Genomic DNA, 57,671 nt, shown 5'->3' with positions numbered 1-57,671 from the left:
GTCTTGGTAACCTTTCTTCCCGAATTAAGAATTCCTTGGAACTTCAATCCATTGGCATGAAAAGGAAGAAATTTTTTATGGAACAGTATGTTGGATTGTGAATTAAAAGCAATGCCCTTATCCCCTCCCAGAAACAACGTGCCCAAAATATTTACATTTTCGACAATTGTGTGAGCATTCCTAATCATAATTGTCTCGGGATCGGCATCCGAAAGTCCGAGAATTAACGCAAAATCTGTTCCATGGCCTTTGCCAGTAAGGGCTAAAGATCCGTAAAGATGAACCGTTACCTGACAGACATCATTCAAGACACCTCTTTCTTTCAAGCTTTTTATCCAAAGTCGACCTGCAATCCATGGACCCAGTGTATGGGAACTTGAAGGCCCCACACCAATCTTAAACATATCAAATACACTAGTATATTCCATTTGTAGCTAATTATTAAAACCAAGAACCAATTATATTTGCTTATCTCCAGAAAAACATCAATCTTTCCTTAATTTAACATCTACTTGGCAATGCTTTACAAGCACAAGACAAGAAATAATGCACAAAACTAACTTAATAACCATTACAACTAGAAAATTAGACTCTCAAAAAATTCATATTTACCGTAAAAATAAGTTTAAATAATTAAAATACTTTATTAATCTTATTATATTTACAAAAATTAAAGGAAATGAAATATATTGGAAAATTAAATAGGTTGCTTACCTTTATAATAAAACACTAATTTATCTTCATCCATTAAAGTGGTTAAGTGTTTATTTTGATCTAGAATAAATACTTTTAAGTGTATATATTTCCTTAGTCTTAAGGAAGTGATATGTAATTAATAAAGCGAATAAAATCGTTGGTAGTGGGGGTATTCTTGTCTAAGGACATTAAAAAAGCAAATTACTAACTATAGAAATCAAATTTAAAAAATATAGCGAAATGAAAAATATAAGTAAATCTGGAAGAAGGAGTTTTATTAAAAAAAGTTCGATTGCCGCATTTGGGAGTGTTCTTTATAATCCTCTATCCAATAGTTCCTCTGAATACAATTTCGAAGATAAAGTTATAAAAATTGGTCTTGTTGGCTGTGGTGGAAGGGGTACAGGAGCGCTCTTTGAGGCCTTGTCCGCTTCCACATCGGTCAGGGTTGTCGCTATTGGCGATACCTTTGATGATAATACCAATAGGGTTTTTTCATTGCTTAAACAAAATTTCAGTAAACAATGTGATGTTACAACAAACACATGTTTCTCCGGTTTTGATGCCTACAATAAGGTCATAGAGTTCTGTGATGCTATTATTCTTGCTACCCCGCCACCTTTCAGACCACAACATTTTGAGGCATCCATAAAAGCTGGCAAACATGTCTTCATGGAAAAACCGTTGGCAGTGGATGTGCCAGGGTTTATTCAAATCATGGAAGCTGGAAAATTGGCTGACCAAAAAAAATTAAACGTTGTCGTTGGTCTTCAATTTAGGTATGAAATAGGAAATCAGGAAATGGTAAAGAGAATAGGGAATGGGGAAATTGGAGATATTACCTCCATAAGTACCTATTATAATGTTGGGGCTCCAAAAGTCATCCCCAGAGAACCCCAACAGACTGAAATGGAATATCAGGTTCGTAATTGGCGATATTTTACATGGCTCTGGGGGGGACAATTAGCGGGACAGGCTATCCATCAAATTGACATGATGAACTGGATCATGAAGGATTACCCTATAAAGGCACTTGGAAATGGAGGAAGATTGGTCTACAACGGACAGGATAACGGTGATGTTTATGACCATTTTTTTATAGAGTACGAGTACAAAAACGGTGTGAAAATGTATTCTCAGAGCAGAAACATGGACCATTGCTCGGATAAAATGGGTTGGTCAATGAACGGAACCAAAGGCGTGGCAAATGAAAGACAAGAGTTTTTGGATCTATCAGGCAATAGTTATTGGAGATATAGGGATAATGGAGATTTAGGCGCCACACAAATTGAACAGAACATATTTATTGAATCCATAATTAAAGGAAAGCATATCAATAACACGGAATATGGTGCCAAAAGTACTTTAACGACCATTATGGGAAGATTGGCAGCGGAAACTGGTAAAGAAATAACCATGGAAGCATTGCTTGAATCCAAAATTAGTATTGTACCGACTGATATATCGTGGGAATCAAATACAATCAAATTTCCTGATAAAAACGGAAACTATCCCATTGTAAAACCTGGTATCATTTAATCTTTGGTAACCCTAAGCGATAAGTCAGCAAATTAATAAAAATCTGATTTGCACTTCATAAAACCAGTGTCAAGAGCCGGTTAGAGAAACAAGTGATTGAAAATATTAGAAACAGCATAGTCCCAAATATTATTAACCTAATATATTATTCGGCTTACAATATAAGTATTTGAGTACAAACATTGAATGAAAATATTCCTTCGAATACTCTAATAAAAAGCTTCCAACTGCTTGGAAGTTTTTTATTGTTGCAGCTCTACTTTAAACCACTTTCTAGCTTTCTTCCCGGACTAAAAGCACCATTAGAAATTTTCGAGTGAATTCTAGGCATTGAATAACAATAAACCCAGTACCTAGATTCGCTCCACCGTGACTCAGCAGGAAAATCTTTACCAGGAAATAACTGGATTGAGTTTGGAATATGTTCTATTTTAATATCTAATTTTTCTATTCCTTCAGTCAATTCGCGCCCAATCAAAAATTCTTCTTCGCGCCATCGTCTATTACTGGTAATCATTTGATGTTGCGCTTGATCAAGTTCTCCTTCTGGGAAACTAAATACGCAAGTATTACTACCCGCGGTATACCATTCACCCGCCAATTCCCATTCGGTAGTGTTCTCATCTTTTACATAAACATTCGCTTTCTGATTAGGATATAGGTAATCGAATTTTCTGCGTAGTAAAACACCTAAGTTATCTGGATCCAAAGAAACAGTAAATTGGGAAACTCCTGTCATAGACCTTACGCTATCCTGTTGAGCAGGAAAAAATAATCGTGAACTGTAATAGTCCTCTTTCATATCTGGAGGATTTCCAAAGTTCGGGGAATCGGTGTCAGGCCCCCATTCATATCTTGATACTAATGAATATGGGAGGCTCGCGGTTGGAGACATATAATTATGTCTTCGAGAGTCTTCCTCATTGAAGACATTTAACTCATCTGTTAAAACCAAGCTTGGCGCATCTATGCCATACCAATATGTTACTCCACTATAATGCTCGGAGTAGGTGTTTTGTCCGCCGTGTTCTAGGTTAATAATTGCTCGTTTACCAAATGGAAAAAAATCTGCCACTAGAAAACGATAGGCTGAATTTATTTTTTCCAAATTATTTTTAGCCGATTTAGCGTCCTGACCTATGGGGTGACCAGCAAATGGAATTGTCATATTTTCACCTCCCCAATAATCGCCTCCACCTCCCCATTCTTCTGTTCCTGTTCCCCATGCTTGGGGAGTCTGGGAATCGTCAAAATAAAATCTTGGATCCCCTTCCAAAGTTTTCAACTCACCGTCCTCGGTAAATATCCAGCTCATACCTACAAAATGGCCGCTCCATTCTCCACCCCCTTCGACTTGTTTAGTATCTAGAAAAGTTAAATCCTTACCCTCCTCTGGGAATTCATGGTCAGTATAAGTGGCGTGAAAATAAGAGACATGGTTAATTGGATCTAAATAAGGAACAGTTCGTATTTCCCATTTTATATCCTCCATGCTCTGTCCATTTCTTTCGGTTATCTCAAATTTAGCATTTTGAAAATATGGCATTGGCCAATAACAAGATAAATGAACCGTATCCTCTTCATATTTAATTGATAGAGGAAAACCCTTTACTAGATATTCCCTTCCGTTATTATTGTATAGTTCACCCGTGCCGAAAAACAAATCAATTGGAGCATCAATTGAAGGATACAAGCGGTTATCCCAGGTAACTTTGATTCTGCAATTACCAAAATCAAGGGCTTTTTCCTTTGGCAAAATGAATTTAACTGCCCTAATCATGGAAGGTGCATCTTTTGATTCAAAAAAAGTTTTAGATTCGAATGGTTTAAGTGATAAATTCCCAGAATATTGAGCCACTCCATTTCCCTTTGGAGCTATATCTGTTCCTGATTCATTTATAAGATCAAGAACCTCTTTTTTTGGAGCATTCATTTTTAAGGAAGATGTTCTAGGCTGAACATGGTCTATATGTCTTGGGAAGAGATGATAAATGAAATATCCGGTTCCGTAAAATGTCCGCCCATAAGACAAACGGAAAGAATTATCAAATGGAACAGGTCTCCACATTAAATCAGCACCTTTTGTTTTAGTCCAAGTCCAGACCAAGGGATATGGAAAAAGTGTCTCAGGTATAAACTCGGTATCTTTAAACCTATCAATAGCATTTATAGGGTCACTCGTCCCTGTTTCTTTTACAAATAAACCATTACTATCAATTTCATAATTCCAGGGACTACCATGCCAATGATTCGTTCTTGCAAAATATAGAATTCCATTACCCTTTAAATCCAGTACTGTATTCATTGTTTCAGATTCTTGATATAGAAAGTTACTGGCATCTGCAGATTCGTTATTCCCAGTGCGATCATAAGTACTTCTCATATATCCCCTAATACCTATTCGATGATAAGGAAGTTTATCCCAATCAATATATGCCTGCTCCCCTATCGGAATTATTGGAGGCTCGCTTGATTGAGGCAGTAAGCTTTGCGATAATGAAATTTGACACCATAATATACAACACGAAACACATAAAATAAATTCTTTCATACACTACTTTTAAAAAACATTAAATGCGATTTTTTATTGGACACATATTTTGAAAATTTTGATAATTAAAAAATTCTTTCTTTTTAATAAGTCCCGACGGTTTTTATAAACTTAAATGGTTTTTTTATAAAATAGCGAAACTCCTTATCTCCAAAAATAGGAATAAAAATAACAATTTTTTATAATAAATTATCTTTCAAATAATTTATTTTATTACTATTATAATAAAATTATACTTTTAAAAATTGTTTTGAAAGATTTTTTATAAGCTTAAAAAAATAAGTTAGTAAAGAAATTAGCGAATCAAAACAGAATAAAACTAATCGTTTCTTTAAAAACGTTGTGTGTCATATATGAAAGAGTATTATACATCCATGAATTAAAATAAAAAATCATTGGGATCCAACTAAAGATCGATAGTTTACCTTGTGATTCATAATGGTATTTGTTTATATGCCCATTCCGGTTTCAAACTTTTAAAATAGGATTATGTAAGATTTTTATAGCATTGAATGATATCCGTAAAGGCGTAACTGGCATATTGAGACCCTCTGCCCGAATGAAAAAATGAGTTCTTCAATAATTACATTTGTTTTGACAGCCTTGTTCCATGTAGATAATATCGTATCCTCTATCTATGACTTTAGCGTTTGATTGTACATCGTATTTTCACTATTTTTCAAGAATTTTTCCGTTTCTTTAGACTATAATAAAATAGATATAAACGTTTTTAAATCTTGTTTCCTTATACAGATGCGAAATCATATTTGCTTTTATTTATTTCTTAACATCACTGTCCGACAAAAACCCATTAAGATTGCTAAATATCTTAATTCTATTACGTCCCTACGGGACTTAATGTATCTGGGGTCACTTTTAGTTTCTATCAATATCTGGGCCCTAAAGGGACTGCCCCCCATAAGGGCAATTTATTGGAAGAAAGTCGATTTTGTTTTGACGATAAAGTCCCGTAGGGACGTAACAAAAACTTACCGTACGCCATTGATTCTATTTGTGGCTTTTAATGAACCATATTAAAATCTACATCTTTATTTTTATTGTTTCTAAATCGGTACGTCAGGTTGAAGTTAATAAGATAATCAGCAAAAGCAGCATCTCCCTGTGTAAAAACGCCTGTTTCAGAGGTACGTTTTTTATCTGAAAAGCTTTGGGTTCTATTTCTTTCTAAAGCTACAGGAACATTAAGGCTTAGAGATAAGTTATTTGTGTTGTAATTTATACCTGGATCAACCGATATAGCATAACCTGGTCTTCTATAACCATCGCTACTACCTATTAAATCTGATGATGGTACGCCTTCAATTCTTCCGCCTAAATAAAAACTAAGACCTTTAATTTTTGGAGAATAAAAGGTTCCTAATTGTGCAGCAAATTGATCGGGTACAGAAAACTCACTTGAACCTCCCCTAGTTAACACGCCATTCGTCTCTTCTGGATTAAATAAATAGTAGAGGGTAGTTGTGAGTGTAAAACTGTTTGATAGCATATAATATCCTTGAAAATCAACATTAAATCCGATACCTCCATCTCCCAATTGAATGGATTGATCTACAACCCTTAAAACATCTTGGTCTCTATTGGGTCCTTGATTATAAAATGTATCCATATAATTATAATCTCCAGTAGGTAATTTAATACCTGTGCCAATGGCAAAATTATAAGGCTTTGTACTGTGCTCAAATAGCCAGTAACCTACACCTAATCTCATATCCGATAATCCACTTGAGCGTGTAATGTGCCGTTCGCCTAATCCGTTTGGAGGATTCCCGCCATGTTCATACATTGACGACCTAACATGTGATGCAAAAGGAAGCAATACAGTAGCATACAATCTATCTGTAACAGCATAATTAAATGCAATATCCACAAAGTAAGAATCATTAATAACCTGTGTGCCATTTGCAACCCTGTTGGTTTCTTCATGGGTCCCTCTAAAATGTCTGAAGGACTGAAAATATCTAAAATTTGTTCCAACAGAAAAATCCCCTTTCATTAAAAATCCGCCATCTTCCATATAACCATTACAAGAAGAGAATCCGCGAATAGCAACACAGCCTTGAGCATGTATTTTATGAATTCCGAGAATTAGAAAAAGAATTCCTATTGAAAATATTTGTTTTAAGAGTTTAAATTTTGTCATGATTTTAGATGTTTATTTAATTAGATGTTTAGTGTAATCATTAATAGGATATATAAAAAACAAGGCACTTATAATGACTATGTTTTTAACTATATATTGCCCAACCAATGTTAGTACAAAAGGTGCTTTGGCAAAAGATACTTCAGGGAAAAATAATACAGGAATAAAGGTTAATATTAAATGAATTATAGCAATGCTTACTACAGTTTTAAGTTGAACATTAAACAATAAACACAACCCAATACCTACTTCAATAATAGCAAGCATTAAAATACTGATGTTTTCAGGAATCAGTCCAAAGGTTAAAAAAGTTATGGTATGTTTTGCAAGACCGTCAGCTGGACTTAGTTCAGGAAAAAACTTTAATAATCCAAACCAAAAATATATGATTCCTATACTTATAGCGAGCAATCTACCCCTATCAATGTTTAATAATATTCGTGTCATTTTAATTTCTTAATCACTTTTTTAATAGTCGTTTTTCCATCTTTTGAGATTATTTTAAAAAAATAAATACCAGGAGAAAAATTGGAAATATCAACTTTGTAGGTCGTTACTTTTTTTAATTGTTGCCCAAATTCATTATAAATAATTACATTCTCTAAAACACCACCTTCAATCTCAATTTTAAAAATTGTATCTATAGGATTTGGCATAACTGAGACTCTTGAGCTAAATATTTCGTCGTTTACAGATAAATTCGAATTGTATTCAAAAGCACCTATATCTAAATTTCCAGATACTGTTCTGCTCTCAAAGTTTTGATGCTTAATATATTCAAAAGACACGTTATGATTTGGCAGCAATAAGGAGGGAATGACATTGCCTTGGTTAATTAATGAGGAATTTTCCATTAAACTAAAATTTTGAGCATTAAAATCTTTGAATAGTGGATCTGAACCAGTTATATTATTTCCTTGGTCATTTACACTGCCGTTTTGAATAGCACAATGGCAATCTTTCCATCCTGTTTTGAGCCAGTTATGATGTATATTAACTGTACCTTCAGTGCTCATTATTGCCAATTGATCTCCAGAAACTGTAGTATACAGAACATTATTGAATACGTGTGCAGTTTCGTCATTAGTAGATAATGCAAGTAGTGTGGTTGTATCGTCTCTAGTAGAGATAATGGTGTTATTATAAAAATACAGATTTCCTTTTCTATAATCTACTGTAGTGCCACTGTCGCCTCCATAAAGAACCATTTGATTGTTTCCTGAATCAGCAGGTTCAATTAAAACATTCCCATAAACTTGAGTAGTGTTGTAACTTGGGTGGTTTACCAAAATATGGGAATCTTCAGCATCTACCATATCTAATTGTCTATTGCCTCCTTCAATCCAATTGTATCGAACGACTAAACCTGCCGATCTGTCCTTAAGATTATTGCCATTCGCTCCAGCCCTCAAGGGACCAAAATGATTATATTGATAGGTGATATTAACAGCAGCCGTATAAGTGTTGTGCCCAAAGTTACTAGATTCAATACCATTATCATAGAAGTGGTTTCCTTCAATCAAAATATTTTCTGAGTTTCCATTGTTAGCACCAATGAACAAACCAAATCCCGAATCATGTAATGTACAATTTCTAATAATTAAGTTTGCTCCCTTTTCTACATAAATTGCAGCTCCTAAAGTAGAATAACCTTCCGTTATGCCATCTTCATCAGTGTAATCATAAGGTGGTCGAGCAGATTTCACTTCAAGATTTTCAATAGTGATATAGTTGGGTAATCCATCTTGAGGTATTGCAGACCCTCCTATTTTAATAACTCCTCTTGTATCATTCCAAAGAATAACGCCATCTACTGTGGTTGCCCCATTACCATCAATTACTGCTTGTTGCCCTTCTGGACCATTAACTCCAATGATTTTAATGCGATTAGCTTCTGTGCCTTGTCTATTAATTACCCATTTTTCTTTATAAGGAGTTTCTCGCCAGTGAATGTAAACACAATCTCCTGGTTCTAAAGTGGCCCAAGGGACTTCAGAAATTGTAGCTAAAGCTTGTCCAGGGCCAACATGATAAGCTGTTCCTACTAGTGTCCCCTTTTCGTAAACTCTATAATAATTAGCATCATCGATAGCATACAAATCTTTGTTAGTGTACTTAGTATGTTGTTCATGTTTATTATTGCCCGCTAAAATTAATTCATCATGAATGGCTCTATCAAAATCGACATTTTGAAATTGGTAATTTGCATGATTTAATCGATATAAGGGAGTTTCTGAAGTTAGCCCATATATGTGCAAATTAATAAGTAATATTATGAATAGGTCTATATAGTGATGTTTGTTTCCGATTTTAGGATCTAAATTATTTTTTAAATAATAGAAGCCTTCATTTTGTTTCTTTAATTTTTTCATTTGTATAAGATTTTTAATGTTTATCAATCGCGACCATCTCAAAAAACAATTACTAATCCATCGGCTACCATAAAAGTTGAGACAATATATATATAAGAAAAAACCTCTAAAAAAAGAATTAGAGCTTGAGATATGAAAAAGGCCATTCACATTTTTTAGTGAATTGTTAATTATTTCCATATTTAATTGTTTGGTTTTGATTAACATTTAATTCTGAAAACAAGCAACATGGTTATAAATGAGATCTAGTTGAAATAATATCTTTTGACAGTCTATTCTTGATTTTCCTTTTACAAGTATTTCAACACTAAAATTACTAGTATGTTTATTTTTCTTTTCAAATGCAAACCACCCATTTGGATAGTACACTTTTAAACCCATGGATTCTTCCTGAAGATATAAATCAAATTCTCCAGAAACCCAATTAATAAACTTTTGGTATAGTTCAATGGTTTTAAAAGATTTCTTTTGAATTAATCCAAAAACTGAATCTTCATTTAATATACTTTCCTTCTTATAATCAATCTTTATCATTTAATTTAACTTTATATGGCCAACACATGGCAAAAATTATGAAATATCCCACAAATAAACCTTCAGCTTCTTTCAATTTAACCTAATAAAATAATCATCTAATACATCCACCTTACAAAGGCTTCCATAGCTGCATAACGGGATAACCCCAATTGGTCATACAAATTGGCTGTTTCCTTGTTTCTATCTTCCGCACGTTGCCAGAACTCCCTACTGTCCGCTCCTTGAAAAACTACACCGTCTTTTTGTGATTGGTGCTTAAATATGCCTTTACGCTTTTCCAACACTTGGTCTGGACCCATAGGCACTGCCATTTCAATTTCATCTATGCCCCATTCTTGCCAAGCGCCTCTGTATAACCACACCCAACAGTCATTCATGAATTTTTTAGACTTAAGTCTTTTCACCGCTCCAAAAACAGCATCTAAACATACCTTGTGGGTACCATGTGGATCTTGCAAATCCCCTGCAGCATAAATTTGGTGTGGTTTTATTTTTTCGATCAAGTCCATTGTAATTTGAATATCTTCTTCTTCCAATGGTTTTTTCTCAATAGTTCCTGTTTCATAAAATGGCAGTTCCATAAAATGAATTTGACTTTCTGGAACACCAATAAAATAGCAGGCAGATTGTGCTTCTCCTTTCCTAATTAACCCTTTGATATATCTTACCTCTAAAATATCTATTTCACTCGTCTTTTTATTTTCAAGAAATGTAATAGCTTTTTTATATATGTTATCAGCTTCTAAACTCTTAATTCCAAATTTATCATTGTAATCACATACAAAACTGGCAAACCTTAAGGCCTCATCATCAGCTACAGCTATATTACCTGAAGTTTGATACCCTATGTGTACTTCGTGACCTTGCTCTTGCAAACGTTTAAACGTACCTCCCATGCTGATGATATCATCATCGGGATGTGGACTAAATATAAGTACTCGCTTTTTTATCGGTTCAGCACGTTCCGGTCGCTTGCTGTCATCTGCATTAGGCTTTCCGCCTGGCCAACCTGTAATAGTATTCTGAAGCTTATTGAATATCTTGATATTGATATCATATGCAGGTCCAGAATCTGCCAATAGATCACTCATTCCATTCTCGATATAATCGGCATCTGTTAACATTAAAATTGGTTTATTCAAATGAAGCGCCAATCCCAAAACTGCTTTTCTTATCAGCTTATCTGTCCATTTAATTTTCTCAACCAACCATGGCGTATTGATGCGTGTTAATTTGGATGCTGATGATTGATCCAAAACAAAAGTGGCGTTATTGTGCTCTTGTAAAAACGAGGCTGGAACCTGGCTGGTAACAGGCCCTTCGGTAGACGCTTTGATAATATGCGATTTACCTTCTCCCCATGCCATAAGTATAACACGTTTAGCTTCCATGATTTTTTTTACACCTAAAGTAATTGCGGTTCTTGGCGTTTTCTCCAATCCAGAAAAATCATTGCTTGCGGCCACTCTTGTGACATGATCCAAAGCTACCAAACGGGTTTTTGAGTTTTGTAACGAACCCGATTCATTGAAACCTATATGTCCATTACCACCTATTCCCAAGATTTGCAGATCTATACCTCCCAATGCTTCTATTTTTGCTTCATAATTACTACAATAATCAGCTATGTCTTCTTTAGATAACTTACCATTTGGTATATAATAATTTTCTGTAAGTATATCGACATGGTTGAAAAGTTGTTCTTTCATAAATCGGACATAACTATTAATAGAGTCTGGTTCCATTGGGTAGTATTCATCCAAATTAAAGGAAACTACGTTTTTAAAACTTAAACCCTCTTCTTTATGTAACCGGACCAATTCTGAATATAACCCTTTAGGCGAAGAGCCTGTCGCCAAACCTAAAATACAAGGTTGCTTTTGGGCTTGTTTCACCCTTATTAGATCTGCTATTTCCTTAGCGACTGATTTTGAAGCTATGGTTGAATTTTCATAGACTACTGTTCCAATATTCTCAAATCTTTTTTCGAAACCTGTGGCCTTATCTATAGTACTCTGTAACATTTTTTTTTATTGAATTTTTAATTGATTAAGTTTTATTTCCCTTTAATAATTTTTAGACCAATTTTTGTATTTCTTCCCCCAAATGGCAAAAAATAATATAATCACATAGCAGGGGATTAATATCCAATAGCTATTTGTTGCCGCTGTTGCCATAGCCTCTGATTTTTCTATTCCACTAAAAATAAGCCCATTTTTGTTGATATCTACCATACGTCCGTATAACGGTGGAATAATAGCCCCTCCAGAAATGGCCATAATTAACAAAGCCGATCCTGTTTTAGTGAACTTACCCAAACCTTCCAATGTTAAAGGCCAAACAGCTGGCCAAACCAAGGCATTGGCGATTCCCAATGCCGCCACAAACAAGACCGATGTAAAGCCTGTGGTAAATAGGATGCAAATGCTAAAAAAAATACCTAGAACCGCACTGATTTTAAGAGCTGTTCCTTGCCTTAAATATTTAGGGATTAATATAATACCTAAAGCGTAGGTACATACCATGGCTAAAAGCGTAAATGTGGTAAAGAATTTGGCATCGGCAGCAGAAAACCCTAAAGATATTCCATAGGCGATTATAGTATCGCCCGCTATTACTTCAGCCCCAACGTAAACAAACAAAGTCAGCACCCCCAACCATAGATGCGGAAAATGAAAAATACTTCCTTTTGTGCTTTTATCAATTTTTACTTCTTTAAATTCTTCTGCTTCTAAATTTGGTAACGGGGCTTTTCTAATTAGTATACCCAATACAAATAAAACCGTAGCCATTATTAGGTAGGGCATAAATACACTGTCGGCCATCTTGTCCAACAAGATTTCTTTTTCTTCAACAGTAACACTCCCCAAATTCTCTTTTACTTCATCGATTCCTGATAACAACAAGGCTCCAAAGATCAACGATCCTAAGGCCCCAGCCGTTTTGTTGGCGATTCCCATAATAGCGATACGCTTTGCGCCGCTTTCAATAGGGCCCAATATGGTTATATATGGGTTTGCTGCCGTTTGCAACAAGGTCATTCCAGTGCCTTGGATAAAAATGCCTGTTAAGAATACCCAGTAGGTTCTTGCTTCTGCCGCAGGAATAAAAACCAATGCACCCACTCCCATAACCATCAACCCTAAGGATATTCCTTTTCGATAGCCAATCCTATTTAAAATATAAGAAGCTGGCAGCGCCATAACTACAAAGGAAATATAAGAGGCGGAGGCTACAAAATATGACTGGGCATCGGTCAGATCATTGATTGTCTTCATAAAGGGGATAAGTGCCCCATTGATCCAAGTAATGAAGCCGAATATAAAAAAGAGCCCTGCTATAATGGCTATTGGCACTAAATTGCTTTTTTGCTTATTAATTTGTTGCATAATACTCTCACTTTTTAATTAGGTGGCTAAAAACTTCATAGGCATCTATGGAATTAATTTAAATACATTGCTCTATTTTCTAAAAAGATTCAGGAACACTTTATAGTTTGGCTAAATATAAACGGCATCTATTTTTCAACCATATCAATAACCAATACTCTTTCCCAAACATCCCATGTTATAAAATTCACAGTAACCGTTAAAGATTCTTTTCAAATCCTACTCTAAAACCATCTAAATTGCAACGTATGACCTTCATTATATTATTATTTCGGTTATATGGCTAGCTATAAAATCAACCCCCTGTGATTACATAATTTTTCATTTACAGTTCATTTTCTATTTGTGACATCTTTTGAGACATACTCTGTAACAGCTTAAACTGATTTTTAGCTCGATCTAAATTATGATTGGGATATTTTATTTTATAATACACATCATTATTTAAATAATCCGTTAAAAACCGCAAAGCCATAATGAATATCATGGTCTTTGCTCCCAATGGAAGGTATTTCAACTCTATAGGTGTCAATGAAGATTTCATTTTTTTTAGAAATCCCTTTGTGTATGCCTTATAATATTTAAGGTTGAACTCCACTAAATCTAGATTGGTTTCATCCTCAGCGGCTGTGTTGCAAATGGTTCGAATAGCATCCCCAAAATCATAATGCACTATTCCTGGCATGATTGTATCTGTATCAATCACACAAAGTCCTTTACTTTTTTCATTAAAAAGACTGTTAGATATTTTGGTATCGTTATGAGTAACTCGTATTTTTATCGCCCCAGACTCTTTCAAACTTTGAAGAATGTGCATTTCAGCCTTTAAACCCTCAACTAATAAAATCTGTTCTTTTACAATACCACGTCGTTCATTTGAAGCTATTCTCAAAGCATCTTCAAATTGCATATAACGAAATGACATATCATGGAATTTAGGAATGACTTCTATCAATTTTGACACATCAAAGTCATTGGTGAGAGTTAAAAATTGCCCTAACAAACATCCTCCCTCATAGGCAATCCGTTCATCTTTTACTGTTTCAAAAGACACACTTTTGTCAATAAAGTACATTAGGTTCCAGTAATTACCGTCATCACCCCGAAAGTAAAATGCTCCTGCTTTCGTTTTGGCAAAAGCCAATACACGGCGTTTCAGTTTTTTCTTAGGTAGGTCTTTTAACTTTCTTCTAATATGTTGACTAATGGCAACCTTGTTTTCAATAAGTCCTGGTACATCTTTAAAAACTTCATGGTTTATACGCTGTAATACAAAATAGGGTTTATGATTTGTTTTTATTAAATAAGAATCATTGATATGACCAGAAGCTAATTCTTGATAGGATTCGAACTCCCCTTCGTGCTGGAACTGATTGAATATAATTTTAAGTTTCTCTATTGACATATTACCAAAGATTGCGTGGATAAACCTTATTTTTTTTCAACATTCCAATGGCTTTTTCAACTATTTCCTTATCTTCTTGATAAGTAACCCCAAACCATTTTGCATTCGACTTTAGCACTTCAACAGTAGCCATGTTCGATTTCAATATCTCCTTTACTATTGAAGGAATGTAAAATTCGGCTTTTAAATTTTCTTTGTTTGCTTCTAAAAACGTTTCAAACAACCTGCTCCCAAATTCAAAACATTTCGGCGTAAAGCCCCAGAAATTCATTGAAACTACGGAGTTCTCATCTATTGGGATAAGGTCACCCTCGTCATTTTCTCGCATTATCTTGCCATTAATTCTTTCAATATGGGTGCGCTCGGTCACATCTATCAAAAACCCTGTTTCACTGACTTGGCATTCGCCTCTTGATACGAACCCATAATCTGACAACGTGTTTTTCAACAAATATGCCATGGTATTAAAATTATATGAATTCACATCCATTTCCGAGAGCGATTTCGCCATAATTTCAAAAGCCTCTTTACCATAAAAATCGTCTGCATTGATAATAGCAAAGTTTTCACTTACCGCATCTTTTGCCATTAAAAGGGCATGCCCTGTACCCCAAGGTCTAGTTCTTTCTGGATTTACATATTTATTGGGTACACAATCAAGCTCTTGATACACGTATACAATCTCAGCTTTACCTTCCAGTTTTTTATTGAAAATTTTCTTGAACTCGTTTTCAAAACTCTTGCGTATTATAAAAACAAATTTTCCAAATCCTGCACTTAGGGCATCATACAGTGAGAAATCAATAATTGTATCACCTTCAGGTGTAAAAGAATCGATTTGTTTCAACCCACCATATCGGCTTCCCATACCTGCTGCTAATATGACAAGTGTTGGTTTTTTAAGCATCATTTTTCACTTTAATTAAAAACTTAGGCATTTGAATTACCTTCGATCACCCATCATTTTTTTTCAAATATAAATAAATTATTTTATAAATGTGTACGAACACAAAAAAATGTTATCGAACACATTAACGGTTTTTAAATTAGTTTTATATATTTGTTGGTATGAAAAAAAAATACACTATACGCGATATTGCGGAATTGGCGGGGGTTTCTAAAGGTACGGTTGATAGGGTAATACATAACCGGGGTAAAGTTTCAAAAAAAGCCCTTGAAAGAATAACCAAATTGCTTACTGAGATTGATTATGAACCGAATCTTATTGCAAGAAACCTAAAGAACAACAAGGTATATGATATTTGTGTATTAATGCCAGATCCAGAAGTAGACCCTTATTGGAGTCCTTGTACCGATGGAATAAAAAACGCCATTATTGAATTGAAAGCCTTTGGCGTAAATATACTGACGGTACTGTTCAATCCCCAATGCACCAAATCGTTTTTAAATGAAAATGAAAACATTCAAATCATGTTGCCGGATGCTGTTGTACTAGTTCCTCTATTTAATAAAGAATCATTGTTTGTATTGGAAAAATATGAAGAATTAGGTATTATCGTATCAACTTTTAACAATCGCATTAATTCTGCAACAATCAATAAATTCGTTGGACAGGATCTATTTCAAAGTGGCAGGATTGCAGCAAAATTATTGTATGGTTTAAGAAAATCAGAGGGCGACTTTGTGATTATACATATTGACGAAAAATACAAAAACGCCATACACATGCAAGAAAAGGAAAAGGGGTTCAAAAGTTTTTTTGATGAATCCCTGAAATTTAAAAATAAAATATTGACCTGTAAATTAAAACATCCAAATTTTGAATCTCAGTTTAACTTGTTTTTAAATGAGCATAAATATTTAACTGGAATTTTTGTTACTACTTCTAAAGTCTATCAAGTTGCCGAAATAATCAAAAATAGAACGCAACATAACATTTCTATTGTTGGATATGATTTATTACCTGAAAATGTAGCTCATTTAAAGGAAGGAACTATTGACTTCTTGATACACCAAAATCCCAAACAACAAGCCTACCTCGCATTAAAATACTTAGTGGATTTTTTGCTTTTCGAAAAAGAAATCCCAAATGAATTGCTCCTGCCCATAGATATTATAAATTCGGAAAATGTAGAGCCTTTTATGGGCAATTAAAAATTTTCCAATTTGAATATTCCAAAAGAAGATGCTACATGAAAATTAGGGGTCTCCGTATTTGGGTCAACCCATGTTATCCAAGTAGGTATATATTTCCCGTTTTCCTGTTTATTATATTTTGCTCTAAAAACTCCAGTCTCAATTATACCAGATTTTATCAAACCAAGCTTGAGAAGTGAACTAATACTAATGGCTCCTACAACCATAAAACCAGTTTTATTAATTGACGATTTTACCTCAATGTCCTTAACAGGCCAATTCCAATTAAAATCAAACTTATTATTTGGTCTGGCCTTGAAGTCCAATATCCTTGTTGTTGGATCTATTTCTAAACAATAATATGGATTTAAGCTGTTATCCGACCTAAAGAACAATTCTACGCGATCAGAATTGTTAATGCTCTCAATGGTATCATTTGTAGTATCAATATATACTTCTGGGTCCTCAACTTCAAAATTAAAAAAGAGTGTTTCAGTATCCCACAAGGATCTAAATACTATTTTATCTACTTTTTGTGAATTCCATGGAGAAGTAAAATCTACCAATTCATGAGCGGTCTCCCATATAACACTTAACCCCTCTTCTTTTATATTCAATAGTCCCTTACCAATACGTTTAATGATATATATATTTTTTGTGTTCTGCATGAATGATTTAAAATAAATGTCTACTAAGTTTATTTACAGCTATTTTGTTCATAAATCTAGTTTTTGTAGTGATGATTTTATAAAAAACAATTTGTCCTATACTAAATGTAATCTATTTTTGGCCTGAAGACCAATAACTATTGTAAATTGATTAAAAATGTATCTTTTACTGGATTTGGAAATTTCAAATATTAACATGACCACTCCTACGCTTCGAAATTAAAATCATTTAATTCTTAATCATTATTCCAATCTTATAAATTCGAATTTACTAAACTTAATTCAAAATTACTTCCATAAAGAACACTAAACCTTGATACTGCAGAATGTTGACAACCAAATTATGAAAATTGCGTATAAAAGATTGATTTAAAGCCCTTTTTTGAATTATAATTCTTAAGATAATGTATTACTCAACCCTTAAATGTGGGCTCTCTTTTCAACTATAGTTTTAACAAAATTTATGAGAGCAATTTAAATCCAATGAGGATTAATATAAATGCTATAGAACCAATCTATTTTTAATCATCCAATTATGTGCATTAGTTATATCAATAAATTCCTTTTTCTTTTGTTGCTCTAATCTTTTTGTTTGAGTTTTCTAAAAACATCAATTCTCCAATGAAATATTTTTCTCACTCTAATTTAAGCCAATAGGACTAAACAAAAGTAATATGAGTAATAGGAAAACTATTACTTTCAATATTTTTATATAGATTACTATTAAAAGATATCAAATAAGCACAAATTAAAAAATGAACAGCAAAATCGTAAAATGTTGTACCTATGTTGTACCTGTGTAAAAAAGAAGGCTGTTTTTTGAAATAAAAAAGCCGAAGAAAACCTTCGGCTTTTTGTACGGGCGGGGAGACTCGAACTCCCACACCTCGCGGCACCAGATCCTAAGTCTGGCGTGTCTACCAATTCCACCACGCCCGCATTTTAAAATTTTTTTGTCCTTTTGCTTGGCTAAGTCCTAAGTCTAGCGTGTCTACCAATTCCACCACGCCCGCAAAAGGACTGCAAATATAATCAAGATTTTTAAATGGCAAACTTCTAAGATTAAAAAACATTCTTTTTTTATACTTTTGGAAAAATCATTTTTAAACACGCCATGAACCATATTCAATCTTATATTAAAGAACACAAAGACCGATTTTTAAGCGAACTTATTGAACTTCTTAAAATACCTTCCATAAGTGCAGATTCTGCCTATAAGGCAGATATTTTAAAAACTGCCGAAGCTGTAAAAATAAGTTTAGAAAAAGCAGGTTGCAATATTGTTGAGTTATGTGAAACGGAAGGCAATCCTATTGTGTATGGCGAAAAAATTATTGATGTCAACTTACCTACGGTTTTAGTTTACGGTCATTATGATGTGCAACCTGCAGACCCTCTGGATTTATGGGATTCACCCCCTTTTGAACCTGTAATTAAAACAACCGATTTGCACCCAGATGGTGCTATTTTTGCAAGAGGTTCTTGTGATGATAAAGGACAAATGTACATGCATGTAAAGGCTTTGGAATTTATGGTGCAAACCAACCAATTACCATGCAATGTGAAATTTATGATTGAAGGAGAAGAAGAAGTGGGAAGTCGGAATCTGACCGTTTTTGTTAAAAAAAATCAAGAAAAACTAAAGAATGACGTTATACTTATTTCCGATACAGGCATGATTGCCAATGATATTCCTTCCATCACCACGGGTTTACGCGGAATTAGTTATGTGGAAGTTGAAGTTACCGGTCCCAATCGCGATTTACATTCGGGTTTGTATGGTGGAGCCGTCGCAAACCCCATTAATATTCTAGCGAAAATGATTGCATCGCTTCATGATGACAATAACCATATTACCATCCCTGGGTTTTATGATAAGGTTGAAGAGTTATCACAAGAGGAGCGTGCCGACATGGCAAAAGCACCTTTCAATTTAGAAGACTATAAAAAAGCCTTAGATATTGAAGGCGTTTATGGAGAATCTGGCTATACCACCAACGAGCGAAATGCCATTAGGCCTACTCTAGATGTGAATGGCATTTGGGGCGGTTACACAGGCGAAGGTTCTAAAACCGTCATTGCCAGTAAGGCGCATGCTAAAATATCCATGCGATTGGTACCACATCAAGATTGGCTAGAAATTACTGAATTATTTACCAAACATTTCACCAGCATTGCTCCAGAAGGTGTGAAGGTAAACGTAAAACCGCATCATGGCGGACAAGGTTACGTCACACCTATTGATAGTATTGGCTACCAAGCGGCAAGCAAAGCTTATCAAGTTACCTTTGGTAAAACACCTATCCCCCAACGCAGTGGCGGTAGTATTCCTATTGTGTCGCTTTTCGAGCAAGAATTAAAAAGCAAAACCATTTTAATGGGTTTTGGTTTGGACAGCGATGCCATCCATTCACCAAACGAACACTTCGGGATTTTTAACTATTTAAAAGGCATTGAAACCATTCCCTTGTTTTATAAGTATTTTACGGAGCTATCTAAATAATTTTGGTGTTACCCAAATGGGGTCGCGCTTTACACTATATCTTTTCATTCTGTCATTCCTGCGAAAGCCGGAATCCATAAAAAAGGATGTCGTTTCAATCGCTAATACTTACTAAGAATACTAGATGAAAAACCAACATACCAAAAACCTTATCTTTCTTTTCATAGCCACATTATTTGGTAGTACTTCTGGTCCTTTAGGCAAATTTATAGACTTACCGCCTCCGGTGATTATTTGGTGTCGGTGCATTGTGGGCGGCTTGTTTTTATATGGTTTTTGTTACTTCAAAAAGGTAAACCTAAAAGTTTATTCGAAAAGGGATTTTTTAACCATTCTGGTAAGCGCTTTGTTTTTTGGTGCCCACTGGATTACGTATTTCTACGCCCTTAAATTATCGAATGTTGCCATTGGCATGCTCTCGTTGTTTACCTACCCCATGATTACCGCTCTTATTGAACCTCTTTTTATTAAGGTAAAGTTCGACCCCATGTATATTGTTTTGAGTCTTATGGTATTACTTGGCCTCTATATTTTAGCCCCTGAATTTAATCTTGAAAATGCTCATATTGGTGCTATTTTGTTTGGTGTATTATCTGCACTCTTATATTCCATTAGAAATATTATTTCCAAAAAATTAACCAGCCATTATTCTGGCACTAGTATTATGTTTTATCAAATTTCCATACTAAGTGTATTATTGCTTCCATCCTTATTTTTCATGGATATATCAAATATCACAAACCAAATTCCTTATGTAGTCATGTTAGGATTGTTACCAACGGCTATTGGTCATACAATGCTAGTGAGCAGCTTTAAACACTTCTCAGTAAGTACGGCGAGTATTATTACCAGTATTACGCCAATTTTTGGAATCATTTTGGCCTTTATTTTTTTAAATGAAACCCCCAACCTCAAGACATTTATTGGTGGCTCGCTGATTTTAGCAACGGTTGTTATTGAGAGTATTCGTTCCCGAAACAATCCGTGATTAGTGATTAGTGATTAGTGATTAGTGATTAGTGATTAGTGATTAGTGAAAATAATAGTTCCCAAAATAATTGTTTTTGCATTCAAGCAATATTTTCAATAAGTGAAACTTAGCAGGAGTTAGGAAGTCTCCATACAATTTCTATTGAAAATCCCTAATTATTACATTACAATTAAAATTATTTTTACTCTACACTTGTAGAATTAAAATATTTGTTCTATGTTTGTAGAACACAATCTAATTTTGTAGAAAATGCAATTATCAAAAACCGAAGAAGAATTAATGAATTACCTCTGGAAGCTAGAAAAAGCGTTTATGAAAGACCTGCTTGAGGCCTATCCAGAACCCAAGCCAGCAACCACAACCGTGGCAACACTTTTAAAACGTATGACCGACAAAGGGTTTATTGATTACAATTTATATGGAAATTCACGGGAATATTATCCGCTGGTTAAAAAAAAAGACTATTTCTCTAAACATGTAAACGGCCTAATAAAGAACTTTTTTAACGATAGCGCCTCTCAATTCGCCTCGTTTTTTACCAAAGAAACCAATTTAACCAAGGAAGAATTAGAGGATTTAAAAACGCTTATAGATAAAGAACTCAAAAACAAATAGATATGGAATTCTATGTTTTAAAATCGGGCATCTGTTTAGCAATCTTTTATACCTTTTATAAGCTGGTATTAGAAAAAGAAAGCTTTCATGTTTTCAAACGTTTCTATTTATTGGTTTCGGCAGTTTTAGCATTCGTTATTCCGTTAATAACCTTTACAGAATATATTGAACCTACAGCACAAAAATTTCCTTTAACTTTTTCAGATGCTCCAATAACTAATACCATTATAGAAGTCCAGCCCATAAACTATGTTCCTATTATTCTTTGGGCTATTTACGGAATGGGCGTATTACTTTTCAGCATCAAGTTTTTTAAAAATCTAGCGCAACTTTTTTATAAAATTAAACACAATACGAAAGTTAAAATCCACCAATTTACACATGTACTATTGCAGGATTTAATTGTGCCACATACCTTTTTCGATTACATTTTTTTAAACAAACAAAAATTTGAAACACATCAAATTCCCAAAGAAGTCTTGTTACATGAAGAAACCCACGCCAAACAAAAACACAGTTTAGATGTGCTGTTTATTGAAATCCTGCACATCCTATTTTGGTTCAACCCGTTAATCTATTTCATAAAGCACAGCATCAAATTAAATCATGAGTTTTTAGCAGACAACGCCGTTTTAAAACAAGGTATAGACTCATCAACTTACCAAAACATCTTATTGGCATTCTCATCTCCCGATAGCAATCGGGATGCTACAGAACTACCATTGGCAAACGCCCTTAATTATTCATCAATCAAAAAACGATTCACAGTTATGAAAACACACACATCCAAACAAGCTTTTTGGCTTCGCAGCCTCATTTTATTACCACTACTAGCTATATTGATTTATAGTTTTAGTGAAAAGAACGTTATTGAAAAATCCGTACAAATAAATGGTTCAACTGCCAAATCACAAACCATACAAAAAAGTATAAGCCAAATTACAATTACATTAAACAAAAAAGCTGAAGTTACACTGAATGATGAAACATTTCATTATGCAGATCTTTACAAAAAATTAAATGCGTTAACAAATGGCTTGTCAGAAGATGTCAAGAGTAATATCATCGTTAATTTAAAAGTAGAAAGTGGTACAAATGGACTTTACACGTCTTATGTAAAAGAATTTATTAGATTAATTGGTATATCAAAAATAACTCTTAACAGTTCTTCAAAAATTCAAGAAACAGTTCCACAGGAAATAAATAAGGCTTTTAGAATGGTTTTTTATCTAGATACCGATAATTTAACGGCATTCGGATTATGGTTAGACACAAATGATTTGAGAGATGAAATGAATCTTAGGTACTTTAAAAAGCTAAAAAACCTTACGGAAATAGAAATTGTTGTTAGAAATGGTACATCGGAAAAAACGATATCTGAAGTTGAAAAAATCTTAATGGAATATGGAGAAGTTAATCTAAAATTTACGGACGGTGAACCTTGGCTTAATAAAAATAAACAGAAAGCCGCTCCAAAAGAGATAGAAGAATATAACAACTTAGTTAAAAAATTTAACTCAAATCCAGAAGGTGAACGTATACTTAAAGTAAAGGACAAAAATCGTATCGTGGTCATCTACGGCTTAATGACTATGAAGCAAAAAAATGAAAATGAACTATTTCCTGATTTTACAACGATATTACTTCCACCTCAACCACATCAACAAAAAGCTACTCTTGAAGAAATTGAAGAATACACTAATATTGTTAGAAAAAATAATTTTCGTTTACATGATGAAAGTACTAAAAGGCAAAGTGATATTGACTTCATAGCAAATGTATATAATAAAATGAATAAAGAACAAAGAGTCAGTGCAGAGCCGTTTCCCAATATAATACCTCCACCAATGCCACCAAAACCTCTTGAGCCAGAAAACCCATCTCAAGAATTACTTCAATTAAAAAAAGAATATAATGAGGAAGCAAATGCCTATGCTGAAATAGTAAAAATTTATTTTAATGAGAAAAAAGAAAGTCTTGCAGAACTTTGGAAAATTCGCGAATCCACAATGGTTCTTTATATAAAATATTCAGCTTTAGCTAAAAAAGAATTGGATTCTTCGAAAGATTTGAAAAAACAAGATGTTCCACGCCCACCAGCAAAAAATTAAAATCTTAAAAAATAAACCCACAGTCAAGTCTAGACCTTGACTATTTTTTTACCCATCATGTAACATTTAGCATACTTTAACGTTCTAACAGTCAATCAATCAAATCACAAACGTTATGTTAAAGCAATTCTTCATTATTTGCTCTGGTGCCGATACCGATATTTTAGAAAGCTGTTCTAAAGGCGAACAAAATAAATACGCCGGCATTGGCGCTACCGTGTTCTTTACAGCCGTTATGGCTTTTATAGCAGCCAGTTATGCGCTTTATACAGTTTTTGATAATCTGTATTCATCCATTTTTTTCGGACTTATTTGGGGATTTCTCATTTTTAATTTAGACCGCTTTATTGTGTCTACCATTAAAAAAACAGGGAACTTTATGGATGAATTCATTCAAGCCACACCACGAATTATTCTGGCAGTTATTATAGCTATTGTTATTGCAAAACCTTTGGAACTTAAAATTTTTGAAAAGGAAATCAACCAAGTATTGTTAGAACAAAAAAACGACTTAACACTCGCCAATAAAAATCAGATTGCCGAACAATTCACGCCAACCATTACGGGTTTGGATGACAATATTAAATCCCTTCAACAGCAAATTGATGCTAAAGAAGCTGAAGTGAATGCTTTGTATGATACCTACATTGCCGAAGCCGAAGGGACCGCAGGCACAAAACTATTGGGCAAAGGGCCTGTTTATAAAGAAAAACGTGATAAACACGATGCCTTATTAACAGAATTGCAGCAATTAAAAGCTGAAAACAAATTAAAAATGGCCGCTTATGAAACTCAAATAAGCGATTTAAAAAGCAATTACGATATTGAAGTGCAAAACACACAGCCCATCATCAATAATTTTGATGGTTTAATGGCTCGTGTTAATGCTTTAAGTGAATTGCCTTGGCTCCCCTCGTTCTTTATATTTCTATTGTTTTTAGCCATTGAAACGTCTCCAATTTTCGCAAAACTGTTATCGCCTAAAAGTGCTTACGATTTTAAATTGGAAGACCAAGAAACCGCCATTAAAACAAACGTGCTTCAAAACAAAAACCAACGGGAAGCCATGTTGAAAACAGATTATGCCATAAACGACCGCATCTACTCCGATATAGAAAACGAGGACGAACTATACACCTATAAGCGTAAAAAAGCCAGGGAACTTATGCAGCTTCAAGCCGATGCGTTCTTTAAACAACAAAAAAATGTTTTGTGATAGTTATTAAATTAATCGATGTCGTAAAGCTTTGATATTTAGATTTTACTATTTTTACCTCTATAATATTAAAATTAAGTATGAAAAAGTTTTTACTACTATTCTTTATTTTATCATGTTACAATAGTAATGCCCAAACGGAAGAGAAAGATAAAAAGGATATTCTTGGTGTTCTAAAAGACCAAAGAATGGCTTGGTCTAAAGATGATATAGAAGGCTATATGGAAGTTTTTTGGAAAAACGATTCACTCAAAATCTATGGCTCCAATGGTATTACACATGGTTGGGACAATACCTTCGAGAAATACAGAAGAAGCTATCCAGATAAAGACCACACAGGTATATTAAGTTATAAAATAAATGATGTTTCTAAAATTAGTGATGACAACTATTATGTTTTGGGTGAATATCACATAAAACGAAACGCAGGGAATATCGATGATTTTTTTATGTTACTTTTTAGGAAAATTGATAATGAATGGAAAATTATTGTTTATACCTCCTACTAATAATTTTTAATTTACGGCAGGACAATTACAATCGTATCGTACCTTTTTACAATTAAAGTTATACCCTAGAGTTAATTGATGAAACCCACCATTAGTAAACACAACCGAATTGGTTTGATATGTATAGGTATAAGCAAACATAAACTGATCGTAATTTACCCCTATAATTGGGGTTATATTTTGCAATTTTTGACTATCAATGGCTCCAGAATTTGTTAGATATTGCGCACCATCTAAACTTTGACGGTAAGATAAGCCGCCCCAAAGACTTCCAAATTGCGTTGTTTTATAAGCTTTGGCGTTTATATCTATAGAAGACTCTTGTGTGCCTTCTTTATATTGAAACATTAAAGAAGGTTCATATGTCCAATCGCTTCCATATTTTCCAAAAACATATCCTGCAGATAGTAAATAACGTCTTAAATTACTGGTGATCTCAATATCGTTATTGATTCCTGAGTTTTTCAGAAGATTCTTTACGGTTCCATGTGCATAGAAATCTAAATAATTATACGAAAAACCAAAATCCATGTTAAGATTTGTTTCACTTTGTACAACGCCATCAATTATAGGATCGAAACCATCTTGCGGAAATGATGTTTCATCTAATTTATATTGAATAAACCCAACACTTAAGCCAAACGATAACATGTTTAAATCTACTTCAGACCTAGAAAACATCAGGTGATGCGCATACGTTACATAAGCCCCAGTTTGCGAATGGTATCCATTCTTATCAGTATATAAAATACCTCCAATAGCAGATGGCGTATCCCCGATTCTACCATTCATACTTAAGGTTAAAAGTTTTGGTGCATCTTCATGACCAAACCATTGTTGGCGACCAGTTAAGCGCACCTTTGCACAATTTGCTGCCCCAGCCATAGAAGGGTGGATTAAATAATAATTATCTGTTAAATAGTCTGCATAAATAGGCAACCCTTCCTGGGCCTGGATTTTAAGAGTCCCCAAAAGGGTTATAATTAAAATGAAACAATATGTAGACTTCATAAACTATTGTTAAGTAGGTTTTATATATATGTCAATGTTTTGATTATAAGTAAATTATAATATAAAATTCAACTATTCTTCATGCCTTCAAAAGTGCAACAAAACCCAAATATATACATAACTATAGTTTTCTTTTAGTATTTTTACAAAAAAAAAGCTAAAATGAATACTTTTACCGTTTCAATACAGGAAACCTCGAATAAAGCTATCATCAAATTTGAACTTAATCAGTTCATTACCAAAAACCAAAGTTTTGAATTCAACAATATAGATGAAGCAAAGCAATCGCCATTAGCACAGCAATTATTTTATTTGCCCTTTGTAAAAAAGGTGTATATCGCAGGAAATTTTATTGCTATAGAACGATACAATATTGTAGAGTGGGAAGATGTACAGGATGAAATCGCAGAACAAATAAGCGATTATTTAAATGATGGGGGCATTATTATTGAAGAAACCGCCGTTTCTAAAAAAGTACCTATTACAGTGTATGCAGAAAGTACCCCGAACCCTGCTGTTATGAAGTTTGTTGCCAATAAAAAATTAGTTACAGCTTTATTTGAATTTACTTCTATTGATAAAGCAAAACTGTCTCCATTAGCTACAGAATTGTTCCATTTTGCGTTTGTAAAAAATGTTTTTCTTGATGAAAATTATATATCGATAACAAAATATGATATAGCCGAATGGCAAGAGATTACAGTACAATTACGCGAATTTATAAAAAATTATATCGAACAAGGAAAAGATATTGTTTTACCTGGAGCTGCAGAAAGTTTGCAGAAATCGACCAAACAAATAGATGACCATTTTGAATCGCTTGATGATACCTCCAAAGAGATCATAAACATTCTTGAAGAATATGTAAAACCAGCTGTTGCCAGTGATGGTGGAAACATTCAGTTTATTTCTTATGATGCCGATACCAAAAATGTAAGTGTGCTACTTCAAGGTGCCTGTAGTGGTTGTCCATCTTCAACATATACTTTAAAAAGCGGTATTGAAAATATGCTAAAAGAAATGCTAAAAGACAAAGTGGAAACAGTTGAAGCCATAAACGGCTAACTCAGTTTATTTTCTTATATTTAGAGTTATTAATTATTTTAAAAAACTAAACTATGTCCGTATTAAAAATTATTGAAGTATTATCGAATTCAGACAAAAGTTGGGAAGATGCCGCAAGAAAAGCAGTTACCCACGCCTCAAAAAGTGTTAAAAACATACGCTCTGTTTATTTGAAAGAACAAAGTGCCAGTGTTGTAAATGGAAACATCACAGAATTTAGAGTCAATGTAAAAATCACTTTTGAAGTTGAATAAACCTCAACAATGTTAAAACTAAAACCTTAGCGTTCATATCTGAACGCTTTTTTTCTACATCAATTCTTAAAATGAAAAAAACGCTTACTCTATTGTTACTATTGCCCATTATACTTTTCAGCTGTAAAAGTGAAACTTCAAAAGACATGACACATCTATACACAAACGACCTTATACATGAAACTAGTCCGTACTTATTACAGCACGCGCACAACCCTGTAAACTGGAATGCATGGAATGATAAAACATTAGCGAAAGCAAAAACTGAAAAAAAACTTTTATTGATTAGTGTTGGCTATGCAGCATGCCATTGGTGCCACGTTATGGAACATGAAAGTTTTGAAGATAGTTTAGTAGCGCAGGTTATGAACAAAGATTTCATCAATGTAAAAGTGGACAGGGAAGAACGCCCTGATGTTGACCAAATTTATATGAGTGCCGTACAACTTATGACTGGCAGTGGTGGTTGGCCTTTAAACGTAATAGCATTACCTGACGGCAGACCAGTTTGGGGAGGTACTTACTTTAAAAAAGAACAATGGATTGACATTTTAAATCAGATTTCAAAACTTTATGTTGAGAATCCAGACAAACTATATGAATATGCAGACAAACTATCCCAAGGCATTAAGTCGTTGGACGTTGTTAGTTTAAATACCGACGAGCCCGTTTTTGAAACTGCTTTTATAGATGATGCACTAAAAAATTGGTCGAAAAATTTCGACCATACAAATGGCGGTATGAATCAAGCTCCAAAATTTATGATGCCAAGCAATTACCATTTTCTGCTGAGGCAAGCTTACCAAAACAATGACAAAGACCTCCAGGAGTTTGTGAATGTAACACTTACCCAAATCGCGTATGGCGGGATTTATGATCATCTTGGTGGTGGTTTTTCAAGATATTCGGTTGATGAAAAATGGCATGTGCCCCACTTTGAAAAAATGCTATATGATAATGCCCAATTGGTCAGTTTATATGCAGACGCCTATCTGATAACAAAAAACCCACTTTATAAAAAAGTTATTACGGAAACCTTAGAGTATATAGAAAATGATATGACTGCTAGTAATGGTGCGTTCTATTCCTCGCTTGACGCCGATAGTAATACCCCAGAAGGAAAACTTGAAGAAGGGGCTTTTTATGTTTGGACCAAAAACGAATTAAAAACACTTCTTAAAGAAGATTTTGATTTGTTTTTAGAATATTATAACATCAATGATTATGGACTTTGGGAACATGACAATTATGTTCTAATCCGTAAAGATGATGATGCTTCCATTATTAAGAAATTTCAAATAAACGAAAAACAATTAGCAGAAAAAAAACAGCAATGGAAAACGGTTCTTTTAAATGTTCGAAACAAAAGAGACAAACCGCGTTTGGATGATAAAACACTAACCTCTTGGAACGCCTTGATGCTTAAAGGTTATGTAGATGCTTATAGAGTATTAGGCGACAAAAGCTTTTTGGAGGCTGCTGAAAAAAATGCCAACTTTATAATCAGCAACCAACTTCGTGAAGATGGTGGTTTGAACCATAATTATAAAGACGGAAAAAGCACCATAAACGGTTATCTTGAAGACTATGCTGCCACTATTGAGGCTTTTATTTCTCTTTACGAAAACACTTTAAATGAAACTTGGTTAACAACAGCAAGAGATTTAGCTAATTATACCTTTGATCATTTTTTTGATGACTCTAGCAAAATGTTTTATTTCACCTCCAATAGTGACGCATCCTTAGTATCTAGAAGTATTGAATACCGAGACAATGTTATTCCTGCAAGTAATTCCATTATGGCTAAAAATTTATTTAAATTATCACATTATTTTGATAATGAGCATTTCTCAAAATCAGCCATGACCATGCTAAACAATGTAAAACCAGAAATGAAGGAATACCCATCTGGTTATTCCAATTGGTTGGATTTAATGTTAAATTATACCAATCCGTTTTATGAAGTCGCCATAGTAGGTAAAGACGCCAAACAAAAAATAACGGATTTAAATAAACATTATATTCCCAATAAATTAATTGCTGCAAGTACTACGGAAAATAATTTACCTTTGTTGGAAAACAGATACAACCCACAAGAAACGTTCATTTACGTATGTGTGAACAAAGCTTGTAAATTACCTGTTAAAGACGTTGGTAAAGCTTTAGAATTTTTAAAAGAATGAGTTTTTTAAGCATGTTTTTAATACTACTTGTTGCTTTAGAACATGTATACTTTTTAATATTAGAAATGTTTTTTTGGACAAAACCAAAAGGGATAAAAGCATTTAGATTGAAGTCTAAACAATTTGCAGAAGACACCAAAGTTTTGGCTGCAAATCAAGGATTATATAATGGTTTTTTATCAGCTGGATTGGTTTTTTCAATCGTAGAAAACGATATTAAAATCGCCTTGTTTTTTCTTTCTTGTGTTACCATTGCTGGTATTTACGGTGCCTATTCCACCAAACAAATCAAACTATTCTATATTCAATCGATTCCAGCAATTCTTGCTATGGTTTCCCTATTTATTAACATTATTTAACTTTTTGGTTTCCCATTTTTAATAAGAAAATTGTATCATGTCTTAACATAATAAACCTATTAAAACAAACATTCATGGATTTAGAAACTATTGAAACAGAAAAATGGATATTATTAGCTACAGAATATGGCATAAAGATTATTGGCGCCATTATTATTTGGATTGTTGGCGCATGGATTATTAAAAAAATCCTCAAAGCTAGCCGTAAAGTAATGACCAAAAGCAATTATGAAGAAAGTCTGCAAAAATTTCTGATGAACCTTTTAAATTGGTCATTAAAAATATTGTTAATCATTACGCTTTTAGGAACATTAGGAGTTCCTACAACCTCTTTTGCTGCTGTAATTGCAGCCGCTGGTTTAGCCATTGGTTTAGCGCTTCAAGGTTCTTTAGGTAATTTTGCTGGAGGTGTATTGATTATGATTTTCAAACCATTTAAAATAGGAGATCTTGTAGAAGCACAAGGTGAGATTGGTTCTGTAAAACAGATTGAAATATTTACCACTAAGTTAATTGGGCTTTCCAACAAGGAAATAATCATTCCTAATGGTGCTTTATCAAACGGAAATATCATTAATTACACAACAGAAGGCACCCGACGAGTCGATTTGGTTTTTGGTGTTGGTTATGATTCTGATATCAAAAAAACAAAAGAGGTTTTAATGACGGTTTTAAAAAATAATCCTAAAGTTTTAGAAATCCCAGAACCAACCGTAAATGTTTTAGAATTATCAGATAGCTCTGTTAATTTTGCTGTCAGGCCATGGTGTAACTCAGAGGACTATTGGGCCGTTTATTTTGAAATAACAGAAAACGTTAAAGAATCTCTAGATGCTGCCGGTATAGAAATACCATATCCACATCAAGTTGAAATTAGGAAAATGGCTTAATCCCTCTCCTAAATCCTCTCCCAAAGGGAAAGGACTTTAATTTTTATTTGGCTTTTAACGCGACAAAATCTTTTAAATAATAAGGTTCAAAATAAGCGACATCTTCAAAGTCGCTTATTTTGTATTTATTATAAGCTAGCAAACCCATGTTATTTGCAGAAGGTAATTTATTATCTATAAAAATGGCATTGGGGTGCATTATGATGCCTTTGGCTTTTTCAACACCATTACCAATGAAATAGACTTTACCTTTTTCTAAATATTTAACAAACGCATTTTCATCTAAAATCTGGGCTTGTGTTTCTCTGATTTGGTTATAGTCTGAATTGAAAATTCCCGAATACACTTCCATACGTCTTGCATCAAGCATAGGGATGATTATACCTTCATCCATTTTTACTTGATATGCTAAAGATTCAAGTGTGGACACTGAAATTAACGGCTTGTTTAAAGCAAAACAAAGCCCTTTAGCTGCCGAAACGCCAATTCGAAGACCCGTGTAAGACCCTGGCCCCTTGCTTACCGCTATGGCATCAATATCAGTTAAAGCTATTTTTGATTCTTTTAAAGCGGCATCAATAAAAACATGCAAACTTTCGGCATGCGAATAGTTCTTATTATTGTCTTCTTTTAAGAATACTGTTTTACCTTGTTTTGAAATAGAAACCGAACAATTGGTCGTTGCTGTTTCAATATTAAGTATTAAAGCCAAATTAATTTATCTTTATTGTTTTCCCCATGTAAAAGTCTAAAACTTTTGTCTTAAAAACAAAATCATATTTCGCATTAATTAAAGAAGCTTGTGCATTTATATATCTAATACGTGATTGTTCCAACTCAAAAGCATTCATCGCTCCAATGTTGAAACGTTCTTGAGAATTATTGAATGATAATTCTTGGGATTCTAATGATTTTTTAGCAGACTCGTAAGTTTTAAACGCAGCTTGAGCATCGGTATAGGCTCGTTGAATGTTTGATTCTAAATTTAATTTCGCTTGATCTAAATCCAACTGAGCATTGTCTTCCCTTATTTTTGATTTAGCAACTGCCGTTTTATTTTGAAATTGGGAAAATATGGGGATATTAACATTTAAATTAAAACTGTGTCCTTTATTATCTTCTAGTTGTGTAAAAAAAGCTTCTTCCGTAGTACTTAGATTGGTAAAGAAAACATTGGTACCAAAGCTATAACCAAAACTAACACTTGGCAAATATCCAGCTTTAGAAAGTTTGGTATTTATTTCTGAATTATCTATGTTTTTCTCTGCTATTTTAATTTCATTTCTGTTTTCCATCGCAAAATCTAATATAGGGGAAACATCATCATATAATAAAGCTTCCGACGGGGTATCAACTTCTATAACCTGAACATCAAACCCTTCAAAAGGTACTTGCAACAATTGTGACAAGGTTAACAAAGACAATGTAAAGTTATTTTCTGCCACTGTTAAAGCTTGTTCATCATTTGCTAAAGTGGCTTCTGCATCATAAATATTTACTCTTGGTTGTGTACCGGCATCTACCAAATCCTTAACCTGTTGTAATTGTTTTGTAGAAAAATCATATTGAGCCTTAGCTGTTTCTAATTGTTCTTTATTAAACAATACATTCAAATATGAATTAGCGACATTTAACGAAATATCGTCCTTAATCCTATTTAACTCAAGCTCACTTGTTTCTAAGTTTAGCTGTGCTTGTTTGTATAAATAGGTGGTTCTAAAACCATTAAAAACATTTTCAGATACCCTAACTCCAAAATTGGTAGAATTACTAGTTCTATTTACAAAGGATCCTTCAAATAACTGACTTTGTCCTAAACTTAAACCATGTGAAGCACTACCCGAAACCGATGGCAAAAAACTTCCTTTTGATGCTATAATATCTTGATCATTTATAAGCAGTGTGTTTTCAGCTTTTTTTACAGTAATATTATTTTCTAAGGCATACGCCACACATTCTTGCAGTGTCCATTTTTTTTGTGAAAAACACAATGCACTTACAAAGAAAACACTGATTACAATGCTATTTTTTATCTGTCTCATAATCAATTAGTTATTTCTCCTTTGTTCTTCTTCATTATTATCTTTAGAAGCTTTGTTCCAAACTTTAATTTTATCTCCCGTCTTAACGCCATCAAGAATTTCAACATTAATACCATCAGACAATCCTATCTTTACATCTTTCCTTTCAAATTTCCCTTCTCCTGTCTGTGTTTCAACAAATGGTTTGTCTGTAATTCTGTCGTATTGAAGTAAGGCTTCCCTCATACTGAAAACACTGTCTTTGCCTTCTAAATCTATTTCAGCATTGGCACTATAACCAGCTCTGATATTAGTAGTCGAATCAATAGTTACGTCTGCTTTAATAGTAAACTGAACGGCGCCATTTTCTTCAATGCCTTTTGGTGCGACAAATGTTAATTTACCAGGAAAATCTTTATCTTGAATGGCCCCAAGAACTATTTTAATTTCTTTACCTGCTTTTAGTTTGCCAACTTCTGCTTCGTCAACTTTCCCTTCAAAAATCATTAGGCTCATGTCGGCAATAGTTGCAATGGTAGTTCCTTCATTAAAGTTATTGCTTTCAATAACTTGATCGCCTGCTCTAACCGGAATTTCCAATATAGTTCCCGAAATTTGAGCCGTAATGCTCGTGTTTGCAGAGCTACCACCAGAAATAGAACCTTTTTTTATAATTTGGTAATCATTTTGGGACTGTGAGAATGTCTCTTTTGCTTGATTAAAACTAAGTTCTGTGTTTTCAAAATCTTGTTTCGAAATGACCCCTTTTTCAAACAATGCTTTGTTTCTGTCGTATTGAATTTTGGCATTATCAAAAGCTAATTGAGATGTTTTTATTCTACTTTGAGCTTGCACCAAGGTTTGCTCGTTTGGCACTACCCGAATAGATGCTATTAAATCTCCTTTTTTAACGATATCGCCTTCATCAACAAAAATTTCGTCAACAATTCCAGAAATTTGAGGTTTTAGCTCCACTTCTTCCTCTGGGTTTAATTTACCAGTTGCTACAGCTTTTGTGTTGATAGTTGTGTAAAAGGGCTCCTCAACTTTAAAATCCTCGACGGCTTTTGAATTGGAATCCATAAAATACTTGAGCACAATTATTAATAATATGGCGGCAACTAATCCTAAAATAATTTTTACTGTTTTGTTCATTTGGTTATTCTTAATGTTTTTTAATTTGTCAAATGGTGCTTCTATGTCAAGTTCATAATAAAAAAATATATAACGTTATAGAAGGTTCATTTGGTTGTTCTTATTGTTTCTAATTCTTCAAATGCTGATTATACATTTGCGTTATAGAAGGTTCACTTTTTTGATTGTTTATTCTTCTCTTAATGCTTCTATTGGTTTTACGCTTGTGGCTTTAAATGCCGGAATTAAGCCTATTAATGTTCCTAAAATGATTAACAATGTAAGTGCTATAAATACAACAGCTATAGATACTGATGCGTTTACAATCACGGCTTCATCTCCTTGTCCAAAAGCAGCATCTAGTCCTATTAAAATCCAGCCTCCTGAAATGATTCCTAATAATCCTGCCACAAGGGTTAAAAACACGGCCTCCACTACTATTTGCCTTTTTATTTCAAATGGCGTAGCTCCCAATGCCCGACGTAAGCCAATTTCTTTGGTACGTTCCCGAACGGTAATCAATAGAATATTCCCTATAGCAAAGACCCCTGCAAATAACGTAGCAACACCCACAAACCAAGTTAAGAACTGCATACCAGTTAAAAACCCCGTTACTCTTCCAATCTCTTGTCCTGCATTTGCGCTTCCCAAAGCGCGATTATCGTCAGGATGTATACTATTCAAATTTTTTAGTAATAACTTTGCGTCCTCTTCTATTTGCACGATGTCATATTCCAATTTACCTGTAATCATCATCCAACCAATTTGATCTCCCGCGTTATAAACTTGCTGAAAAGTTGTAAATGGAATATGCAGGTCTATACGAGGTCCCATGGTTATATTTGATACTTCAAACAACCCAATAACTTTAAAATTAATGCTGTTAATTTGAATGTACTGATCTATGGCTTCTTCATCCTTTTTAAACAATTGTTTATATATATCTTCTGATATAACAACCACTTTTTTTCTATCATCAATATCATTTTGATTAATGAAACGTCCATGTATCAGTTTTTTCTTTTCAACTTTATCTAGCAAGGGATAGTCTCCACCTACCGCGAAACTTCCAGAAAGAAAGTTTCTTACTACTGTTGCTTGATTTTGGTTTCTAGGCACTACAAACTCAACACCTTCTACATTCTCTTCCACCTTTTTGGCGTCAGTTAATGATAATCTTACACGTTTTCCCTCTTGAAAACCTTTAAAAGGTATACTTGTATTTTGAGCCCAAATAAAAACACTATTAGTTGCAAAATCTCCAAATAAGCGGTTAAAGGAATTTTCCAGACCTCTAGCAGACCCTAACAACCCTATCAATAATAAAATACCCCACCAAACACCTACCATAGTAAGGATGGACCTTAATTTGTTCTTATTAAAGCTATCAAAAACTTCTTGCCAAGTATCTCTATCAAATAAAAATCTAAACATGCTTAATCATTTCTTAAAGCAACAATTGGTTTAATTCTAGAGGCCTTTTGTGCTGGTAAATATCCGGCCAATGCCCCGGCCAAAACAAGGGTTATGGTGGCACCTATAACTAGGCTAGTACTAACACCTGGGTTTGTAATAAAATAAACTTCTAAACTTGGACCACTCAATTCTAAAACACCAACTCCTATTAACAGTCCAACATAACCTGCTATAGCCGTTATAAGTATAGATTCAATTAATATGATGGATATGATTGATTTTGGAGTAGCCCCTAAAGCTTTTCTAATACCTATTTCCTTAGTACGTTCTTTTACTATAAAAATCATAATATTACTAATACCTACAATACCTGCTATAAGTGTTCCAAAACCAATAACTAAAATAATGACTGTGAGCCCCCCTGTCATTAGGTCTATTTGTTGTGTTGCTTCGGCCATATTAAATACCCTTATAGCCCTTTGATCGTCACTAGCAACAGAAAACCTACTCTTTAACTTTCTAGTAAGCAAATTACTAAAGCCTAATGCTTGATCATAATTTAAATTGGGATTATAGGTTAAGTTAATCTGGTCTATATAGTCATTATTACCATAAAGAAGCTGTGCTGTAGTAATTGGCATATAAATAAGACGCTCTTCATTATCACCGCCTTCATCTGTAAAGACACCTACTACCATATATTGTATACCATTAAGATTTATGTATTTACCTATGGCTGATTCTTTTATAAATAAATCTTCTTCAACTAATCTTCCAATAACGATGATTTTAGTTCTGTTTTCAAGATCATTTTGATTAATATAGCGTCCTTCTTTTATAATATTTTTTTCTACAAACTGGTAATCTGGGTGTACAGCAATTAAACTGTAGCTATTCTTTTCATTTTTATATGAGGCATTTACGTTTTTGTAAACCCTCGAGGTAATAAATTCAACTTTATCGTTAAATTCTTCTTTTACATACTCATAATCTTCATTTTTAAATTGAATACGTCTTCCTGCCTGAAGGCCTTCGTTAGCTATGGTTGTTCGCCCCGACATAATAAAAATGGAATTAGTAGCCGTATCAACAAACTCTTGTTCAAAAGTATTTTGTAATCCATTGGCAATACCAAAAAGAATGGTAAATAATAAAATAGCAAACGCCACAGTAAACCCAGAAAGCAAACTTCTAGTTCTGTTTTTATTGATACTTTGAAAAATTTCTCTCCAGAGATCTAAATCAAACATAGTGTCCTGCTCTTACTTGTTTTATCTTTTTATCCTCTATAATGACACCATCACGTAAATGTACAATGCGTTTACACATATTAGCTATATCTTCTTCATGGGTTACCATTAAAATGGTTTTACCTTCATCATTCAATTGCTGGATAAACTCCATAATTTCATTGGAAGTAGTTGTATCTAAGGCTCCCGTAGGTTCATCTGCCAATAATAACTTTGGATTTGCTGCTAATGCCCTGGCAATAGCAACGCGTTGTTTTTGTCCGCCTGAAAGTTCTTTAGGTAAGTGGTGGGCCCAATTTGTTAATCCTACTTTTTCTAAATGGAACATAGCCAATTCTTGACGCTCTTTACGTTTCAACCCCTGATAATATAAAGGCAATGCTACATTCTCAAGCGCATTTTTATAATTAATAAGATTAAATGATTGAAAAATAAACCCTAAAAACTTATTTCTGTAAACAGCCGCTTTTTTTTCGGTAAGGTTTTTAATAAGTAGCCCATCAAGTATATATTCACCCGAATCGGCTTCATCAAGCATCCCTATAATATTCAACAATGTGGATTTTCCAGAACCTGAAGATCCCATAATAGCAACCATTTCACCCTGTTCTACGGATAAATCTATACCTTTTAAAACATGCAAACTGGAATTTCCTATGGGATAGGATTTGTGTAATTTTTTAATTTGTAACATCTTTGATTGATTAATAAGCCTTACAGATTTATTTGTTAGACTTGGATTACAAAGAAATGTTACATATAAATAATAAAAAAAATTTATTATTTATTTAACTTAGCATTCACTCTGTAAAATTTCCTATATATTAAATAACTTATACCCGCCACTAAAATATAAGGAATTGCCATAAGGTATACAATGCCGTCATTGATGCCTTGCGCCGCGGTTTGCCCTTCTTCACTTTCCAGTACGGCTCTACACATAGCACATTGCGCATTGGTCTTGGGACTAAAGACAAGAGATAAAAGATAAAAGACTACTATTTTATACTTTAATTTAAACATAATATGGAGAAATCATGATATAAACCATAACACCTGTTACCGCTACATAAAACCAAAGCGGAAATGTTATTTTAGCTATTTTTTTATGTTTTTCTATATTATTGGTTATGGCTCTTACATAAGTAATAAGCACAAACGGAATAACAATTATTGACAATAATATATGTGTAATTAATATAAAATAATAGATGTATTTTATAACACCTTCACCACCAAATTTCGTGGAATCGCTTGTCATGTGGTAAGCCACATACATAACCAAAAATACCGCAGAACACCAAATAGCCGTGGTCATTAAATTTTCGTGAAGCACTAAATTCTTATTTTTAATAGCTATTAAAGCAAAAACTAAAATAATAGCGGTTAAACCATTTATTGTTGCATAAATAGGAGGCAAAAAAGACAGTGGTTCTACATTGGGGATTTTTACACCAAATAAAATGGCTACTACCACTGGAATAGCTATGGATAGTATGACAATTAATTTGTTGTACTTTTTTTCATCCAATATTTTTTCAGAATTATTCATTAAGCAACTTTTTTATATCTTCTTTTAACGCACTAATTTCTTCTTTCGAACCGTCATCATCTACTTTCTCTTCTTCTGAAACAATACCTTTATAATAAATTATTGGGTTTCCAAATTCATCTTTTCTGGAACGAATAAACCCATTTTTATCAATTAAAGCAAAATTTCCTGAATGTTCGAATCCACCCAAAACATCTTCTTCCTCTGCTGTATATAAATTAAACCCTTCGTTAGACAGTTTATAAATTGTATTCTGATCACCTGTCATTAAATGCCAGTTTGGATTGGTAATACCATATTTTTTAGCATATTCCTTTAATACTTCTGGTGAATCGTATTCTGGATTAATTGTGAAAGACGCCACTCCAAAATTTTCAAAATCTTTGAACTCATTTTGAATTTGAACCAAATTTGAATTCATTCTTGGACAAATGGTTGGACAAGTTGTAAAAAAGAATTCAACCACATACACCTTTCCTTCATAATCCTTATTTGATATTATCTTGCCATCTTGATTAGTAAAAGAAAATGCAGGAACTTTTTTGGGTTCGTCATTAATTTTAATAAATACTAAATCTGATTTAGATATTTCTTCTAGCTTTTGGTCACTTCTGCTTTCTTTCCTAGAGACATCATTATTTGTAATTCTATCAATAATTCTTGGGATAAAATAAATACCAAATACCAAAATAACAAAGGCGATACCTATGTACGAATAATTAGTTTTCTTCATCATGTTCTATTAAATCGTTTGCCCTTCTGGTTGAAGAATCAAAATCTCCTTTTCTTTTTTGACGGTACTCTGTAAACAATATCCGCATATCTTCACTCATTTTATTTTTGATTTCAGCCACCTCAATACAATTATATGAGTACAAACCATGTATTGAACTTTTTTTAGCAATGTCATTATCTCCTCTATCATCCAATCGTCCTCTTTGGTTCAAATCTTTATCGATTATAAACACATCATCGGTGGCTAAATTAGCATCTAATGACATGTTACTTTTCAAACTTTTAAATAGATTCTGAATGGTTTCTGGTTCTCCAAAAACAAAGTACCAAAATCTGATATCGTCATACGAATTTATTTCCTTCTTTAATGATTCAACTTCTGCATCGGCTTCTTTTGGCACTACAATCACCACTTGAAAACGTTTGAATCCTTTAAATTTATCATAAACCAACTCTTTCAAATTGGAGGCTGCAATCGCTTTTTCCATAGGATGCTTTCCTAAAAAACCCAGTACAGTAATATGATCATATAAAACAATCTCTTCATTGGAATCTGAAGTAAATCCGTTTAAATCAAACACAGATTCATTAACAATATCTAATGGCGTGTAGTTGTGGGTGGCCGGGTATAAAAACAATAAAAACGTAACAGGAAGAAAAAACAGAATTCCTAAAACTACATAGCGGGCAACTTTTTTATAATCCATTGAAGTATTCTGTTATTGTAAACCGATTTGCAAAAATAAAAAAGGTGGTTTAAATAACCACCTTGAATTTATCTTTTAACAATATAAATAACGTATTAAAAATCTGTTTTGATGTATCCTGTGGTATAAATACTTTCAATATAACCTCCTTCTTGCAATAAGATGAAAATTAAGTATAGAATTAAGAATATAGCTGTCCAAACCACCATACGTCTTAATGCTTTGACCTCATCGCGCATGTGCATAAAATCCCAAGTGATGTAATAGGCTTTTACCAAAGTTAATATGATGAATATCCAGTTTAGGATTTTCATTCCTATAAACTTTGCCATTAAAGATTCTGGTTTATAAATACCTAACACAACCTCTATAGCTGTTACTATAGTTAAAAAGATTAAAACGCCCCAAATTTTTTGGGTATTGGATTTAAACTTAACTAAGCCTCTAAATATTTCTAATTTATGTGCGTGTGCCATTTCTTAATATTAAATAAAATTAAACAAGGTAGAAGAACGTGAATACAAATACCCAAACCAAATCTACAAAGTGCCAATAAAGCCCCACTTTTTCAACCATTTCGTAGTTTTTACGTTTTTCATAAGTACCTAGAATAACATTAAAGAAAATAATGATATTAATGATGACTCCAGAAAATACGTGAAACCCGTGAAACCCTGTAATAAAGAAAAAGAAATCGGCAAATAGTGGAGAACCATATTCGTTTTCTTTCAAGTTAGCACCTTCAACAACATGGGTACCATTGTTTTTTAACTGTTTTAATGATTCCGCTCGCGAAAGCACTGTTTTTTCACCATGTTCATTAAGCAATTGTGTTCTTACTAATATATTTTCATGAGCTTCTAAACCACTAACAACCTCTTCAACTGTATAGGTTGGCAAAGTCCCTTCTTCAACAAACCAAAGGCCATTTTCCCTTCCATGTTCAGTTCTTTCTGTGTGTTCTCCCACAACAAAATCCCTTAAAGCGACTCTATGTCCATCAGCATCTACAAATTGTAAAATATTACCTCCTTTTGTTTGTACAGCACCAAAATCCCCTTTAATAAATGTGGCCCATTCCCAAGCTTGGGAACCCACAAATATTAACCCACCAATGATGGTTAAAAACATGTAAATAGTAACTTTTCCTTTATTTAAATGATGGCCAGCATCAACAGCCAAAACCATGGTTACAGACGACATGATAAGCACAAACGTCATAAACGCAACATAAATCATGGGTAACTCTTGACCGTGTAAAAAAGGTACGTGAGTAAACACTTCGTCGGCAATAGGCCAATAATCTATAAACTTAAATCTTGAAAATCCATAGGCTGCTAAAAACCCAGAAAATGTTAAAGCATCAGACACGATGAAAAACCACATCATCATTTTGCCATAACTTGCTTTTAATGGCTCGTTACCACCTCCCCAAGCTTTACCTTCAATTTCAGTAGCTACAACTGTATTACTCATATATATTGGTTGTTTTTAAAAAAAAGTTGCACAAAAATAATCAATTTATTTATCTAATAAAATATAAAAACAAAAAGAGATACACCCAAAGTATATCTATAAAGTGCCAAAAGGTGGATGCCAGTTCAAAACCAAGCATTTTCGAAGCATTATACTTTTGTTTAAAATGATTATAAATTACGACTAACAAACAAATTAACCCAACAACAACGTGCAAAATATGCACTATTGCTATTAAATAGATGTAAGACATGGTTACATTACTAGTTGGTCCCGTAAAATTATAACCTAAATCAATAATTTGCTGAAAGCCTGAAAATTGATTGAAAATAAAAACACATCCCAAAATAAGCGTTACAAATAACCATAAAGTAGTTAACTGTTTCTTATCTTTTTTTAATGCTTGTTTTGCTAAAAAAAAGGAGCCACTACTTAATATGATAACTACAGTGCTTACAATAAACGCATTTGGTAATTGAAAATCTTTCAACCAATCTGGTCTAGAGCTGCTAACAACAAATGCACTTGTCCATCCAGCAAACGACATAATAAGCGAAATAATACCAAACCAAAGCATCATTTTTTTTGCCCTGTTATTTTTTTCTTCTAAAGTACCTTGAGTTAAATCCATATTTATCTTATAAATTTATCGATGACGTAAACAATTTGAACCAATGTTATGTAGGATACACTTGCCAACATCAATTGTTTTGCTGCTTGTACCGTCATTTTTTTAAATAATTTAATGGCATAATAAAGCATTCCGAGACCTAAAATAAACACCAAAATAGCTGCAATTATAGACAACTGCAACGTCCCTGTGAAACCAAAAACAGGAATGATAGATACTATTAACGTCCAAATAGTGTACATAATGATTTGCACAGCTGTTCCTTTATCTTGCTTACCTGTAGGCAACATAAAAAATCCACCTTTTTTATAATCTTCAAACAAAAACCAGCCAATAGCCCAAAAATGAGGAAATTGCCAAAAAAATTGCAAAGCGAACAACGTGCCCGGTTCTATGCCAAAATTATCTGTAGCGGCTACCCAACCCAACATAAATGGAATGGCTCCTGGAATGGCACCTACAAAAACCGATAGTGGAGTTTTTGTTTTTAGTGGTGTATAAACACAGGTATATATAAAAATGGAAATAGCACCAAACATAGCGGTTTGCTTGTTGATGGTATATAAAATAATCACTCCCAACAACGTAAAAACAGAAGCAATGATAAAGGCTGTGTTTACAGACATACGTCCAGCAGGTATGGGACGGTTTTTAGTACGATCCATTAAGGCATCTAAATCCTTTTCAATAATTTGATTAAAAGCATTGGAAGCTCCAACCATAAAATAACCGCCAAAGGCCAATAAAACCAATGTTTTAAAATCTACTATGTCAACCCCTAACAAATAACCTGCAAGCGATGAAAAAACCACACTTATTGCTAATCGCATTTTAGTGATTTCCTTAAAATCTGAAATAACAGAATATGTTGTTAATGAAGAATTTGTACCGCTCAACGTTTTATGTCTAGATCGCTTTTTATATGGCGAGTGCAAAGATACTTTATTAATGCATTTTGAGCAATGCTTTTTATTGGTAATTTATTTAGGAAACCAACACTATTTATTTGGGCGTGCCCTTTACAGGTCGGGCTGTTCGTTACAATCTTTTTGCTCGTGCCTCACAAAAAGGATTTTCACTGCCATCCCTCACGCGGGCATGTTTGCAGCTTTAATTATTTAATTTATGGGCATATAATTTTCGCAACTCATAATTTCCTGTTTATAATTAAGAGATTGTCTAAGATCCCTGCTTTACTCATTCATTCTTATTTTAGAATAGGTATTCATGAACCTCCGATTTCGCAGGAATGTATCAAAAATCAAAATACCAATTAAACAAATCTGTTCTTATGCCCAAGTTTAACCATACCGTATCACTATTAAAAGCAGTAGTAGTTTCGGCTTCTGGGTTAAAGTTTCTAAATGTGATATCAGCAAATATTTTTAGGTTTGATGCCGGATTAATCAAATAACCTGCCTGAATGTTACCATTAAACGTATTGGTTTTTATCCCTTGGCCAACTTCAACGCCAGTGTCAAAAGGTCTCTCGTTATAATTTCTATAAATATCACCACCATAACTAAAATTATCGGTATCATTATTAAAATCTAATCCTCTTACGCCAAAAATAAGTTTGGCATCAGCAAACCATCGTTTATAATAGTATCTACCAATGATAATAGCTTCACTAAAATTGGCTCCCCATAAATGTGCCATAGACTGGTTATTATGCCCATAATTTAAGACCGTATTATGTGAATAGGTATATGGCCTTATTCTGTTATATTCAAACTGCAATAATAAATTATCAACTTTAAAAGCATTGAAGTATTTAACCCCTAGTTGGTATCCAAATTTATTTTTCCAACTTCTTTCTCCTCCTTTGACATCGCTAAGGGAAAATTCATCTAAAATAAATTGGCTGTATAGGTTTACGCTATTGTTCCATTTATATTTTGCTGAAGCCCCTAAAACAGCATTGCCTGCACCCTGACCTGTTTCAAATTCTATAGCTCTGTAAAATATAATCGGATTTAAATAGTTTATATCGAAACCCCTATCGTTACTATTGGTCCATAAAACCGATTCAAATAATCCTAAATTAAATCGTTTAGACACATTCCAACTTAAATAATGTGTCGCCATATATTTGGTTAAAAACGCCTTGTCTTGAGTGACTTCTGGTCTAACATCTTTTAACCACATCCATGTATTGGTATATTTTATTTTCCAAAACGTGGTGTTTAGCTTCAGAAAAGGATGTGGACTAGCCACATCGCTCAACAATAAAGACCGATACCCATCACCTATAAAATTTTTACCATGTCCGAATTGAACATTTAAAAACGTTGCTGGGGAATATGATAAATAAGCCTCAGCTACAGGATAATCGTAACCATTAGTTTTAAAACGTTTTGCAATACCCCGCCCTGGAATAATGGCTGGGTCTGGCCCAAATGCTTTTAAACTTTCGGCATAAGTATTTACATAGTGTGCAAATCGCCCTTGGCTTTCAAAAACCGAGGAATAAAAATTAAACTTTTTACCCAATCCACCTTGCACCAAAAAACCTCGTGTATTATTATAGGTTGAACCAAATTCGGCTTCAGTGTCTTTACCTACTTGTAAATCTAAAATGGGGTCAATTGTAAACCAATAATCTTTACCCTGCAATGCCACTAAATGCTCATTCCAAAGTTTTTTTTCTGTCCAAGTCCTTGTTTCTCTTTTTAGTGCTTCTTTTTCTTTTTTGATGTCATAATATCTAGACACATCCTCATAAATAAAAGGTTTAGATGCCGTATGGCTGTTAGTGCCAATTACATTCATGTGGCTATCAAATCTAGCATAATCACTATGGGTAAAAGGGATATTTAATTGACTGGAATATGCTTTATTGGTAAACGCAGTTAGATTATTGTTTATACTATCAAATTCTCTTTGAGCTTTTTCCTGTAATTGAGTTATTTCATTTGCTTTTGAAGTATTATCTAATGGGACTTCTTGATTAACCAATGGAATATTAATAGCTATTGAATATTGCTTAAACGTAGGATTGCCATTATAAGTACCAGGTTTTATTGTTGGAAACAAGTCAAAAACACGTTTCGCTTCTTCCTTTAGCTCATCATACATGGCATCTGTATACACAACCTTAAATTGTCCTTCAGCATTTACTTCAAAAATGACCGACACCTCACCTTTAAAATTTTGGTCTAAAACTTTTTGAGGAACTTTAAAATTATCGTAAATAAATTGGTGTACTTGGCTATTAAAACAATGTTGTTGTGCATCAATTGATGTAGAATCACAGTTGGTAAAAACCGGAGGTCTTTCGTTATAAGATGGTTCTTGTGAATAGGTATTATATTGAACTAAAAATAGAAGTAGTACAATGAATCGCTTCATAAGAATTAAAAAGAATTGATTTAGAGTTGAAAGATAGTATATTTTTAATAATGAGCCAATAAAGAATTTTTTGAAACGAACCATCTTCGAGGCAGAGCCATAGAGGCATTTCGCTCGTTTCATTTTGACCTTTGGATCAATAATCAAAATTCTATATTTGGATTCCCGTTTTATTCATTACTTAATATTTTTATAATAAAGAATTCATGAATCTTACGATGTCACGGGAAATCGAAGATTCGACAAAGTCAATGACAATTTCAACGGAAACCCGACGCAAAACGTCGAGGAATTCTTTCGATTAAAAAACCGTTATCACTGCTATGATAACGGTTTTCAAAATATAATATTTTATGCATTACTAATTCTGTACCTGAAATACAATGGGTAGGGAATAAATAACACCTACATTTTTATTTTGCTGCCTCCCAGGGGTCATATCAGGAATTTGGTTAAGTACGCGTTCTGCTTCTTCTTTTAGTTTTGAATGTGGAGCCCGTATTTGAATATCTGTAACATGCCCAGTTTTATCAATTTTAAATTGTGTTCTTATAACTTGTTTCCCTGTTAAACCCAACTCACCAGCTAAATTGGTATCAAATTGTTTTTGAACTAATTTGGTTATTTTTTCGGACATGCATTTACGTTTTGCATCGTTACTTTTTTCTTTTTCACAACCAGGGTAGATTGGCACTTGTTCAATAAAAGTTATATGTATTGGAATGTCTTCTGGCACTACATCAACTTTTATATCACCTGGAGATATTGGCTTATCTATAACTGGAGGTTCTGTAAAAATTTCTGAGATTACTTCGATAGTAGGATCATCACTTATAGTTGGTTCCTTGAAACTATTAGGTATCTTTTTTACTAGTTCTTTTTTAACTTCTTCTTCATAAACTTTTACGGGATCATGAAAAACGTATAGGTCATTGTCGTCCATTCGAGGATAAGCGGTTACAATGTCATCTGTTTTTTCAAAATTCATTTCAAGCAAGCCATAGGCTGCCAAAAAACATACAATTAACCCTACCTGAAAAAACAGAACGGAGTTTTTTTGTAAATTTGCATCATGCTTTTGTGATTTTTTTACGACTTGCTCATTTTGCCGAATGAGGTCTAGAGTCTTTTTTGGAGTTTTCATAATGTAATAATTTAAATGTTAATATTATGATAAAATCACAAGAAGCATACCAAAAAAGAAATCCCGTTACAAAAATTTTTGTAACGGGATTTTATGTAAAGAATTTTAAAAAAAATCAATCTTGAACTACAAAAACTATAGGTAATGAATATGGCACGGTAACAGCTTTACCACGTTGTTTTCCTGGCAACATTTTTGGCAATAAATTGATGACTCTAGCAGCCTCTTTTTCTAAACCTGGATGTGGAGCTCTAGACTGAACACCAGTTACAGCACCTGTTTTGTCTATTTTAAACATAACAGTGATACGTTGTCTTCCAGATAATCCTAAATCACTTGCCAAGTCTGTATTGAATTTTTTTCCAACAAATTCTTGAATTTTTTCAGACATACATTTTTTCTTTTGCTCATTATTCCCTTTTTCACAACCAGGATATGTAGGAACATTTTCAATAACTGCAAATGGCACTTCAAGGTCTTCCTCTACTTGTGCTACTTCGATTTGTTGCACTTCTACAATTTCTTCAGTTTGACTAGTTTCAGTCGATTGTATGATGGTCTCCTCAACTTCTTCCTCATCTTCAACAATCTCAATTACTTCAGTTGGAGCTGGTGGTGGTGGTGGTGGTGGTGGTTGTACTAATTGTTCTGTAATTGGAATTTCTTCTTCTATTTCATCATCTAAATTTAATTGACCTATATCTATATTAGATTTATCATAGGTTTTATAATTAATGGCAAAATTGGTTAAAAATAACATGAGCATTAAACCAATTGCGAAGTAAAGCGAACTGTTACGTCCAACATTTGCTTTAGGATTTTTTTTAGGTTCCATAATTTATACTGTTTTTGAAGATTGCTAAAATAAGTATTTATTTATCAAAATTGCAAGCGTTTATAATTTTTTAACTGTATTTATATTTTTTAACAGTAACAAACATGCCGCAAACAATACTCCCAAGGAATTCGCTAGCACATCATACACATCCGCTTGTCTTGTTGATGTAAACACTCCTTGCAATACCTCAATAATTATACCAAAAATAATCGATATAACAGATGCAAACAAGATGGCTTTTGTTTTACTTATTTTAAATTGAAAAAAAAAGGTATAAAACCATAAAAAAGCTAAAACAGCGTACGATAATGAGTGAAAGATCTTGTCGCCGAAGGATACACCCACATCTGGTAACTTTTTAATTGGTAATAAACAAACCGAAGCCAGTGCCAAAGAATAAAAAATGGTTATTAAAAATAAATACTTTTTAAGCACCGACAAGGTTTTTGTATTCTTCTGAAGATAATAAATTATCGACCTCACTTAGGTTAGAACACTTTATTTTTATCATCCAACCATCACCATAAGGGTCTTTATTAACCTTTTCTGGTTCGTCTTCTAAAGCATTATTAAATTCAACAATGTCTCCTGATAAGGGTAAAAACAAATCTGAAACCGTTTTTACAGCCTCAACCGTTCCAAAAATTTCTTCGGCGGCCAATGTTTCATCTAATGTTTCAACTTCAACATATACAATATCGCCCAATTCACTTTGCGCAAAATCTGTAATGCCGACTGTGGCAATATCTCCTTCAATCTTAACCCATTCGTGGTCCTTTGTATATTTTAATTCTGATGGAATATTCATGTTATTGTTTTAAGTTAAATATGGGCAAATGTATCTATTCGAACTTTAAATTCAAACAGATATATTTTTAATTTCCGAAATTATACCTTAGCGTAAATCCGGAACGGATGGTGGTTTGCGGAAATGCTGTTGAAATTGCATACTCTGAAAACGAATAATCAAAATAAAACAAGGCTGTTAGATTTTTACTAAACGCATAATCGGCCGAATATTTTAACATCCAAATGGTTTGCCCTGAGGTTATTTGATTGTTCTCTAAATCTAAATATCTAATAATGGTTTTATTATCCCTGATGGAAATATCCGCTTTCATATTTAAGTCGCTTACAATACGTGCACTTGGTCCAGCTAAATTAGAGCGTATGCGCAAATCTTTAATCCTATAACCCAAACCTATAATGTATTCATTTCCTTGAATTTCGGTCAATAAATTATTATCGAAACTAAGTGATAATAATCTATCTTTTTTAATTTCAGCCAAAATCTTTATGGAGTTTTGCATCTCCATATCAATTCTAATAAGCGGACTAAAATGTTCTTCTAAATTTATATTGCTGTATAATGTTTGGTTTTTAAAATTTCCAGATTGGTCTAAATCATCATTTGGTTGCGATGCATAATCCAAACCATAATCGATACCATTAAAATCTAAATTAGACCTAAATTGATTGATGGTGTAAAAAGAACGATAACCGTGATTGATTGAAAAACGTCTGAAATTCTTTTTAAACCAAGCAAACTTCATAAAGCCCGTGTATTTTAAATCCCAGTTAGGGATAGGCACATTCCTAAATGCGCCCAGTTTTACTTTACTGGCATCTTGCCCCGTATAGGCCGCTAAAAAGGCAGGCAGCAATACCGCTTGACTATTTTTACCAAACCCATTTGGATAGCCATCTGCATCAACATCATTAACATCGGCACCTCTTTCTGAAGCTAATCTTCTTGCAATGGTAAGTCGGTTTGTTCTAAAATCATTAAACGCATCCGATGTATTTTCATCGCTTATACCAAATGCCGTTTTAATTAAAAGTGTAGAGATATTAAAATTCCCAAATGTATTTGGGGTTAACGATTCATATTGTAACTCTCCACCATTATTATTAACCCTAAAATTTTCAGTATAGTTTTCATAATAAGCCCTATTGCCTATAACATCTATTTGCAAATCAGTTACAGGTTGTAAGCTTGCAGAAACATCTAATTGTTTGGTATGTGTTTCTGTATATTGTTGGTTAAATTCTGGATACAGTGTTAACCAACCACGGCTAGCGGCTAAATATCTAATATCACTTTGGCTACCAAACGTGTAACCTAAAGTTGGCTTGAGGGTTCCTATAAAACCGGGTGTTTGCAAATAACCTGGTAAAAAAGTACCATTGTTTTCCGTATAATTAAGTTGAATTCTTTTTATGCTTGTTAATATATCTACACCAGCATTTAATAATTTAGTGATTCCTTGGGGTTTTCTGTTTGCTTGAACTGGATTATTTTGTCCAGGGCCAGGAGGGCCAACCCTACTAGTTGTTGTGGTACTAGCTCGCGAAATAGGCTTTTTAACCAACCCGATGTATCTGTATAGCTTGGTCATATCGAGTGCCGAATTAATATTATGGGTATTAGCATTTTGAATATTGTTCCCTAAATCATAGGTCTGTCCATCGAGTTCCAAATTGCCATATAAATCGGATCCCTTTTGCCATTGAAAATCTCCCATATATTCATAAGTCGCATTGATGAAACTAAAGGTTGGAATTTTATCTAGCGGTAATTTATAAGTAAGTCCTAATCTTTGAAATTGTCTATTGGGGTCGCCAAAATCCAGAAAGCCATCCCAAACATCCAAATTAGGGTCTTGTTCACCATTAAGAATATCATCTTTAAAATAATTACGCACAATATTATTATTGGCTGCCGTAAAGTTTAATTGCAATGCGTTAGTAAGGGCATAATTAATGGTGTACTGAAAATCAAATGTATAATTTCTTCGAAACAACTCTTCTATTCCAATATTGCCTCCACCCAAATCAATATCCCTGAATTTTTGCTTATTAAACTGTCTGTTAATATCTGTATTGATGGTAAAACTCGTTGGTAGTAAATTAACGTTGAAATCTTTTAGTATTTTCCAGTATTTTCCAGTAAACAAGGAATCATTCTTTTTAAAAGGCTCAATATTAATAGGGTTAAAGTTAAAAGCATAATTAGCACCAACCCTTACTGTTTTGTTTACGGCATTTTCAATTTCAAAATCCCGATGTTCAACTTCATTATAAGAATAGTTTAAGGTTAGATTTTCAACATCATAAAAACGGGGCGTGGCATCGGTTGTTCTTGTTTTTCTTACGCCTATAAAGTTGATGCTTTGTCGTTTTGTATAATCTTCAGATTGTTGTCTTATAGTTTCCTCTTCACCACTAGAATTGGCAGCATCTAATCTAGATTGCAAGGTTAAATCTTCATAAAACTGATCATATTTAGGTGTAATCAATTCTTCACTTTGTCCATAATTAAAAGGAATTTGAATGCCCCATTTTTTTGGTAATAACTGTCCAACGTTTACGTTGGCAACTACATCATATTGCTTGACGTCTTCAAGGCTACGCTGACTTGGCCCTTGATCTAAACTACCAAAACCAGAAGTACTTTGTCTTCCCGTAGCACTAATATTCATGAAGTCTGCGAAATTGCTATCCATACTTACTACAGCGGCCCAACCACCTTCGTTATCCATATCGGACAACCGAAGTTCATTAAACCAAACTTCGGCACAAATATCATTACTACTAGTTGCATTTTTAACGCCTACCATAAGGGTTCTGATGTCACCAAAATTTGGATTTCCTTTTACCCCTATACGATGTTGTCCCGACACATAACCAGAAAACGGGTCTGTAACTGCTACTAATTCGCCATTTACAACATCATAAAATGTGGGATCCTCATTTATTAAAGTTCCATCTGAAATACCATTTGATTTAATCTGACCCAGAAGTTCGATTGCTATATTAATTTCGTTGTCTTCTGGCCATAGCCCTTGTCTTGAATTAGAGGTTGATACTTGTAAAGGAATCTCAATTTGATAGAAATTCTGGTTTAAATCGTTACCTATTCGTATAAAACCAACTAAATCATTGTCCGTTAAAGACCCTGAATCTCCTGGTTCTGCATGTAAAAACATTCTTAAACGTTTGTACTGGCGCATATCAATACTGATATTTTTAAATACCCCTCTGGAATCCTCTGATTCTAAATTACAAACATTCACTACTAGTGATTGTTCATTTTGTGGTATGACCGTATTATTGTTAAAAAGTTCTTCTGGTTCGATTCCGGGAGGACTGCTATAACTACCTTCGTTTTCCAGCGTACCAATAACGCCTACCGAAAAATCTGTATTGTCATCGGCAGGATCATCTTTATCAGTTTGTAGCGTTTGGTTATAACGCCTCCAATCGCTCCTTACTAAATCTAAAGTACCAAAACGAAAAATGGTAGTTTCAGTAAATTCTTTAAGAAAAACACGAGCAAAACGAACCGATCTTAAATCAGTAATACCACCAACAGCCGTTACATGGCTTCCTTGAACAGGGACTCTAAGTAAGTACCATCTAACATTTTGACTATCTCCATTAGCAAGTGCACGAGGGCGTTCTTTGTAATCCCTTAAAAATTCTTTTAAAGGATTTGAATCGGGCATATTATCAAATCCTAATTGATCTTCTGGTAAATTTTGTCTTGTAATATCTAGTTCATACTCAAAATAACTATCAATCGTGTTCATGGTATTATCACGATTAATATCTTCTACATCCGGTTGGGTGTTGGCACCTCTATCTGTATTACTAAATGTGTCTGGCGTATTGCCTTCCACACCATTGTACTGCTTGTAACGTTCAAAAATATCTCCGTCTGTATTTAAAAAATAGGTATAATTATCTTTTGAAGGATCTGGTCCAAACTCAGCACCAAATACGGCAGCCTCTTCAGCATCGTTGTAACCATCGTATCCTACATCTTGATTAACACGCTCCTCTCCTGTACTATCGAACGCATACACTAATGCTTGATTTTGAGGCACCACAGTACCCCAAGCCGTAGTTGGCAACAAACTTACATCACCACTTTTTGGCAAACCGTTTTCATATAGTTTACGTCCATCTTTAATAATATCCTCGGAAATGTTTCCTAGGTTAAAAACCAATTTCCCGCCAGGGTTTGTAGGATTCTCTTGAAATGGATCTTGCAACCAAAATTCAATATATTCTACATTTGCCTGTTCTAAATCGGTTGATGTTAATTGCCGTGTAATACCGGCCCAAGATTCTGTAGGATTATTTAAAACGCCATTGGCCGCGTTTGGGTCAAAATTATAAGGCCCTCTTTCGGTTGGATAATACGCTAAATCTAAAGTAAACAATATCGAATTTTGACCTTGCACCAGTTCTCTATCTGGAAACAGTTCATTTATAAAAACCCTACTGGTATATAAACTGGACAAATCGTCATCAGATATGCCATTAGGTCTTTGGTTGGTGTAAAAAATAGGATCGATGGTATACCAGTTTAACATGGCTCTACCATAACCATTTTGAATACCATTATTGTCATCACCTGGCGAATTTGTTAAGTCTAAAGGTCTGCTGGATAAAAACCATGATAACTGTGATTTTAAATCGATTGCGTTTTGAGTTCCTTCAAAATCATCCACATACGACGTTGCTTCTCCATTAAGATTGGTGCCTTTGGGAGCTCCAGGGGCTAAATACGCAAACTCACCCCTTAAGGACAAATTAGATTCCACATCGGTATCTATATTTGGCAACATATTTACCAAACGAGTTAAAAACGGCACTTTGGTGGCGTAATTTCCATTAATCCCTAAGATTGTATTATTAATTGGTTCGGTGCCATAATTCGCTTTTTGGGTAATGGGTCGTTCGTTAAGATTTAAGAGTGTACCTCCTAATACAAAGTTTTCGTTGAATTTATGTTCAATATTAAGACCAGTAAAGCGTCTGGTTTGTTGACCAAAAACCGCATTGTTTTCTGTAGAGATATTAATGGGTGTATTGGATGCTTTTAACGCTTCATCTAAAATTTGCACACGTCCTAACTCATAGTTTACTATGTAGTCGATCCCTTCAACCAAAACACGGCCTCCAGCAGTTACTTTTACAGAACCTCTTGGTACATTAAAAGCACCAATAGAGATACCATCACCGCCTGTAGATTTGTATCGCCCCTTTAATTGAAATTTGTTTTTTTCAATGGCTTCCAAAGCAGCTGTTTTGGTGCTTTTATAAAGTACATCATACACATACTTTACTTGGTTTTCGTTGTATGATGCGGGATCATCATAATTTTCTGCACCATTATTTGATAATTTATTAAATAGATATTCCCCGAAAGGTTCAGCATTGGGGAAAATTATTTTTCCGCTTTGTGTTAAAACCGTTATCCCGGGAACAAAGTCAAAAAACCCATCACCATTCGCTTGTGGGTCATTATTAAAATTTAATTTATCTAAATTGAATACTCTTAATAAAGGAGATTCTTGAATTGGCTGATCATTACCACTAGGAGCAGGAAATGGTGTTGAACCCACTGGTGTAATATAATTTAATGGAGACGCTTCGTTATAAAAAATGTTCAGTTTAAAATTATCTTGGCTTAAGTTATAAGCCCCTGTATCATAAATGTTTTTCATCATCAAATCCCAAACTGGCTGGGTTACATTTGTAATACTGCTTTTTAGCATTTTTAAAACAAGATTTGAATTCACAACATTGGTTACTTGTCCAGAACTGTTAGTTGTAACACTGGTTGCATCTATGCCATCATTAGCAAATTCACCTACTTGATATACCTGACCCCCAACAGTATACTGAAAAGCAACTGCCAAAACCTCATCATTATTTAAACGTTGATTTAAAGAGATATATCCTAAATCTTTATTTAAAATATATTCTTGTCCTTCCATTAATTTTCTGGCATTTTCTAATTTTGCATAATCAAAACCTTCTCTTGAATTTGGAACTGATATACCACTCTGAACTGTAGCTATATCTCTAATAGCATTTGTTAACTGTGAACCTGCTCCACCAATATTTGTTGGGTCCAACCCATTATTTTCATTACTTGGAAAAGCATCTGGGCCAGCAAAAACAACAACTCCAGCATTTCCGAATTTTTCGTTCTCACCTAAATCTTGAAGTGCTACAATATTTCTAACGTTTTCGGTTCTGTTGCTTCGGTTGGTAATCCAAACCTCTATTCTAGTAATTTGTACTCCTCGATTATTTAAAAAAGGATAGGTTTGTAAAGCTTCATCATAAGTGTCCCTAAAATATTGAGATAAATAAAAGTGCCTGTTTTCATCATAATCCCTTACAAACAATTCAAAATCTTCAACCGTTCCACCTCCTTGCGCCACTACAGATGTTGCTTGCGATTTTTGTTCAGAAAAAACGCCAGTAACGGTTGTTTTTCCAAATTGTAACTGCGCCTTAACACCAAATAAACTTTGTGCACCCGTTATTAAAGAACTGTTTAAAGGCATACTCACATTACCGACTTCTATTTTTTGAATAATGTCATCTTCTGTTGGTGTATATTCTAATTTGATAAGGTTTTGGAAATCAAACGTGGATTGCGTATCATAATTTGCAGTAACCTGAAGCCGCGTTCCCACTTTCCCAAGTAAACTAAGGCTAATACGTTGGTCAAAATCAAAGGTAAAATTACTCCGATTTCTAGGTGAAAAAGAGGGGTTATCTTGTCTAGAAAAAAGAACGCCCATATCCATTTCTACAGATCCCTGGGGAACTACCTGTATGATATCGCTACCAAAAATGGATTTAAAAAAATCTGATTTTACATAAAACTCTGGCAATAAGTTTTTTTGACCATCTTTAGAGCCATCCTTTTTTCCATCGAAAGCATCTATTTTTTCTTTGTAATAGGCTTTCAAATTTTCCCTAGCCACCAAATCTTGGTATTCTTTTGGCGTTAAAATAATAGGGTAATTTATATTGTAATTCCCTATTTTTTCGGTGTAGATATATCTATCAGTAATGGGGTCATAAGTGTATTTAGACTCTATACTGTTTGGGTTTGGCACTTTAATAGTACCTAAATTAAAGCCAGATATTATGGAATCCTGTTCGGGTTCCTGAGCCCGAGCCAAGAGAGAGAATAAAAGAACAAAAACTAAAGCAAAGTATTTTTTAATTACTCTATAAAAAATATGATTAGTTGTATTCAAATCTATTATAAATTTTTTAAGGCCTGTTTTATAATGGTTTCCACATTGGCATCTGGTTGGGATATTAAAATTTTATCGACAACACGCTCTGCTTGCTTTTTAACAAAACCAAGCACTTCTAATGCAGATAACGCTTCATTTTTATTGGTATTGTCTTTAGAAACTGAAACTTCATCCATATCATAAATCTTTAAGATTTTATCTTTCAAATCAATGATAACACGTTGAGCTGTTTTGGTGCCAATTCCTTTTATGGATTGTATCAATACAACATCTTCTTTTGCAATGCCTTCTTTTATTTGGATAGGGGTTAAGGACGAAAGCATGGTTCTTGCAATATTGGCTCCAATGCCGTTAACAGAAATCAACAACCTGAAAATCCCTCTTTCTGCTAATGAAGAAAACCCATACAGTGTATGGGAATCTTCTTTAACTTGCAAATGCGTGTATAATTTTAAATTCTCATTATCAGGTATTTGCGAGTATGTATGTAATGATATATTGATAGCATACCCAACACCATTACATTCTATAACGACATCTGTTGGGGTTTTTTCAACTAATTTTCCTTGAATATGAGTTATCATTTAACTTTAGGTTATGCTATCAAATGTAATGAAATTATTTACTCCTATTTATTTTGCATTTCCCTTTTCTTTCTCCCATTTTTCCTTTTGCTGCGCATCTATAACGGAGATGGCTGTCATGTTAACAATTTCATCTACACTCGCTCCTAATTGTAAAATATGAACCGGCTTGCGCATACCCATCATTATAGGCCCTATGGATTCCGCTTTATTTAATTCTTTAAGAAGTTTATAAGTAATGTTTGCCGATTCTAAGTTTGGAAAAATAAGCGTGTTTACTTTTTGACCTACTAATTTTGAAAAAGGAAATGCACTTTCAAGCATATCACTATTTAAGGCAAAATCTATTTGTAATTCGCCATCTACTAATAATTCTGGATTGGTTTCATGTAGAATGGCTACTGCGTCCCTAACCTTAGTTGTCCTCGGACTTGGAGAGGACCCAAAATTGGAAAACGTTGTCAATGCCATAACAGGTTCTAAACCAAACATACGTACTGTTCTTGCTGTCATTTGTGCGATTTTAACTAAATCTTCGCTCGATGGATCAATATTAATTGACGTATCACTTAAGAACATGGGACCACGTTGCGTCATCATAATATTGGTAGTAGCTATTCTTTTAGCTCCTTTTGCTAAACCGATTAACTCCAACATAGGTTTTACAACAGCTGGATAACTAAGAGAGTATCCAGAAATGATAGCATCAGCATCCCCCTCATTTACCATCATCGCTGCAAAGTAATTGCGCTCTCGCATAATACGCTTAGCAGAGTAAAGGGTAACGCCCTTACGTTTTCTTTGTTCCCAATATACTTTTGCATATTTATTTTTTCTGAATTCCTCTTCATCAGATTTTGGGTCGATGATTTGAATATCTGCATCAAATTCGATTTCAGCCATTAACTTTTGAATCGTTTCCCTTCTACCTAATAAAATGGGAATCGCAATACCTTCATCATATGCTATTTGCGCTGCCTTCAAAACATCCAAATGATCTGCTTCTGCATAAACCACTCGCTTAGGATCCATTTTTGCTCTGTTGGTAAGCAATCTAATCATTTTATTATCAGACCCTAGTCGCTCCAATAATTCATCCTTATATTTTTCCCAGTTTTCAATAGGATGGGTAGCAACACCACTTTCCATAGCAGCCTTGGCTACTGCTGGAGGTACTTCGGCAATTAAACGAGGATCGAATGGTTTTGGAATAATATACTCTTTACCAAATGTTAACCTCGTTTCGCCATAGGCAATATTAACCTGTTCCGGAACGGGTTCTTTAGCCAGTTTTGCCAAAGCTTTAACAGCAGCCATTTTCATGGCTTCGTTAATTTTTGTTGCTCGAACATCTAATGCCCCTCTAAAAATAAAAGGGAATCCAAGTACATTATTTACTTGGTTAGGATGGTCTGAACGACCAGTTGCCATTATAATATCCTTTCTTGTATCTACAGCAAGTTGGTATTCTATTTCTGGATTTGGATTTGACATGGCAAACACAATAGGATTTTTAGCCATTGCTAATAACATCTGAGGGCTAACAATATTTGCCGTTGATAAGCCTATAAAAACATCGGCATCAATCATGGCTTCATCTAAGGTATCTATTTTTCTGTGGGTTGAAAATTC

Annotated in this window: 48 protein-coding genes and 1 tRNA gene (2 of these 49 cut by a window edge); 13 read left to right on the top strand and 36 right to left on the bottom strand. The window is 33.8% G+C overall.

Annotated elements, in window-relative coordinates; translation table 11 throughout:
- Positions 1-428: the beginning of an L-serine ammonia-lyase gene (locus CSW08_RS13470; protein WP_106660391.1), read on the bottom strand. The gene continues 997 nt to the left of window position 1, outside the view; 428 of the gene's 1,425 nt are visible here — the first part of the coding sequence; it begins with the start codon at positions 426-428; the stop codon falls past the left edge of the window.
- Between the two features lie 508 nt (positions 429-936).
- Here CSW08_RS13470 and CSW08_RS13465 point away from each other — a divergent pair.
- On the top strand, positions 937-2,235 hold the full coding sequence (locus CSW08_RS13465) for a Gfo/Idh/MocA family protein (RefSeq protein ID WP_106660390.1): 1,299 nt from the start codon (positions 937-939) through the stop codon (positions 2,233-2,235).
- 256 nt (positions 2,236-2,491) lie between these two features.
- Here CSW08_RS13465 and CSW08_RS13460 read toward each other — a convergent pair whose 3' ends face one another.
- From CSW08_RS13460 to CSW08_RS13420, 9 genes are all read right to left on the bottom strand, one after another.
- Positions 2,492-4,786, bottom strand: coding sequence for a DUF2961 domain-containing protein (locus CSW08_RS13460; protein ID WP_106660389.1), 2,295 nt, complete (start codon positions 4,784-4,786; stop codon positions 2,492-2,494).
- A 1,021-nt stretch (positions 4,787-5,807) separates the two neighbouring features.
- On the bottom strand, positions 5,808-6,947 hold the full coding sequence (locus CSW08_RS13455) for a transporter (protein WP_106660388.1): 1,140 nt from the start codon (positions 6,945-6,947) through the stop codon (positions 5,808-5,810).
- A gap of 12 nt (positions 6,948-6,959) precedes the next feature.
- Complete coding sequence (locus tag CSW08_RS13450) at positions 6,960-7,394, bottom strand: doxx family protein (RefSeq protein ID WP_106660387.1); 435 nt, start codon at positions 7,392-7,394, stop codon at positions 6,960-6,962.
- Positions 7,391-9,319, bottom strand: a complete 1,929-nt coding sequence (locus tag CSW08_RS13445; RefSeq protein WP_157831487.1) for a T9SS type A sorting domain-containing protein — start codon at positions 9,317-9,319, stop codon at positions 7,391-7,393. The genes CSW08_RS13450 and CSW08_RS13445 overlap by 4 nt, the downstream gene beginning before the upstream one ends.
- 207 nt (positions 9,320-9,526) lie before the next feature.
- A complete protein-coding gene (locus CSW08_RS13440) occupies positions 9,527-9,853 on the bottom strand; it encodes a hypothetical protein (RefSeq protein WP_106660385.1) in 327 nt (108 codons plus the stop codon).
- A 98-nt stretch (positions 9,854-9,951) separates the two neighbouring features.
- Positions 9,952-11,880 carry a glucosamine-6-phosphate deaminase gene (gene nagB, locus CSW08_RS13435; protein ID WP_106660384.1) on the bottom strand — a complete coding sequence of 643 codons (1,929 nt, stop codon included), beginning with the start codon at positions 11,878-11,880 and terminating at the stop codon, positions 9,952-9,954.
- Positions 11,881-11,922: 42 nt separating this feature from the next.
- Positions 11,923-13,245: a sugar MFS transporter gene (locus CSW08_RS13430; RefSeq protein WP_106660383.1), complete on the bottom strand. Its 1,323-nt coding sequence runs from the start codon at positions 13,243-13,245 to the stop codon at positions 11,923-11,925.
- Between the two features lie 325 nt (positions 13,246-13,570).
- Complete coding sequence (locus CSW08_RS13425) at positions 13,571-14,650, bottom strand: phosphotransferase enzyme family protein (protein ID WP_106660382.1); 1,080 nt, start codon at positions 14,648-14,650, stop codon at positions 13,571-13,573.
- A gap of 1 nt (position 14,651) precedes the next feature.
- Positions 14,652-15,560, bottom strand: coding sequence for a sugar phosphate nucleotidyltransferase (locus CSW08_RS13420; RefSeq protein ID WP_203226896.1), 909 nt, complete (start codon positions 15,558-15,560; stop codon positions 14,652-14,654).
- Between the two features lie 158 nt (positions 15,561-15,718).
- Here CSW08_RS13420 and CSW08_RS13415 point away from each other — a divergent pair, with 158 nt between their 5' ends.
- A complete protein-coding gene (locus tag CSW08_RS13415) occupies positions 15,719-16,765 on the top strand; it encodes a substrate-binding domain-containing protein (protein WP_106660381.1) in 1,047 nt (348 codons plus the stop codon).
- Here CSW08_RS13415 and CSW08_RS13410 read toward each other — a convergent pair.
- The 3 genes from CSW08_RS13410 to CSW08_RS18135 all read right to left on the bottom strand — a co-directional run bounded on the left by CSW08_RS13410 (position 16,762) and on the right by CSW08_RS18135 (position 18,488).
- The gene (locus CSW08_RS13410) at positions 16,762-17,415 is read right to left on the bottom strand and encodes a sugar-binding protein (protein ID WP_106660380.1); all 654 of its coding nucleotides are present in this window, start codon (positions 17,413-17,415) and stop codon (positions 16,762-16,764) included. The genes CSW08_RS13415 and CSW08_RS13410 overlap by 4 nt on opposite strands.
- Positions 17,416-18,272: 857 nt before the next feature.
- Positions 18,273-18,354 (bottom strand) — tRNA-Leu (locus CSW08_RS13405).
- Positions 18,333-18,488, bottom strand: a complete 156-nt coding sequence (locus CSW08_RS18135; protein WP_157831486.1) for a hypothetical protein — start codon at positions 18,486-18,488, stop codon at positions 18,333-18,335. Before CSW08_RS18135 ends, CSW08_RS13405 begins: the two co-directional genes overlap by 22 nt.
- A 41-nt stretch (positions 18,489-18,529) precedes the next feature.
- On the opposite strand from CSW08_RS18135, the gene CSW08_RS13400 reads away from it, so the two are divergent.
- From CSW08_RS13400 to CSW08_RS13375, 6 genes are all read left to right on the top strand, one after another.
- Positions 18,530-19,918, top strand: a complete 1,389-nt coding sequence (locus tag CSW08_RS13400) for a dipeptidase (RefSeq protein WP_106660379.1) — start codon at positions 18,530-18,532, stop codon at positions 19,916-19,918.
- A 124-nt stretch (positions 19,919-20,042) separates the two neighbouring features.
- Entirely contained in the window at positions 20,043-20,906 is an 864-nt protein-coding gene (locus CSW08_RS13395; RefSeq protein ID WP_106660378.1) for a DMT family transporter, read from the top strand.
- A 252-nt stretch (positions 20,907-21,158) separates the two neighbouring features.
- Positions 21,159-21,524, top strand: coding sequence for a BlaI/MecI/CopY family transcriptional regulator (locus CSW08_RS13390; protein WP_106660377.1), 366 nt, complete (start codon positions 21,159-21,161; stop codon positions 21,522-21,524).
- 2 nt (positions 21,525-21,526) lie between these two features.
- Positions 21,527-23,635, top strand: a complete 2,109-nt coding sequence (locus CSW08_RS13385; RefSeq protein ID WP_106660376.1) for a M56 family metallopeptidase — start codon at positions 21,527-21,529, stop codon at positions 23,633-23,635.
- A 115-nt stretch (positions 23,636-23,750) separates the two neighbouring features.
- Positions 23,751-24,851, top strand: a complete 1,101-nt coding sequence (locus tag CSW08_RS13380) for a DUF4407 domain-containing protein (RefSeq protein ID WP_106660375.1) — start codon at positions 23,751-23,753, stop codon at positions 24,849-24,851.
- Between the two features lie 80 nt (positions 24,852-24,931).
- A complete protein-coding gene (locus CSW08_RS13375) occupies positions 24,932-25,360 on the top strand; it encodes a Cif family virulence factor (protein ID WP_106660374.1) in 429 nt (142 codons plus the stop codon).
- 6 nt (positions 25,361-25,366) lie between these two features.
- On the opposite strand, the gene CSW08_RS13370 is transcribed toward CSW08_RS13375, so the two are convergent.
- On the bottom strand, positions 25,367-26,371 hold the full coding sequence (locus CSW08_RS13370; protein ID WP_106660373.1) for a PorP/SprF family type IX secretion system membrane protein: 1,005 nt from the start codon (positions 26,369-26,371) through the stop codon (positions 25,367-25,369).
- Between the two features lie 162 nt (positions 26,372-26,533).
- Between CSW08_RS13370 and CSW08_RS13365 the strand changes: the two genes are divergently transcribed.
- From CSW08_RS13365 to CSW08_RS13345, 5 genes are all read left to right on the top strand, one after another.
- A complete protein-coding gene (locus CSW08_RS13365) occupies positions 26,534-27,436 on the top strand; it encodes a NifU family protein (protein WP_106660372.1) in 903 nt (300 codons plus the stop codon).
- A 53-nt stretch (positions 27,437-27,489) separates the two neighbouring features.
- On the top strand, positions 27,490-27,690 hold the full coding sequence (locus CSW08_RS13360) for a dodecin family protein (RefSeq protein WP_106660371.1): 201 nt from the start codon (positions 27,490-27,492) through the stop codon (positions 27,688-27,690).
- 71 nt (positions 27,691-27,761) lie between these two features.
- On the top strand, positions 27,762-29,873 hold the full coding sequence (locus CSW08_RS13355) for a thioredoxin domain-containing protein (protein WP_394337036.1): 2,112 nt from the start codon (positions 27,762-27,764) through the stop codon (positions 29,871-29,873).
- Positions 29,870-30,232 carry a DUF1304 domain-containing protein gene (locus CSW08_RS13350; protein WP_106660369.1) on the top strand — a complete coding sequence of 121 codons (363 nt, stop codon included), beginning with the start codon at positions 29,870-29,872 and terminating at the stop codon, positions 30,230-30,232. The genes CSW08_RS13355 and CSW08_RS13350 overlap by 4 nt, the downstream gene beginning before the upstream one ends.
- A 74-nt stretch (positions 30,233-30,306) precedes the next feature.
- Positions 30,307-31,122, top strand: coding sequence for a mechanosensitive ion channel family protein (locus CSW08_RS13345; RefSeq protein ID WP_106660368.1), 816 nt, complete (start codon positions 30,307-30,309; stop codon positions 31,120-31,122).
- A gap of 43 nt (positions 31,123-31,165) precedes the next feature.
- Here the strand turns inward: CSW08_RS13345 and tsaB are convergent, their stop codons facing one another.
- From tsaB to CSW08_RS13235, 22 genes are all read right to left on the bottom strand, one after another.
- Complete coding sequence (gene tsaB, locus CSW08_RS13340) at positions 31,166-31,834, bottom strand: tRNA (adenosine(37)-N6)-threonylcarbamoyltransferase complex dimerization subunit type 1 TsaB (protein ID WP_106660367.1); 669 nt, start codon at positions 31,832-31,834, stop codon at positions 31,166-31,168.
- 1 nt (position 31,835) lies between these two features.
- Positions 31,836-33,164, bottom strand: a complete 1,329-nt coding sequence (locus tag CSW08_RS13335) for a TolC family protein (protein WP_106660366.1) — start codon at positions 33,162-33,164, stop codon at positions 31,836-31,838.
- 6 nt (positions 33,165-33,170) lie between these two features.
- Positions 33,171-34,298 carry an efflux RND transporter periplasmic adaptor subunit gene (locus tag CSW08_RS13330; protein ID WP_106660365.1) on the bottom strand — a complete coding sequence of 376 codons (1,128 nt, stop codon included), beginning with the start codon at positions 34,296-34,298 and terminating at the stop codon, positions 33,171-33,173.
- Between the two features lie 168 nt (positions 34,299-34,466).
- Positions 34,467-35,711, bottom strand: a complete 1,245-nt coding sequence (locus CSW08_RS13325) for an ABC transporter permease (protein ID WP_106660364.1) — start codon at positions 35,709-35,711, stop codon at positions 34,467-34,469.
- A gap of 2 nt (positions 35,712-35,713) precedes the next feature.
- Positions 35,714-36,943 (bottom strand): ABC transporter permease, encoded by a 1,230-nt coding sequence (locus CSW08_RS13320; RefSeq protein WP_106660363.1) that lies wholly within the window; start codon positions 36,941-36,943, stop codon positions 35,714-35,716.
- Positions 36,936-37,637 carry an ABC transporter ATP-binding protein gene (locus CSW08_RS13315; protein ID WP_106660362.1) on the bottom strand — a complete coding sequence of 234 codons (702 nt, stop codon included), beginning with the start codon at positions 37,635-37,637 and terminating at the stop codon, positions 36,936-36,938. The genes CSW08_RS13320 and CSW08_RS13315 overlap by 8 nt, the downstream gene beginning before the upstream one ends.
- An 86-nt stretch (positions 37,638-37,723) precedes the next feature.
- Positions 37,724-37,885, bottom strand: a complete 162-nt coding sequence (locus CSW08_RS13310; RefSeq protein WP_317044935.1) for a hypothetical protein — start codon at positions 37,883-37,885, stop codon at positions 37,724-37,726.
- 73 nt (positions 37,886-37,958) lie between these two features.
- The gene (locus CSW08_RS13305) at positions 37,959-38,495 is read right to left on the bottom strand and encodes a DUF420 domain-containing protein (protein WP_106660360.1); all 537 of its coding nucleotides are present in this window, start codon (positions 38,493-38,495) and stop codon (positions 37,959-37,961) included.
- Positions 38,488-39,231, bottom strand: coding sequence for an SCO family protein (locus CSW08_RS13300; RefSeq protein ID WP_106660359.1), 744 nt, complete (start codon positions 39,229-39,231; stop codon positions 38,488-38,490). Before CSW08_RS13300 ends, CSW08_RS13305 begins: the two co-directional genes overlap by 8 nt.
- Entirely contained in the window at positions 39,215-39,937 is a 723-nt protein-coding gene (locus CSW08_RS13295; protein ID WP_106660358.1) for a hypothetical protein, read from the bottom strand. The genes CSW08_RS13300 and CSW08_RS13295 overlap by 17 nt, the downstream gene beginning before the upstream one ends.
- Before the next feature lie 95 nt (positions 39,938-40,032).
- Entirely contained in the window at positions 40,033-40,413 is a 381-nt protein-coding gene (locus CSW08_RS13290; RefSeq protein ID WP_106660357.1) for a cytochrome C oxidase subunit IV family protein, read from the bottom strand.
- Between the two features lie 19 nt (positions 40,414-40,432).
- Positions 40,433-41,413, bottom strand: coding sequence for a cytochrome c oxidase subunit 3 (locus tag CSW08_RS13285; protein ID WP_106660356.1), 981 nt, complete (start codon positions 41,411-41,413; stop codon positions 40,433-40,435).
- A 49-nt stretch (positions 41,414-41,462) separates the two neighbouring features.
- Complete coding sequence (locus tag CSW08_RS13280; protein WP_106660355.1) at positions 41,463-42,044, bottom strand: cytochrome c oxidase subunit 3; 582 nt, start codon at positions 42,042-42,044, stop codon at positions 41,463-41,465.
- A 2-nt stretch (positions 42,045-42,046) separates the two neighbouring features.
- Positions 42,047-42,940: a heme o synthase gene (gene cyoE, locus CSW08_RS13275; protein WP_106660354.1), complete on the bottom strand. Its 894-nt coding sequence runs from the start codon at positions 42,938-42,940 to the stop codon at positions 42,047-42,049.
- 358 nt (positions 42,941-43,298) lie between these two features.
- Positions 43,299-45,395, bottom strand: a complete 2,097-nt coding sequence (locus tag CSW08_RS13270; protein ID WP_106660353.1) for a gliding motility protein RemB — start codon at positions 45,393-45,395, stop codon at positions 43,299-43,301.
- 361 nt (positions 45,396-45,756) lie between these two features.
- The gene (locus tag CSW08_RS13265) at positions 45,757-46,539 is read right to left on the bottom strand and encodes an energy transducer TonB (protein ID WP_106660352.1); all 783 of its coding nucleotides are present in this window, start codon (positions 46,537-46,539) and stop codon (positions 45,757-45,759) included.
- A gap of 115 nt (positions 46,540-46,654) precedes the next feature.
- Positions 46,655-47,374: an energy transducer TonB gene (locus CSW08_RS13260; protein WP_106660351.1), complete on the bottom strand. Its 720-nt coding sequence runs from the start codon at positions 47,372-47,374 to the stop codon at positions 46,655-46,657.
- A 60-nt stretch (positions 47,375-47,434) separates the two neighbouring features.
- A complete protein-coding gene (locus CSW08_RS18290; protein WP_317044934.1) occupies positions 47,435-47,812 on the bottom strand; it encodes a VanZ family protein in 378 nt (125 codons plus the stop codon).
- Positions 47,805-48,185, bottom strand: a complete 381-nt coding sequence (gcvH, locus tag CSW08_RS13250; protein ID WP_106660350.1) for a glycine cleavage system protein GcvH — start codon at positions 48,183-48,185, stop codon at positions 47,805-47,807. Before gcvH ends, CSW08_RS18290 begins: the two co-directional genes overlap by 8 nt.
- Before the next feature lie 67 nt (positions 48,186-48,252).
- Positions 48,253-55,452 carry a T9SS outer membrane translocon Sov/SprA gene (sov, locus tag CSW08_RS13245; protein WP_106660349.1) on the bottom strand — a complete coding sequence of 2,400 codons (7,200 nt, stop codon included), beginning with the start codon at positions 55,450-55,452 and terminating at the stop codon, positions 48,253-48,255.
- A gap of 5 nt (positions 55,453-55,457) precedes the next feature.
- Complete coding sequence (ruvA, locus tag CSW08_RS13240; protein WP_106660348.1) at positions 55,458-56,039, bottom strand: Holliday junction branch migration protein RuvA; 582 nt, start codon at positions 56,037-56,039, stop codon at positions 55,458-55,460.
- Positions 56,040-56,087: 48 nt separating this feature from the next.
- Positions 56,088-57,671: the 3' portion of an NADP-dependent malic enzyme gene (locus CSW08_RS13235; RefSeq protein ID WP_106660347.1), read on the bottom strand. It continues 714 nt past the right edge of the window; the window shows 1,584 of its 2,298 coding nt (coding positions 715-2,298); the start codon falls outside the window, past its right edge; it ends in the stop codon at positions 56,088-56,090.

This window comes from Confluentibacter flavum (assembly GCF_002843175.1).
In the GTDB taxonomy this organism is placed as follows: domain Bacteria; phylum Bacteroidota; class Bacteroidia; order Flavobacteriales; family Flavobacteriaceae; genus Confluentibacter; species Confluentibacter flavum.
This window is presented reverse-complemented; position numbering and strand designations above follow the sequence as displayed.

What these genes read in the sequence shown, in the direction of transcription:
- CSW08_RS13465 (WP_106660390.1), top strand. Translation starts at nt 937, where the DNA reads ATGAAAAATATAAGTAAATCTGGAAGAAGGAGTTTTATTAAAAAAAGT.
- CSW08_RS13460 (WP_106660389.1), bottom strand. Translation starts at nt 4,786, where the DNA reads ATGAAAGAATTTATTTTATGTGTTTCGTGTTGTATATTATGGTGTCAA.
- CSW08_RS13455 (WP_106660388.1), bottom strand. Translation starts at nt 6,947, where the DNA reads ATGACAAAATTTAAACTCTTAAAACAAATATTTTCAATAGGAATTCTT.
- CSW08_RS13450 (WP_106660387.1), bottom strand. Translation starts at nt 7,394, where the DNA reads ATGACACGAATATTATTAAACATTGATAGGGGTAGATTGCTCGCTATA.
- CSW08_RS13445 (WP_157831487.1), bottom strand. Translation starts at nt 9,319, where the DNA reads ATGAAAAAATTAAAGAAACAAAATGAAGGCTTCTATTATTTAAAAAAT.
- CSW08_RS13440 (WP_106660385.1), bottom strand. Translation starts at nt 9,853, where the DNA reads ATGATAAAGATTGATTATAAGAAGGAAAGTATATTAAATGAAGATTCA.
- nagB (WP_106660384.1), bottom strand. Translation starts at nt 11,880, where the DNA reads ATGTTACAGAGTACTATAGATAAGGCCACAGGTTTCGAAAAAAGATTT.
- CSW08_RS13430 (WP_106660383.1), bottom strand. Translation starts at nt 13,245, where the DNA reads ATGCAACAAATTAATAAGCAAAAAAGCAATTTAGTGCCAATAGCCATT.
- CSW08_RS13425 (WP_106660382.1), bottom strand. Translation starts at nt 14,650, where the DNA reads ATGTCAATAGAGAAACTTAAAATTATATTCAATCAGTTCCAGCACGAA.
- CSW08_RS13420 (WP_203226896.1), bottom strand. Translation starts at nt 15,560, where the DNA reads ATGATGCTTAAAAAACCAACACTTGTCATATTAGCAGCAGGTATGGGA.
- CSW08_RS13415 (WP_106660381.1), top strand. Translation starts at nt 15,719, where the DNA reads ATGAAAAAAAAATACACTATACGCGATATTGCGGAATTGGCGGGGGTT.
- CSW08_RS13410 (WP_106660380.1), bottom strand. Translation starts at nt 17,415, where the DNA reads ATGCAGAACACAAAAAATATATATATCATTAAACGTATTGGTAAGGGA.
- CSW08_RS18135 (WP_157831486.1), bottom strand. Translation starts at nt 18,488, where the DNA reads ATGTTTTTTAATCTTAGAAGTTTGCCATTTAAAAATCTTGATTATATT.
- CSW08_RS13400 (WP_106660379.1), top strand. Translation starts at nt 18,530, where the DNA reads ATGAACCATATTCAATCTTATATTAAAGAACACAAAGACCGATTTTTA.
- CSW08_RS13395 (WP_106660378.1), top strand. Translation starts at nt 20,043, where the DNA reads ATGAAAAACCAACATACCAAAAACCTTATCTTTCTTTTCATAGCCACA.
- CSW08_RS13390 (WP_106660377.1), top strand. Translation starts at nt 21,159, where the DNA reads ATGCAATTATCAAAAACCGAAGAAGAATTAATGAATTACCTCTGGAAG.
- CSW08_RS13385 (WP_106660376.1), top strand. Translation starts at nt 21,527, where the DNA reads ATGGAATTCTATGTTTTAAAATCGGGCATCTGTTTAGCAATCTTTTAT.
- CSW08_RS13380 (WP_106660375.1), top strand. Translation starts at nt 23,751, where the DNA reads ATGTTAAAGCAATTCTTCATTATTTGCTCTGGTGCCGATACCGATATT.
- CSW08_RS13375 (WP_106660374.1), top strand. Translation starts at nt 24,932, where the DNA reads ATGAAAAAGTTTTTACTACTATTCTTTATTTTATCATGTTACAATAGT.
- CSW08_RS13370 (WP_106660373.1), bottom strand. Translation starts at nt 26,371, where the DNA reads ATGAAGTCTACATATTGTTTCATTTTAATTATAACCCTTTTGGGGACT.
- CSW08_RS13365 (WP_106660372.1), top strand. Translation starts at nt 26,534, where the DNA reads ATGAATACTTTTACCGTTTCAATACAGGAAACCTCGAATAAAGCTATC.
- CSW08_RS13360 (WP_106660371.1), top strand. Translation starts at nt 27,490, where the DNA reads ATGTCCGTATTAAAAATTATTGAAGTATTATCGAATTCAGACAAAAGT.
- CSW08_RS13355 (WP_394337036.1), top strand. Translation starts at nt 27,762, where the DNA reads ATGAAAAAAACGCTTACTCTATTGTTACTATTGCCCATTATACTTTTC.
- CSW08_RS13350 (WP_106660369.1), top strand. Translation starts at nt 29,870, where the DNA reads ATGAGTTTTTTAAGCATGTTTTTAATACTACTTGTTGCTTTAGAACAT.
- CSW08_RS13345 (WP_106660368.1), top strand. Translation starts at nt 30,307, where the DNA reads ATGGATTTAGAAACTATTGAAACAGAAAAATGGATATTATTAGCTACA.
- CSW08_RS13335 (WP_106660366.1), bottom strand. Translation starts at nt 33,164, where the DNA reads ATGAGACAGATAAAAAATAGCATTGTAATCAGTGTTTTCTTTGTAAGT.
- CSW08_RS13330 (WP_106660365.1), bottom strand. Translation starts at nt 34,298, where the DNA reads ATGAACAAAACAGTAAAAATTATTTTAGGATTAGTTGCCGCCATATTA.
- CSW08_RS13325 (WP_106660364.1), bottom strand. Translation starts at nt 35,711, where the DNA reads ATGTTTAGATTTTTATTTGATAGAGATACTTGGCAAGAAGTTTTTGAT.
- CSW08_RS13320 (WP_106660363.1), bottom strand. Translation starts at nt 36,943, where the DNA reads ATGTTTGATTTAGATCTCTGGAGAGAAATTTTTCAAAGTATCAATAAA.
- CSW08_RS13315 (WP_106660362.1), bottom strand. Translation starts at nt 37,637, where the DNA reads ATGTTACAAATTAAAAAATTACACAAATCCTATCCCATAGGAAATTCC.
- CSW08_RS13310 (WP_317044935.1), bottom strand. Translation starts at nt 37,885, where the DNA reads ATGTGTAGAGCCGTACTGGAAAGTGAAGAAGGGCAAACCGCGGCGCAA.
- CSW08_RS13305 (WP_106660360.1), bottom strand. Translation starts at nt 38,495, where the DNA reads ATGAATAATTCTGAAAAAATATTGGATGAAAAAAAGTACAACAAATTA.
- CSW08_RS13300 (WP_106660359.1), bottom strand. Translation starts at nt 39,231, where the DNA reads ATGATGAAGAAAACTAATTATTCGTACATAGGTATCGCCTTTGTTATT.
- CSW08_RS13295 (WP_106660358.1), bottom strand. Translation starts at nt 39,937, where the DNA reads ATGGATTATAAAAAAGTTGCCCGCTATGTAGTTTTAGGAATTCTGTTT.
- CSW08_RS13290 (WP_106660357.1), bottom strand. Translation starts at nt 40,413, where the DNA reads ATGGCACACGCACATAAATTAGAAATATTTAGAGGCTTAGTTAAGTTT.
- CSW08_RS13285 (WP_106660356.1), bottom strand. Translation starts at nt 41,413, where the DNA reads ATGAGTAATACAGTTGTAGCTACTGAAATTGAAGGTAAAGCTTGGGGA.
- CSW08_RS13280 (WP_106660355.1), bottom strand. Translation starts at nt 42,044, where the DNA reads ATGGATTTAACTCAAGGTACTTTAGAAGAAAAAAATAACAGGGCAAAA.
- CSW08_RS13270 (WP_106660353.1), bottom strand. Translation starts at nt 45,395, where the DNA reads ATGAAGCGATTCATTGTACTACTTCTATTTTTAGTTCAATATAATACC.
- CSW08_RS13265 (WP_106660352.1), bottom strand. Translation starts at nt 46,539, where the DNA reads ATGAAAACTCCAAAAAAGACTCTAGACCTCATTCGGCAAAATGAGCAA.
- CSW08_RS13260 (WP_106660351.1), bottom strand. Translation starts at nt 47,374, where the DNA reads ATGGAACCTAAAAAAAATCCTAAAGCAAATGTTGGACGTAACAGTTCG.
- gcvH (WP_106660350.1), bottom strand. Translation starts at nt 48,185, where the DNA reads ATGAATATTCCATCAGAATTAAAATATACAAAGGACCACGAATGGGTT.
- ruvA (WP_106660348.1), bottom strand. Translation starts at nt 56,039, where the DNA reads ATGATAACTCATATTCAAGGAAAATTAGTTGAAAAAACCCCAACAGAT.